The sequence below is a fragment of the Saccharopolyspora tripterygii genome (assembly GCF_054778355.1).
The window spans coordinates 157,004-212,810 of record NZ_BAAGZP010000001.1 but is presented as its reverse complement, the minus strand read 5'-3'; the positions used below and the strand labels follow the sequence as shown (position 1 = coordinate 212,810).

Here is a 55,807-nt window from a genome sequence, read left to right as displayed (position 1 = left end):
CCGCCCGGTCAGCCGGTGCACCAGGTACGAGCTGCACATCAGCAGCATCTCGGTGCGCCGGTAGACCTCCGGTTCGTTCTTGGCCAGCCACCTGATCTTCGGCCCGACGGCCTGGCTGGACAGCGCCGAACCGCCTCGCCGCAGGATCTCCTCGGCACCGAGTTCCTCGGTGAGCTCGTCGATCTCCTCGGTCGCGCGGGTGTCGACGCCGTAGAGGATCGCGGGCCGGAGCGGTTTCCCGCTCCCGTCGGCGGGCAGCAGGACCGGGCCGATGCCGCTCACGCCGAGCCCGGCGAGCTCGTAGCCCTCGGCGGCGGGCAGCAGTTCCCTGGTCAGCTCCAGGAAATCGGCCCACCAGACCGATTCCGCGTCGTGCTCCACCCAACCCGGGTGCGGGTGCGAGGTCTCGTGCGGTCGGCTGGCCCGCGCGACGATCTTGCCCGTGGCATCGACCAGCACCCCCTTCGAGCTGGAGGTGCCGATGTCGATGCCGAGCAGGACCGCGCGTGAGTGCTGAAGCCGGTCCGCACCGGCTCCAGCACTCACGACCCTGACCCCCGGCTCCACTCGTCGAGGCGGATGTCCAGCTGCTCGGCCACCGCCCGCAGCGCGGCGCGGTGATCACCGGGCACGGCGTGGATGTGGTTCGCCCCGAACTTCGACAGGAACACCTCGCCCGGCGCGTCCAGCCGCGCGAACGCGTGCGGCCACTCCGGCGTGGACTGGTCGACGAGCGCCTTGTTCGTCGCCTCGTCGTAGTTCTCGAACTCGCCCAGCATCAGCTGCAGGCGGTACTCGCCGTCCTCCCTGGTCAACCGGCCGAGCGTCATCTCGCCCGGTGCCGCGATGTGCTGCACCGAAGCGCCGCCGGCGGGGAAGAAGAACACCTCCGGGAAGAAGTTGACCTTCGACAGGTTCTCGGCCGGGTCATCGCTGCGCGCGGCGTACCAGGTGGCGTGCTGGCCGGAGTTGCACAGGTCCCAGATGTCGCGGTCGGCGTGGTAGTGCCGGACGTCGGCGAACAGCACCGGGGTGCCCGAGATCGCCTTGAACAGCTGCATCGTCAGCGCGCCGTCCATGTCGGCCTCGGTCGCGCACACGTGCGGCTGCTTGGGACCGTTCCAGTCGTAGGGGTCGTTGAGGAACGCCTCGGTGACGTCCATCGTCGCGAAGTTCTCGGTCAGCTCGGGCTGCGCCTTGATCCCGGAGAAGTCGAGGTTGCGCTCGTCGATGATGTCGCGGATCGCCATGTAGGAGCGGATCTGCCGCTCCAGCAGCTCCGGCGTGAGCTTGTCACCGTCGTAGTGCACACCGGCCGCGTACTGCTCGATCCACTCGCGGGCCTTCTTCGCCTCGGCGCCGTCGGCCTGCTCGGCGCGCAGCACCAGCTCGTACTGGTCGATCTCCTCGACGTCGACGCCGAACTTGCGCATCCACTGGTCGGTGTTGGCCACGGCCGTGTTCATGCCCATCGGGCGTCCGCCGAAGCGGCCGAACGTGGAGCCGTGCAGCGAGCTGACCGCCGCCGACGCCTGCGCGTGGACGCCGATCTTGGCGGCCAGCTCGGCGTCGTCCGGAGCGCCCCAGGCGCGGGTGTGCTTGCGGCCGATCTGGTCCAGCGCGCCACCTGCGGCGAGCATGCCGACCAGGCCGGGCTCGGTGGGATCGGTGCTGGCCACCAGCACGAGCGGGCTGCGGGTGGCGTCCGCGGCGAGCATCGTGAAGTGCGGGAACGACCAGACCGCGTAGTAGAAGACGGTGACGTCCACGTCGGCGGCCGCGACCTCGCGGGCCACCGACACGGCCGAGGAGTTGGTGGCGACCAGATCGGTGCCGACGACGACCTCGTGCCCGGCAGCGCGGAGCGAGGCCACCAGAGCGTCCTGTTTGGACTGGATGAATCCCGCGTTGCGGGCGTGCACGTGACCACGCCCGTCCGAGATGCTGACGACACCGATGCGAGCCACAGTTCCTCCAAGTTCGCTTCACAGACGGCGTTGACTGCTGCAGAACCGGCGCGGTGCGCGGACGCCCGGCCGAATCACTGGGAAAACCTTGCGAACCGACGCGAGCAATCGTTTTCTCGGACGCTATTCTTGCGTGATACGGCCTGTCAAGGCGGGTGGCTCACCGTCACTCGGCCAGCGGCGAGGGAGGAAGTCGTGGCGACCATCAACGACGTGGCGAGCCGCGCGGGCGTGTCCACCGCGACCGTCTCCCGCGCCCTCAACGGCAAGGCGACGGTGGACCCGGACCTGGCGGCACGCGTGCTCGCCGCGGCCGAAGAACTCGGGTACCGGCCCAACGGACCGGCCCGCAACCTGCGGAAACAGGAAACCGCAGTGCTGGCCCTGATCATCTCCGACGTGGAGAACCCGTTCTTCACGGCGATCGCCCGCGGCGTCGAGGACGTGGCGCACGAGGCCGGCTACTCGCTCGTCCTGTGCAACTCCGACGACACCCCCGCCAAGGAGCGCGAGTACGTCGACGTCGCCCTGCAGGAGCGCGTGGCCGGGGTGCTGCTCTCCCCCACCGGCAACCCCGACACCGCGGAACTGCTCGCCCGCCACAGGACGCCGGTGGTGGCGGTGGACCGGCCGCTGCCGGAGAGCGCGAGCGACACGGTGCTGGTGGACAACCGGCTGGCCGCCAAGCACGCGACGCTCCACCTAGCCGGGCAGGGCTACGGACGCATCGGATGTCTCACCGGCCCCAGCGGTGTGCCCACCGCGGACGACCGGCTTGCCGGGTATCGCGATGGGCTGCGCGCGGCGAAGCTGCCCAGTTCCACCGCCCTGGTGCGGCGATCGAGGTTCAAGGCCGATGGCGCACAGCGGGCGGCGCACGCCCTGCTCACCCAGGACGCTCCGCCGGAAGCGCTGCTGGTGGGCAACAGCGCGATGGCCGTCGGCGTGCTGGAGGCGTTAGCCGCGCTGAACCTCAAGCCCGGCCGGGACGTCGGCGTCGTGGCCTTCGACGACGCTCCCTGGACCACGCTGCTCGATCCGCCGCTGTCGGTCGTCGCGCAGCCCGCCTACGACATCGGTGCGCTCGCGGCGCGGTTGCTGCTCGACCGGATCGGTGGCGCTCGGGAGGAGACCTCCACCACGACGTTGTCCGCGCACCTGGTGGTGCGCGGCAGCTCGGCCCGCTGACGGGCAGTTTTGGTCCGAACTGTCCGGGCAAAACGGACATCGATCATGGACGGTTCGGACCAAAACTGCCGCGTTCCCAGGGGTGATCAGTTCAAGCCCGGTAGGAGGCCGTGCTCCTCGCTGGTCGGGGGCTGCTCCGGTGTGGACTCCGGTGGAGCGGGCTCACCCGGAGCCGGTTCGGACGGAGCGGGTTCGGACGGAGCCGGTTGCTGGCCCGGCACCTGCGGATCGGTCGGTGCAGGCTGGGACGGCGGCTGTCCCGGAGCCGGTGGCGCCGCCGGCAGCGACGGCGGGACCTCCGGTGGCGGTGGACCCGCCGGGAGGCTGCGACCCGCCGGAGCCCCGTACCAGTAGGCCGTGGAGCTGTAGTCGCCCGGCTCGTCGTTGGCGGGGCCGTGCTCGATGCCCGCGACCAGCCCGTTCCGGAAGGACACCGCGTCCCCGACCATGAGCCGGTAGGCGCCGGTGCAGTCGAACTGGCACCCGTCCTGGTTCACCTCGTGACCGGGGTTGCCCGCCAGCGGCATCGAGAACGTCGTGCCGAACCGGAAGTACCAGCCCGACTCGTAGAAGTCCTCGCTGCCGGTGCCGTGCCACGCCGGTTCCTGCGCGCCGTCGACGTAGAACCGCTCGTCGCCCTCCAGGTAGTTGCGCGGGTTGGACGCCGCGAGCGGAGTGGAGTGCGGCAGGACGCTGGCCTTGCTCTCGTCGAGCGGGATCTGGCCGCGCATGGTGTGGGTGACCCCGTAGAACGTGCCCGCTCCGCCCTCGTCCAGGAAGTTCCAGTCCTGGCCGGGGACGGTGTTGCCGCGCTTGTGCGTGGCGTGGAAGTGACCGCTGCCCTCGTCGAGCCCGCCGGGCCCGGTGACGACCTCGGCGGTGGCGCCCTCGATCGGGATGCCTCCGGCGTTGACGATCTCGACCTTGGCGCTCTCGTCGAACGGCATCGGCCACCACGCGGTGTACCAGCCGTCGAGGCCGGGATCGACCGAGCTCATCATGGTCCGCACGTCGTGCTCGCCCAGACCGGTGCCGAAGAACTCGCCGATGGGCGCGTCCACCGTGGTCTTGCCGTCGAAGGTGATGCGCAGCCGCGCGGACTCCAGCACCGCGTCCGACGCCGCGACCACCTCCGGCGGGGTCGTGTACCGGCCGAACAGCTGCGAGCGCTCGAAGACCGGGTTGTCGATCTGGTAGCCGTGCGCGCCCTCCTCACCCGGGTGCCCGGGGCCGAGGTCGAGCACGTCGGTGCGCACCCACTCGCCGTTGACCTTGCTCTGCACGTCGTAGCGGAACTCGTTGACGTCCAGCGAGGACGAGACGAACCGGTTGTCCACGTCCATCGAGGACCGCCCGGCGGTGACCTCCGCGGGCACGTCGATCGCCTGCACGCCCCACTGTCCTGGGGCGGCCGGACCGCTGCGCCACTCGCCCACCGGTGCGCCGTTGACGCTGACGCTCGCGACCTGGTCGGCGACCTGCGGGTCGAACCTGCGGATCAGGCGGACGCCCTCGTTGTCGGGAGCCACCCGCATCCGGAACCGGCTGCCGCCGCCCGGACCGAAGGCCATTCCGTCGTCGACGACCTGCGGTGCCGCCTCCACCTGCGGCAAGCGCACCCGCAGCTGGTTGATCCGCGCAGGTCCCGACACCTCGGCGACCGTGTGCGACGCACCGGGCAGGAGACCGAAATCGCTGCGCACCGGGGTGCCGGCGGTGGAGCCCTTCGGGTCCGCGACGCCGAAACCGCGCAGCTTCTCCAGCACGTCGGTCGCCGGGTCCGACGGGTCGAAGGTCTCCACGCCTTCCGCGTCCGGGAAGGTCCGGTAGTTGACGTGGTAGAAGTCCGGGTTGTTGGTCACCGTCACGCGCATCGATTCGCGGAAGGGCATCGGCACCTTGCTGACGACTCCGCCCGCGGCGTCGTCGGCGTTGCCCACCAGCGGCCACTCGAACGGCGCTCCGACCTTGCCGCTGACGACGTCGATGAACGGGGCGTCGAGGACGACCCGCCCGTCGAGCTCGACGACGAGGTTGCCGGTGGCCGTCACGTCGCCCATCGGCTCGCGGGTGCTCCACAGGCCGGAGATCTCACCGGGTCCGGTGTGCTCGGCGATCACGCATCCCTGCGCGGATTCGCGCAGGCAGGAATAGGTTCCTTCGAAGCCGTCGTCGTTGCCGCCGGAGCGGTCGTAGCTGGAGAACTGCAGGGACTGCTCGTCGCCGCGCAACCGCGGCATCTCGTCGAGATCTCGGTAGGCGTCCCAACCGACCTGGCCCTTGCTGGGCGGTGCCGGTTGCTGGGCGTGGGCCCGGACGGTCGCGAACCCGGCGTCGGCGACCACCGCAGCAGCGGCGAGCGAGAAGACACCCAGGTAAGCAGCGAGCCGGCGTGATCGCCGGCGGGCGTCGCTGCGCGACGGTGCGGAGCGTTCTGTCATCGTGCTCGCCCTCCCCTGCGGACAGACCTGTCCACAGCAAACAGTTCTGCCGCTGATTCCGGTTCCGGTGAATCGTGATGCGCTCTAACGAAGTGGTTTCCAACCGACGCGGACCCGGCAAGATCTCAAAGCGCGATCAAGCGCAGCGTAAGAAATGGCCTCCCGGACGGCAACCAAAAAACGGGCACTGAATAGTCATCGATACGCGAATTCACTCAATAAGATGGTCTCTGGTGTGTCGTACTTACGACAGCCGCCAACCAGGTGTTTTTAGTTGCCGCACAGTGGAATTCGGCGTACCGATCAAGCTCCGCGGGATTGTCCGGGCAGCAAAAACCGCAGCACTCGAAACGAGCGCTGCGGCGGGATTGGAGCGGCTCGGAGCGGACCTTTCCTCAGGATTGCTCCTGCTGCCCAGAAAGGCCCGCGCCGGCGGGACTAGCCTTGGTTGAGTCGGTCGTAGACCTCGACCGCGTTGTCCTTCGTGATCAATTCCGTGGGCAAGGTCTGGGTCTTGGGCACCTGCTGGCAATCGACCAGCAGCTTCTTGGCCGCCTCCACGGCCTCCGCGCCACCCGTCGGGTAGAGGTTCGTGGCCTGCAGGCGCCCTTCCTCGACCGCCTTGATGCCGCCGGACGGGATCGGCAACCCGTCGATGCCGACGAACTTCAGGTCCTTGCGGTTGGCGGCTTGCGCTGCGAGCCAGGCGCCTTCGGCCATCGGGTCGTTCTGCGAGTACACGGCCTGGATGTCCGGGTTGGCCTTGAGCAGCGCGTCCATCTTCTGCTGCCCGACCGAGCGCTCCCACTCGCCGTCGGCGGTGGCCACGACCTCGATCTTCGATCCGGCGATGCCCTGCTTGAAGCCCTCTTCCCGCTCAGCGGCGGGGGTCGAGCCGGACAGGCCCTTGATCTGGACGATCTTCCCGCCCTGCGGCAGCAGCGTGTTCTTGAAGAACTCACCCGCCTGCTTGCCGATGGCGACGTTGTCCGCGCCGATGTAGGTCGTGAACGCCTCACCGTCGACCTTGCGGTCCAGCACCACGACCGGGATGCCCTGGTTGTAGGCCTTGCGCACCACGTCGGTCAGCGGCGCCGCCTCGTTCGGCGAGATCATCAGCAGGTCGACCTGCTTGGTCATGAAGTTCTCGACGTCGGTGACCTGCTTGGAGTTGTCCTTGGCCGCGTCGGAGAACTGCACTTCCTCGAATTGGGGGACCTTCTCCGCGGCCTTGCGGATGTCGTCGTCCATCCGCACCCGGTAGGGCTCGGCCAGGTTCGCCTGGCTCATCCCGATCGTGTACTTGCCGTTGGGCCCCTCGCAGCCCTTCGTCGGATCCTGGGCCTGGACCTGCCCGGTGTTCTCGCTGGTCGTCCCGCAACCGGCGGCGCCGAACGCGACCGCGGCGCACGTGATTGCGACCAAGGACTTCGTTGTCTTGCGCATCGTGCTCCCTTCGGTGGATCTGCCTCAGGCCGTGGGGCGCAGGCGCTGCAGCGCCGCCGCAGCGACGATCACCAGACCCTTGATCAGCAGTTGCAGATCGGTGTTGACGCTGTTCAGGCTCAGGATGTTGTTGAGGATGCCGAGCAGCAGAGCACCGGCGATGGTGCCGATCACCGAGCCCCGGCCACCGGCCAGGCTGGTGCCGCCGACGACCACCGCGGCGATTCCGTCGAGCTCGTAGGCGGTTCCGTCGTTGGGGCTGCCCGCGTTGAGCTGACCAGCGTGCACGATGCCGGCCAGCGCGGCGCAGAAGCCCGCGATGACGAAAGCGATGATCTTGACCCGGTTCACGGGCACGCCGGACAGCCGAGCCGCCTTCTCGTTGCCGCCGATCGCGTACAGGTGCCGGGAGTAGGCGCTGGAGCGCAGGAACAGGATCGCGATCACGGCCACGGCGGCGAAAATCAGCGCCGGGATCGGCACCACACCGCCGAAGGTCCGCTCACCCAGCAGCGAGAACAGCATCGGGGCCTGGCCCGGCCCCTCGCCGTAGGAGATCTGGACGGTCTCACCGCCGGACCACATGCGCGCCAGCCCGCGCGCGATCTGCAGCCCGGCGAGGGTGACGATGAACGCCTGCACCCCCAGCAGCGCCACCGCCGCGCCCTGCAGGAACCCGAAGACGATTCCGGCCAGCAGCACCACGGCCACCGTGGCCCACACGCCGTAACCGCTGTTGACCATGAGCACGGCCGAGCCGACCGCCGCCAGACCCAGCACCGACCCGACCGACAGGTCGATGCCGCCGATGAGGATCACGAAGGTCAGCCCGATCGCGATGATCCCGATCTCCGAGACCGCGCGCACGATGTTGAACAGGTTCTCGCTGCTCAGGAACAGGATCTCGCCGTCGTTGCGGGGCGAGAAGATCACCGCCGCGATGAACACCGCGACGAGTCCGAAGAAGCTCTGGAACTTGAACAGGGTCTCGACGGTGTCGGTCCGCTTGGAACCCGTCTCCGGCAGGTCACCCGGTGCGGGCCGCTGCTCCGTCTGATTGCTCAATTCGCACCTCCCCCAGTGCTCTGCCCGGTGCCGACGGCCGGCCCCGGTGGGTTCCCGTTGCGATCGCCACCGGCCCGATCGCCCATCGCGGCGGCCAGCAGATCGGCCTCGCCCGCGTGAGCGGTGTCGAACTCGGCGACGCTGCGCCCGGCGCGCAGCACCACCACCCGGTGGCAGACCCCCACCAGCTCGGGGAGTTCCGAGGAGGCGAGCAGCACTCCGATGCCGCGACCGGCGATGTCCGAGAGCAACTGGTAGATCTCGGCCTTCGCGCCGATGTCCACGCCGCGCGTCGGGTCGTCGAGCAGCAGCAACCTGGGTTCGGTGCGCAGCATGCGCCCGAAGACGACCTTCTGCTGGTTACCACCGGACAGGGTGCCCACCGGGTCGGAGATGCGGCCGAGCTTGACCTTGAGCTGCTCGACGCTGCGCTGGGTCGCCCCGAGTTCGGACTTGCGGCGCACCATTCCGGCGACGCCGAGCCGGTCGAGCGTCGAGAGCACGGTGTTGGCCGTGATCGAGTGCCCGAGGACCAGCCCGGAGCTGCGCCGGTCCTCCGGCACGAAGGCGATGCCCGAGCGCAGCGCGCGACGGGGCCCGGCCGGCCGCACCGGTTGCCCGTCGAGCGTGACCTCGCCTTCCCAGGTCCCGGACGGGCCCGCGCCGTAGAGCGACTCCAGCAGTTCTGTCCGACCGGCACCTAGCAGTCCGCACAGGCCGACGATCTCGCCGCGGCGCACGGTCAGGTCGATGCCGTCGGGCTCCCGCCTGCCGACTCGCGTGCGCCTGGGCCGGACCGCGAAACCCTTGACGCGCAGCAGCTCTTCGCCGACGTCGACGGTGCGGGACTGGAAGCGGGTCTGGACCGTGCGGCCCACCATCGCTTCGGCGGCCTCCTCGGCGGTCATCTCCTGCGCGTCGAACTCGGCGACCTTGCGGCCGTTGCGCAGCACCGTGGCGCGGTCGGCGACCTGGCCGATCTCGTCCATCCGGTGCGAGATGTAGACGATGCCGGTGCCGTTGCGGCGCAGCTCGCCGATGACGCCGAAGAGCCGCTCGACCTCCGCTGTGGACAGTGCCGAGGTCGGCTCGTCCATGATCAGCACCTTCGCGTCCAGCGACAGCGCGCGGGCGATGGTGACCAGCTGCTGCTCACCGACCCGCAGTTCGCCGACCGGGCGGTTCGGGTCGAGGTCGATCCCGGTGCGGCGCAGCAGCTCCCGGGTCCGCTCGGACATCGCGCGTCGGTCCACGATGCCCAGCCGGGTGCGCGGTTCGCGTCCCAGGTGGAGGTTCTCGGCGACGCTCAGACCGGGCACCAGGTCGAGTTCCTGGTGGATCATGGCGATACCGGCGTGTTGCGCGTCCGCGGGTTTCGAGAACTGGATCGGGTGACCCTCGATGGTGATCTGACCTGTGTGGTCGCTGACGTCGCCCGAGAGCACCTTCATCAGAGTGCTCTTGCCCGCCCCGTTCTCGCCCAGCAGTGCGTGCACCTCGCCGCCGCGAACAGTGAGGTCAACCGCGTCGCAGGCGAGCACACCGCCGTAGCGCTTGGTGATGCCGGCCAGCTCGACCAGCGGTGGCGCCGTGTCCATTCCGACCCCCGTCTCGTCACTCCCGCAGGCGAGAAAACGATTGCTCGGACGCTAAGATGGCCGCACTCCCTGTGTCAAGACTCACACGCTCGACCGAGCGATACGGCATCCGTTTGGCTGCACGAAAATCACGTGATGATCACGCCGAGTTGCGTCCGAAGCATCGATCGACGTGGGGTGATGGGTCGGATCTCCCGGAGGCCTCTCGCGGCGAGGTACTGGACCGTTACCGTGGGGGATTGTGACCGCGATCCGCGAGAGCCAGAGCGCTTCGACTTCCGGTAATAGCGCGCCCGAATGGGGTGCGCGCTCCGCGTTCAGCACCGATGGGGTGCCGCTGTGGGGCGCCGTGCTGCTGGCTGCCGTCCCGACCGCGATCGGCACCGTGCTGGACACCCTGATCTGGAAACAGCCCGGTTTCATCTTCAAGACCTGCTTCTTCCTCGGTTGTCTCGCCGCGGTGCTGCTGGTGCAGCGGCGGAGCGTCTTCGGTCCGATGGTGCAGCCACCGCTCGTTCTCGGCATCGTGATGCCGGTTCTGGTGCTGATCACCGGCGCGGGCAGCACCTCCGGAGCGGGCATCGCGGGCAAAGCTCTCTCGGTCGCGCGTCCGCTGATCACCAGCTTCCCGATCATGGCCGGAGCCACCGCGGTCGCGCTCGGCATCGGGCTGCTCCGGATGTTCGTCACGCAGAAGCCCGAGACCGACGACTTCGACCTCGGCGTCGACCCCGACGCCAAGACGAAGAAGGCCAGGCCGGTACCGCCGCCGCGCAAGAAGGCACCGGCGGACGCACCGCGCAAGCGCCCCGCCGAGGACCGCGCGCCGCGCGGCGACGCGCGCAAGCCCCGCGACGACGCCCGCCGAGGCGACCGGGGCAACCCCCGCGGCGGTGACGCGCGCGGCGATCGCCGGGCCGACGGCAGGCAGCCTCGCGGCACCGGCCCGCGCGACGCCCAGGGCCGTCCGAAGGGCGACGCCCAGCGCCGCGGCGACGTGCCCGGCCGCCCCCGCCCGGCGAACGACCCGCGCGCAGGCGGGCCCCGTCCGCCCCGCCAAGGCGGCCCTGGACGGCCGCGCCCGCCGGAACCACCCCCTGGTGGCCGCCCCCGGCGGCCAGGCCCGTAGAGACACGACGAAGCCGCCCGGTTCCAGATCCGGAACCGGGCGGCTTCGCTTCTGCTCGCGTCTAGCGCGCGGGGAAGAGCGTCAGCGGACGCTCTTCGGGTTGCTCTTGTTCTCGTCGAGGTCCTTGCGGAGCTCGCGTGGGAGGGCGAAGGTGACCTTCTCGTTGGCGGTCGTGACCTCCTCGACGTCACCCCAGCCGAGCTCGGCGAGGTGGTCCAGGACCTGCAGCACCAGCACGTCCGGAACCGACGCACCGCTGGTGACGCCGACCGTGGTCACGCCCTCCAGCCAGGAGTCGTCGATCTGCGCCGCGTAGTCGATCAGGTGCGAGGCGGAGGCTCCGGCCTGCAGCGCCACCTCGACCAGCCGCTTGGAGTTCGAGGAGTTCTGCGAACCGACCACGATCACCAGGTCGCACTGCGGGGCCATCACCTTGACGGCCTGCTGGCGGTTGGAGGTGGCGTAGCAGATGTCGTCGCTGGGCGGGGCCTGCAGCGTCGGGAACTTCTCGGTGAGCTGGTCCACCCGCTCCATGGTCTCGTCGACGCTGAGGGTGGTCTGCGAGAGCCAGACGACCTTGCTCGGGTCGCGGACCTGCACCTTGTCGACGTCCTCCGGCTTGTCCACCAGCTGCACCCGCTCGGGCGCCTCGCCGGCGGTGCCCTCGACCTCCTCGTGACCCTCGTGACCGATCAGCAGGATGTCGTACTCGTCCCGCGCGAAGCGGTTGACCTCCTTGTGCACCTTCGTCACCAGCGGGCAGGTGGCGTCGATGGTGCGGAGGTTGCGGTCCTCGGCCTCCTGGTGGACGGCCGGGGACACGCCGTGCGCGGAGAACACGACGAGAGCACCTTCCGGCACCTCGTCGGTCTCGTCCACGAAGATCACGCCGCGCTCGGTCAGGGTGTCCACGACGTGCCGGTTGTGCACGATCTCCTTGCGGACGTAGACCGGCGGGCCGTAGGTCTCCAGGGCCTTCTCGACGGTGATGACAGCGCGGTCGACCCCCGCGCAGTAGCCACGGGGCTTGGCCAGCAGAACCCGCTTGGTCCGGCCGGCGTCGTCCACGGGGTCGGTTTCGGGATCGCGGGCCTCGGGCGTGGTCGTCATGCCCTCAAGGGTACGGATCGGCGCCCACCCGCTCCGCCGCCGGTCGGTGCTCACCGTCACTCCATCGGGGGGCCTTCGGGGGTTTCGGCGAGCGTCGGTCGTCGGTCACATTCCGACGTTGAGTTGATGGTCTCCGGAGGAGTTCTGGGGCAGGCTGGGCGCATGTCAGAGTTCCCCCTCCCGGTCCGGGTCGCGGCCGGTCTCGCGGCCACGGCCGTGGAGCAGGTGCGCACGCTCCCCACCACCCTCCTCGGCCTTCCGGTGACCGTGGCCAGCCAGACGCTGCAGGCCTCGATGCGGGTCCAGCAGCACATCACCGAGCTCGCGATCAAGGGCGACGAAGCGCTCGCGGTGCTGAGCACCCCCGAAGAGGAGCCGGCCTGGGCCACCTTCGACGAGGACATCGTCCCGGAGCCCGTCCCGGATCCGGAGCCGCAGGAGCACACCCTGCTCGACGACTACGACGAGCTGAGCCTGCCCCAGCTGCGCGGCCGCCTGCGCTCGTTCAGCGAAGACGACCTCGCCGAGCTGCTCGCGCACGAGGAGAGCACCGCCCAGCGCCCGGACTATGTCCGCATGCTGACCAACCGCCTCACCCGCCTCCGCGAGCAGTAGAGCCCGAGCACCGAAGCTGCTTCCTCCTTCACCACCACTCGCACCGCCGCGGGTTCTCAGCGGTTCTCCGGGGAGGACAGCCGCAGCGCCGGGTAATCGACATACTCGAGTTGCGGATCCCGGAGCCAGAGGGCCGCTGAGGTTCCGCAACTTGCACCGCCAAGCAGAATGAGCCTGGAAACGATCAATGAGGAGAAGACGCTGACTGCGCCCACCAGTGCCGAGGAACCCTGGCCGGTCCGGACCGTGGCCCGCAAGATCGCCGACTGGATCAACCGGCTCGGGCAGATCTGGGTCGAAGGCCAGATCACCCAGATCTCGATGCGGCGCGGCGCGCAGACGGCGTTCCTGACGCTGCGCGACCCCTCCGCCGACGTGTCGCTGACCCTGACCTGCTCGTCGTCGCTGCTGCGCAAGATGGACCCGCCGCTGACCGACGGGAGCCGGGTCGTGGTGCACGGCAAACCGACCTTCTTCGTCGGTCGCGGCACGCTCAGCCTGCGCGTCGACGAGATCCGGACGGTCGGCATCGGGGAACTGCTCGCGCGCATCGAACGGCTCCGCCAGCTGCTGAAGGCGGAAGGGCTGTTCGATCCGGCGCGCAAGCGGCCGCTGCCGTTCCTGCCCAACCGGGTCGGGCTGATCACCGGACGCGCGTCGGCCGCCGAGCACGACGTGCTGACCAACGCCGAGCTGCGCTGGCCCGCCGTCCAGTTCGAGGTCCGCAACGTCGCCGTGCAGGGCACCAGCGCGGTGCCGCAGATCCTCCCCGCGCTGGAGGAGCTCGACCGGATGCCCGAGGTCGACGTGATCGTGCTGGCGCGCGGCGGCGGCAGCGTCGAGGACCTGCTGCCGTTCTCCGACGAGGCGCTGTGCCGGGCGGTCGCCGCCTGCCGGACCCCGGTGGTCAGCGCGATCGGGCACGAACCGGACTCGCCGCTGCTGGACCACGTCGCCGATGTGCGCTGTTCCACACCGACGGGCGCGGGCAAGCGCGTGGTGCCCGACGTCGCCGAGGAGGGCCAGCGGATCCGGCAGCTGCGCGACCGCGCGCGGCGGGCGTTGCACGGATGGGTGGATCGCGAGCGCAGGCTGCTCGATCAGCTGCGCAGCCGCCCGGTGCTGGCCGACCCGCACGGGCCCCTGCAGCAGCGCGCCGAGCAGGTGGTGATGCTGCGCGAACGCTCCCGGCGGGCGATGAGCGCGGTGCTCACCGCGGAGGGGCACGCGCTGAGCGCAACTCGATCACGCTTGACGACCCTGGGCCCTGCGGCCACTCTGGCTCGTGGATACGCGATCGTGCAGCGCATCGAGGAGACCGACGAGGTCGACGGAGTGCTGCGGTCGGTCGATGACGCGCCTGGAGGCACCCGGCTCCGGGTGCGGGTCGCCGACGGCGCGATCCACGCCGTCGTACCGGACTGACCAAGGACTTCCACGTGCACCCGAAGCAGGAGCCCTCGTTCCTCCCCCTCACCGCGGGCGCAGCGCGCAACGCGGAGCGGGCGGACGAGGTCCAGCGCTGCGCGGAAGCCGCCGACGTCACGGCGGCGGGCACCTGGGCGGCGCTGCTCGGCGGGTGCGATTCGGCCGAGCGCAAGGACCTGCCTGGACGGCTGCGCGCGCTGATCAACGCGACCTCGGAGTACGTGGGCCCCACCTGGTGGGCCGCGTCGGCCCACCGACGTAGGGTCGCGGAAGCCCAGTTGCGCATCAACGACGCGGTGCGCGAAGGCGACGGCGCCGAGTTCGCCGAGGCGTTCGTCGGCTACGACCAGGCGATCGCCACCGCGGTGGTGTCCGTGCGAACGAATGTGGAGAGCCCTACCCCGTGACCGAGAAGCAGCAGGACGAGCACTTCGACCCGGTCGCCGAGCACCCGGAGGTCGCCGAGCTCGGGTACGAGGCGGCCCGCGATCAGCTGGCCGAGGTCGTCAAGCAGCTGGAAGCGGGCGGGCTCTCGCTGGAGGACTCGCTGGCGCTCTGGGAGAAGGGCGAAGCGCTGGCCGCCGTCTGCGAACGCCACCTCGCCGGCGCCCGGGAACGAGTGGAACGCGCCCTCGCCGCGGTCGAAGACGACTCCTGACCCAGCGTGGGGCCCAATTTCTTAAGTATTTGACGTTCACCCGGGTGACGTTCAAATACTTAAGAAATTGGGCCTCCTGGGGACGTGGGGTGGTGGCTCGTGGGGTGGTGGGGAAGTTTTCATGAAAACTTCCGCAGTCACCCGACCGGTGGGGCCGTGAGGGCGGCTTCGGCGAGGGTGCGGAACTCCGCTTCACCGGCGTTGCCGGTGATCAGCAGCCGGACGCCGTCGCGCTCGGACACCCACGCCTGCTCGTCGCGAACGCTCTGGTAGCGGACCCACTGGCGGCCGCCGACCTCGGTGGTGCCGAGCGCCTGCGGCGCCTGTCGCGTCTCGCCGGCGACCAGCTCCTCCTCGGTGGCGTTGGACTGGGCCAAGCGCAGGTACTGCGCGTCACCGGTCAGCCAGCCGACCCGGACGACCTCGGTGTGCGAGGGCAGCGTGGTGCTGTTGCTGGAGTTGGCCCGCCAGTTGGCGGGCAGCTTCGGCTCGACCACCGGGAAGTCCACTCCGGCGGTGGCCTCGCGCAGCTCGGCCTGGACGTTCACCGTGGGCACCGATCCGCTGTCGACCGCCGGGCCGTTCGGGGTGAACGAGCACTGCGTGAACAGGCCGGCCACGCCGAACGAGACCAGCACCAACGGGAGGATGGCGAACAGCATCGCCGACATCGTCCGCGGCGGGCGGGACGGCGCCGGTTGCTGGTTGCGGGGTTCAGCCACGGGACCCATGCTCTCACCGGTAGCACCGCAGCTCAGCGGGCAGGGCAAGCCGGAGTGGGCTGCCCCACGCGAGTGCTCCCCGAACCTCGATGATCTGGGAAGATCGCTGCCAACATGCCTGAGCGCGGGGCGTTTTCCCGCCGGACTCGGGCGGTACCGACGATGCCTCACAAACTCCGGAGGGCGCGATGACGCAACGACACCCGGAAGCACCCGATCGCAACCTGGCCATGGAGCTCGTCCGCGTGACCGAAGCCGCCGCGATGGCCGGTGGGCGTTGGGTGGGCAGCGGTGACAAGAACGCCGGTGACGGCGCGGCCGTGGACGCCATGCGCAAGCTCATCGGCTCGGTGTCCATGCGCGGCACGGTGGTCATCGGCGAGGGCGAGAAGGACGAAGCGCCGATGCTCTACAACGGCGAGGAGGTCGGCAACGGGCAGGGCCCGGAGGTCGACGTCGCCGTGGACCCGATCGACGGAACGACGCTGCTCAGCAAGGGCATGCCGAACGCGCTGGCGGTGCTGGCGGTGTCCGAGCGCGGCACCATGTTCGACCCGTCCGCGGTGTTCTACATGGAGAAGATGGCCGTCGGCCCGGAGGCCGCGGGCGTCATCGACATCAGCGCCCCGATCTCGGAGAACGTGCGGCGGGTCGCCAAGGCCAAGCACGTCGAGGTCTCCGACGTGACGGTGTGCGTGCTGGACCGGCCGCGGCACGAGCAGATCGTCAAGGAGATCCGCGAGGCCGGTGCCCGCGTGCAGTTCATCTCCGACGGCGACGTGGCGGGCGCGATCGCGGCGGCCCGCCCGAACAGCGGCGTCGACATGCTGCTGGGGATCGGCGGCACCCCGGAGGGGATCATCACGGCGTGCGCGCTCAAGTGCCTCGACGGCGAGATCCAGGGCCGCTTGTGGCCGCGGGACGACGAGGAGCGCGCGAAGCTCCGCGAGGCCGGGCACGACCCGAACCAGGTGCTGACCACGTCGGACCTGGTGCGCGGCGACAACATGTTCTTCGTGGCGACCGGCATCACCGACGGCGCGCTGCTGCGCGGCGTGCACTACCGCGCGGACCGCTGCACCACGCAGTCGATCGTGATGCGCTCGAAGTCCGGCACGACGCGGGTCGTCGACGCTTCGCACAAGCTCACCAAGCTGCGCGAGTACGCCGACGTGGACCTCGGCGAGACCGGCGCGTGAGGGCCGTTCTGGGGAAACCGGGAAAAACCGGCTGAACCGATCTTGATCTAGGCGGTGGCCTGCGGATTGTCCGCGGGCCACCGCCTCGTTCATGAGGGCTCTACGACCTTCGTGGGTACGCCGTGGCCGAGGGCGCCGTTAGCGTCAGCGGCCAGCCGGCCTTCGGAGCCGGGATACCCGGAGGATTCGACTCACATGCGCATTCGTTCGGTTCTCATCTCCGCGGTCGCCGCGGTCAGCGCCGTGGGCGCGCTGAGCATGCCGGCGGTCGCCGCCGGCGACGACGTCGACCCGATGATCATCGGCGGTCACGACGCGACCGAGACCTACTCGTTCATGGTCTCGCTGCAGCAGCAGGGCAGCCACCTCTGCGGCGGCGCGCTGATCAAGCCGGACTGGGTGGTGACGGCCGCGCACTGCGTTCAGGGCGGCGGTGACTTCACGGTCCGCGTGGGCAGCAACGACAACACCACCGGTGGCGAGGAAGCCGCGGTGACCAAGACCCAGGTGCACGACAGCGCCGACCTCGCGGTGCTGCAGCTGGACAAGCAGCTGTCCGCGGCGCCGATCTCGATCGCCGCCGAGTCCGGTGAGGCCGGGACCCCGAGCCGCATCATCGGCTGGGGCCAGACCTGCCCGGAGAGCGGCTGCGGCGAGGTTCCGACCAACCTGCAGGAGCTCGACACGAGCGTCGTCGACGACGCCGGCTGCACCGGCATCGACGCCGCGGGCGAGATCTGCACCGACAACCCGAACGGTGACTCCGGCGCCTGCTACGGCGACTCGGGCGGCCCGCAGATCAAGGGCACCCAGGGCAGCTGGGAGCTGATCGGTGCCACGAGCCGTTCCGGCAACGGTGACTCCACCTGCGCCACCGGCCCGTCGATCTACACCGACGTGACGGCCTTCGCCGACTGGATCAACCAGAACACCGGCAGCTGACCCGTTCAGCCCGCAGGCGCGGCACCCGGAGACGCGACGTCCCGGGTGCCGCTTCCATTTCCGGGCACGTCACGCGAGGTTCGAGGAGTGGCCCGGGAAGAGGTGGGCGTCGGGGTTGAGCTCCACCGCGATGTTGTTCACCGCCGTGGCGGCCTCGCCGAACCCGGTGGCGATGAGCTTGACCTTGCCCGGGTAGGTGGTGACGTCACCGGCGGCGTAGACGCGCGGACGGCTGGTGCGCATGGTGGTGTCGACCAGGATCGACCGCTTCTCCAGGTCCAGGCCCCAGGACTCGATGGGTCCGAGATCGGCGGTGAAACCCAGTGCCGCGACGACCGTTTGGGCGGGCAGGACTCGCCGCTCGCCTTCGACGTCGATCGCCACCTCGGTGAGCCCGGAGCCGTCGCCGCGGATCTCGGCGACCTCGGCGGGCACGATCAGGGGGATTCCCAGGGCTTCGACCTTGGCGACCAGGCCCGCGTGCGCGCGGAACCTCGTCCGCCGGTGCACGAGCGTCACGCTGCGGGCGACCGGCTGCAGGGCCAGCGCCCAGTCGAACGCCGAGTCGCCACCGCCGATGACCACCACGTCGTGCCCGGTGTGCGCGGAGAGCTCGGGGATGAAGTGCACGACACCCTGGCCGATCCACTCGCCTCCCGCGGGCAGCGGACGCGGGGTGAACTCCCCGATCCCGGCCGTGATCAGCACCGCCCCGGCCTGGACCTGCTCGCCCTCACCGACGTCGACCAGCAGCCCGCCGTCCGCGTCGGACAGCGCGACCGCCGGGCGCCCGAGCAGGTAGGTGGGGCCGTACTGCTCGGCCTGCTTGACCAGCGAGGCGACCAGGTCGCGGCCGCGGATCTCCGGGAACCCGGCCACGTCGAAGATCATCTTCTCCGGGTACATCGCCGTCACCTGGCCACCCGGTTCCGGCAGCGCGTCCACCAGCGCCACCGACATCCCGCGGAACCCGGCGTAGTAGGCCGCGAACAGCCCCGCCGGACCGGCACCCACCACCAGCAGATCGACCTCGTGCGCCATCTCGGGATCCCGTCGCCGGCTCCGTGATACGGATCTCAGGCTAGCCCGATCCGGCCGGTGTGTCCCCACTTCGCCTCCGCTGCGCCGATCAGCGCAATCTGCTGCAGCGTGCAGCGGTACCTGGCACTGCTCCTCGCACCTACTTTTCCCCGAAAAGGGGATCTTGTCGGGGAGGGGAATCTCAGTGAAGAGAACATCCGCAGTGCTCAGCGGCATCGCCGCGCTCGCGCTCAGCGCGGGCTTCGCACCATCGGCTCAAGCGATCGACAACCCGGGCACGCTGATCGTCGGGGGCGGCGACGCGACCGAGTCCTACGAGTGGATGGCCTCGCTGCAGCGCGAGGGTTCGCACAGCTGCGGCGCATCGCTCATCGACGAGCAGTGGGTGCTCACCGCCGCGCACTGCGTCGTCGACGCGGCACCTGCCGACCTCGGCCTGCGGATCGGCAGCCCGACCTGGAACAGCGGCGGCACCGAAGCCGGCGTCTCGCAGGTCGTCGTGCACCCGGACTACGAGTCCAAGACGCCCAACGGCGACATCGCGCTGGTCAAGCTCGACCACGCGGTGTCCGAGACGCCGATCGAGATCGCCGACGCCTCCGGGCCCGACGGCACTCCCTCGCGGATCATCGGCTGGGGCGTGACCTGCCCGGTGCGCGGCTGCGGTCAGCCGCCCGAGCAGCTGAAGGAGCTGGAGACCAACGTCGCACCGGACTCGCAGTGCACGCTGAGCTCCATCGACGGACCCAGCGAGATCTGCACGTCCAGCAAGGAGCTGCTGGCCAACTCCTGCTTCGGCGACTCCGGTGGACCGCAGCTGGAAGGCACCCCGGGCGACTGGAAGCTCACCGGCGTGACCAGCCGACTGGGCAGCCCGGTCCCGGTCTGCGGCACGGCGCCCTCGGTCTACACCGACGCCACCGCCTACCAGGACTGGATCTCGGCCACCACCAGCTGAGAGCTCGACAAAGCCCGCTCCTGGGCTCCGGGGGCGGGCTTTGTCAGATCAGCCACCTTGATCGTTCCAGCACGACCGCTTCCAGGGGGAACGCCCGGCCGGTGGGGCGCGCCACGCTGACCCGAGCCGCTGATCGGCGGGACACTTCGAGCATGGCTGAAACCCAATACCGGATCGAACACGACACGATGGGCGAGGTGCGGGTGCCCGCCGACGCCCTCTACCGCGCGCAGACCCAGCGGGCCGTGGAGAACTTCCCCATCTCCGGCCGGGGCTTGGAACGCGCGCAGATCCGCGCGCTCGGCCTGCTCAAGGCCGCGACCGCACGGGTCAACGGCCGGCTGGGCGTGCTCGACGCGGACGTCGCCGACGCCATCGCCCGCGCAGCCGACGAGGTCGCCGAAGGCGCGCACGACGAGCACTTCCCGATCGACGTCTTCCAGACCGGCTCGGGCACCTCGTCGAACATGAACGCCAACGAGGTCATCGCCACCCTCGCCTCCCGGGCGCTGGACCGCGACGTGCACCCGAACGACCACGTCAACGCCTCGCAGTCGTCCAACGACACCTTCCCGACGACCATCCACGTGGCCGCGACCGAAGCCGTGCTCGCCGACCTCATCCCGGCGCTGGAGCACCTGGCCACCACCATCGAAGGCCGTGCCGCCGAGTGGACCGAGGTCGTCAAGTCCGGCCGCACGCACCTGATGGACGCGGTGCCGATCACCCTCGCGCAGGAAGCCGGGGCGTGGGCGTCGCAGGTCCGCTACGGCGTGGAGCGGCTGCGGACCAGCCTGGAGCGGCTGGGCGAACTGCCCATCGGCGGCACCGCCGTCGGCTCCGGCCTCAACGCACCCGATGGCTTCGGCCGCGCCGTCTCCGAGGAGCTCGCGCGCGTGACCGGTCTGCCGCTGACCGAGGCCCGCGATCACTTCGAGGCGCAGGCCGCGCAGGACTCCGTCGTGGAGGCCTCCGGGCACATGCGCACGGTGGCGGTCAGCCTCACCAAGATCGCCAACGACGTGCGCTGGCTCGGCTCCGGACCGCGCACCGGCCTGGCCGAGCTGGCGCTGCCCGACCTGCAGCCGGGGTCATCGATCATGCCCGGCAAGGTCAACCCGGTGATCCCGGAGGCCACGCTCCAGGTCGTCGCGCAGGTGATCGGCAACGACGCCGCCGTGGCGTTCGCCGGATCGCAGGGCAACTTCCAGCTCAACGTGATGCTGCCGGTCATCGCCCGCAACGTGCTCGAATCGGCCCGCCTGCTCAGCGCGGTGTCCCGGCAGCTGGCCGACAAGGTCTTCGCCGGGGTGCAGGTCAACGACCAGCAGGCCCGCGCCTACGCCGAGGGCTCGCCGTCGATCGTCACGCCGCTCAACCGCTACATCGGCTACGAGGAGGCCGCCGCGATCGCCAAGCAGGCCCTCAAGGAGCGCAAGCCCATCCGCGAGGTCGTCCTCGAACGCGGTCACGTGGAGTCCGGCAAGCTCACGATCGAGCAGCTCGACGAGGCCCTCGACGTCCTCCGGATGGCCAACGGCGGCTGATCCGGCACCCGGATGTCGGTGCGGAGCAGCACCATGGCGACATGGTGCTGCTCTCGGACGTCGTCGCGGTCTCCACCGACGTCGCGGCGACATCGTCGCGCAAGGCGAAAACGGCGGCGATCGCCGCCCTGCTGCGCGCGCTCGAACCGCAGGAGATCGCACCCGCGACCGCGCTGCTGGCCGGGGAACTGCCCGGCGGCCGGGCCGGAGTGGGCTGGTCGACGTTGTCCTCGCTGAGCGCCGCGCCCGCACCGGAGCCGCGGCTGACCATCGGGACCGTGGCGGAGACCGTCGACGAAGTGCGGGAGATCAGCGGCTCGGGGTCGGCTCAGCGACGGTCCGAGGCGCTGGTCCGGCTCCTCGGCGAGGCCACCGGCGACGAGCAGTCCTTCCTGGTCCGGTTGTTCGGCGGCGAGCTCCGGCAAGGCGCGCTGGAAGGCGTGATGGTCGAGGCCATCGCCGCGGCGGCCGAGGTGCGCACCGAGGCCGTCCGCCGCGCGTTCATGCTCTCCGGACGGCTCCCCGCCACCGCGGAAGCGGCGTTGCGCGGCGGTGAACCCGAGCTCGCCGAGTTCCGGCTGGAGCTGGGCAGGCCGATCCGGCCGATGCTGGCCTCCCCCGCCGACACCCTCGACGCCGCGCTGGCCGAGCTCGGCGAGTGCAGCGTCGAGCACAAGCTCGACGGGGCCCGCATCCAGGTGCACCGCCACGGCGACGAGGTGCGCGTCTACACCCGCACGCTCCGCGAGATCACCCGCAACGTCGCCGAGCTCGTCGAGCTGGTGCGCGGCCTGGACTGCCGCTCGGTGGTGCTCGACGGCGAAACGCTGGCCCTGGACGACGCCGGACGTCCCCGCCCGTTCCAGGAGACGATGGCCCGCTTCGGGGCCCAGGAACAGCGCGCCGAGCTGCTGCACCCGTACTTCTTCGACTGCCTGCACCTCGACGGCACCGATCTGCTCGACCGCCCGCTGCGCGACCGGCTGGAGGCGTTGGAGCAGGTCGCGGCCGGACACCGGATCCCCGGCGTCCTGGCCCCCACCTCGGAGGATGCCGCGGCGGTGTTCGACGACGCGCTGGCGCGCGGCCACGAGGGCGTGGTCGTCAAGGACCTCGCCTCGCCCTACGCGGCGGGCAGGCGGGGCAAGGCGTGGCGCAAGGTCAAACCCGAGCACACCCTCGACCTGGTCGTGCTGGCCGCCGAGTGGGGCCACGGCCGGCGCCGCGGTTACCTGTCCAACCTGCACCTCGGCGCGCGCGACCCCGACGGCGGTCCGCCGATCATGGTCGGCAAGACCTTCAAGGGCCTCACCGACGAGCTGTTGGCCTGGCAGACCGAGGAGTTCCAGCGGCGGTCCACCGGCGGTGACGACTGGACCGTGCACCTCGTCCCGGAGCTGGTGGTGGAGATCGAGCTCGACGGCGCGCAGACCAGCACCCGCTACCCCGGCGGTGTCGCGCTGCGCTTCGCGCGCGTGCTGCGCTACCGGCCCGACAAGGACGCGGCCGAGGCCGACACCATCGAGGCGGTTCGCGGGATGCTCCGCGGCGGGTGAGATCCTGGGGGGTATGAGCAGCGAGGAGTTCGACGAAGCCGTCGGTTCGATCGACATCGGACCGGGAACCATCGACCCGCGCGACTTCCAGCAGCGCGCGTCCTCGGTCGAGCTCGACCACTACGTCGCCGTGCTCCTGCTGGAAGCCCACTCCGAGGGGCAGCGCCCGTTCTACGAGGAGTCCTTCGTCCTGCTCACGGCCGAGTCGCCGGAGGAGGCCGCGGAGAAGGCCCGCGAGTGCGGCAAGCAGCAGGAGACCAGCTACGAGGACGAGAACCACCAGCAGGTGAGCTGGAAGCTCAAGCAGATCGTCGAGGTCAAGCCGCTGGAGGACGCGACCTTCGACGACGGCTCGGAGCTGTTCAGCCGGTTCTTCCGCAACTACGACGCCTACGCGTCCCTCGAAGCCCTCACCGAAGACGACGCCTGACGGGATTCCGAACCTGACCGGTGGGCAGTTTTGGTCCGAACCGCCCGGGAGCGATGTCCGTTTCGTCGGGTCAATTCGGACCAAAACTGCCCACGGATGACCACCGTCATGCCGTCCTGACCTCGAACGTTCCCGGATGAGGTGGTCGGGAGAGCACGGCGCCGGCTCGCGGCACGTATCGTGGTGACACGTGCAGTTCTTGAACGGGCAACAGCCCTCCACCGACCTGACCTACGACGACGTCTTCCTGGCGCCCCGGCGCTCGGGAGTCGAGTCCCGCTTCGACGTCGACCTGTCGACCAGCGACGGGACCGGCGCGACGCTGCCGATCGTGGTCGCGAACATGACCGCAGTGGCCGGCAGGCGCATGGCCGAGACCATGGCCCGCCGCGGCGGCCTGGTGATCCTGCCGCAGGACGTCGACCCGAGCGCCGTCTCCGAGATCGTGTCCTGGGTCAAGACCCGGCACCCGCTGTGGGACACCCCGCTGGCGTTGCACTCCGAGGACGCGGTCGCCGACGCCCTGAACCTGCTGCCCAAGCGCGCGCACGGTGCGCTGGTCGTGGTCGACGACGAGGGCAAGCCGCTCGGCGTCGTCGACGAGGCCGCCTGCACCGGCGTGGACCGGTTCGCCCGGGTCGGCGAGGTCGCCGACTCCCACCCCGTGGTGCTGCCGCTGGAGACGGACTCGCGCGAGGTCTTCGAGCAGCTGCACAAGCAGGGCCGCAACGTCGCGATCGCGGTCGACGCCGAAGGCAGGCTCGCCGGGATCATGACCAAGAAGGGCGCGCTGCGCGCCGCCATCTACACCCCCGCCCTGGACGACGAGGGTCGGCTGCGGGTCGCCGCCGCGATCGGCGTGAACGGCGACGTCGCCGCCAAGGCATCGGCGCTGCTGGAGGCCGGGGTGGACACGCTGGTCGTGGACACCGCGCACGGTCACCAGGAGAAGATGATCGCCGCGCTCAAGGCCGTCCGCTCCGCGAGCCCGACCGTTCCGGTCGTCGCGGGCAACGTGGTCACCGCCGAGGGCGTGCGCGACCTGGTCGACGCCGGTGCGGACGTGATCAAGGTCGGTGTCGGGCCGGGCGCGATGTGCACGACCCGAATGATGACCGGCGTCGGCCGCCCGCAGTTCTCCGCGGTCGCCGAGTGCGCCGCGGAGGCGCGCAGGCTCGGCAAGCACGTGTGGGCCGACGGCGGCGTGCGTCACCCGCGCGACGTGGCGCTGGCGCTGGCCGCCGGAGCCTCGTCGGTGATGGTCGGTTCGTGGTTCGCCGGAACCTACGAGTCGCCCGGGGACCTGCAGCGCGACGAGCACGGCCGCGCCTACAAGGAGTCCTTCGGCATGGCCTCCAAGCGCGCCGTGTCGGCCCGGACCCGCACCGACAGCGCCTACGACCAGGCCAGGAAGGGCCTGTTCGAGGAGGGCATCTCCAGCTCCCGGATGCGGATCGACCCGCAGAACCCGGGCGTGGAAGACCTCCTGGACCAGATCACCTCGGGCGTCCGCTCGTCCTGCACCTACGCGGGCGCGCACACGCTCGCGGAGTTCCACGAGCGCGCGCTGGTGGGCATCCAGTCGGCCGCCGGCTTCGCCGAGGGCCGACCCCTCCCCTCCGGCTGGTGATCTTCGACCGCCTGCCCTCTGGGGAGTGGCCTGTTGGGGTGGGGGAAGTTTTCATGAGAACTTCCCCCACCCAACGAGGGTCAGGGCGTGTGCTCGCCCTCCAGGAGCTCGGTCACCAGGGCCGCGATCGGACTCCGCTCCGACCGGGTCAGGGTCACGTGGGCGAACAGGGGGTGCCCCTTGAGCTTCTCGATGACCGCCGCGATGCCGTCGTGCCTGCCCACCCGCAGGTTGTCCCGCTGCGCGACGTCGTGGGTGAGCACCACCCGCGAGTTCGCGCCGAGCCGCGAGAGGACCGTCAGCAGCACGTTGCGCTCCAGCGACTGGGCCTCGTCGACGATGACGAAGGCGTCGTGCAGCGAACGGCCGCGGATGTGGGTCAGCGGCAGCACTTCGAGCATGCCGCGGTCCATGATCTCTTCCAGCACGTTCTCGCTGGCGTGAGCACCGAGCGTGTCGAAGACGGCCTGCGCCCAGGGCGCCATCTTCTCGCCCTCCGAGCCCGGCAGGTAGCCGAGCTCCTGCCCGCCGACGGCGTAGACCGGCCGGAACACCACGACCTTGCGGTGCTGCTGGCGTTCGAGCACCGACTCCAGACCCGCGCACAGCGCGAGCGCCGACTTGCCGGTACCCGCCCGACCGCCGAGCGAGACGATCCCGACCTCGGGATCCATCAGCAGTTCGAGGGCGATCCGCTGCTCCGCCGAGCGACCGTGCAGCCCGAAGACCTCACGATCGCCCCGCACCAGCCGGACCTGCTTGTCCGCGGTGACGCGGCCGAGGGCGCTCTGCTGGCCCGCCAGCACCCGCACACCGGTGTTCGGCGGCAGGTCCCTGGTCTCTTCGAGATCGGCGATGCCGTCCTTGAACAGCGAGTCCACCGAGTCCGAACCGACGTCGATGTCCGCCATGCCGCTCCAGCCCGACGACACGACGTCCTGAGCGCGGTACTCCTCGGCGGCCAGGTTCACCGACGCCGCCTTGACCCGCAGCGGCATGTCCTTCGTGACGAGCACGACCTCGCGGCCCTCGGCGGCGAGGTTGAGCGAACAGGCCAGGATGCGGGAGTCGTTGGAGTCCGTGCGGAAGCCCGGCGGGAGGATCGACGGGTCGGAGTGGTTCAGCTCCACGTGGACGTCGCCGCCCTCGGAGTTGACCGGCACCGGGTAGTCCAGCCGACCGTGCCTGATGCGCAGATCGTCGAGCACGCGCAGGGCTTCGCGGGCGAACCAGCCGAGTTCGGGGTGGTGTCGCTTCCCCTCCAGCTCGGATATGACCACCACCGGGAGCACCACGTCGTGCTCGGCGAATCGGGCCATAGCCCACGGATCGGACAGCAGGACCGAAGTGTCCAGGACGTAGGTGCGTACCTCGGAGTCACCGCCAGCTGCGGTGTGCGCGGGCTCGTCGCTGCGGACGGCTTCGTGCGCCTGAGGCTGGGAACGTCGTGCGGTCACGGCTACTCCCTCGCGGACGTGCCGAACACGCCCGCTCGTCGGTGGGCCGGGCCTGCCCCCGTCGCGCTCCCGCTGGACCGTCCGGTCCACCGACGCCGCGCGCGGGCCGGGCACCGACCCCCTCCGCGACCAAGGTGGACGTGTGAACGTCCGCTCCAGCCAACAGCCACGATCAGGGCCTCCCGGACGGGCCGCGTTCGGACGTGCAAGAGAAGAACGGCCCGTCACCAGCGAACGCTACCTGCGAGATCGCGTTTGAGCAGACAGCCACTTAGGTGATTCGAACCATCATCGCGCTCACCGCGTGCTACTGGTGGGTTTTCCCAGGTCAGATGGTTAATAGAAGGTTTCCAGACGATTCGTCAGCAGGTCAGAACACGTCCGAGGAGCGCGACGAGATCGAACGAAATTCAACACTCCCGGTGATCGCTACTGCTCTTTTCGGGTGAAATTCACGCGTGCACGCGTGCCGCGATCTCGGCGCGAACGAGCTCTGGTACAAGCGCTTCGTCAAGCAATCGGCGGTAACGATCGGCGCTCGATGTCCCCTCCAGGCCGGGCGCGAGCCACTCCCCCAGGAGCCGCCGCCCCTCCACGTAGGTCGTGATGTAGGCCCGCCACAGCGGATCGCGGAGGAAGCGGATCAGGTGCGCCGCCCGGTCCTCCGGCATGAGAGCCCAGCGGCGTAGATGATCGATCACCTCCCGCTCCGGCCTGCCCTGCACGTGCAGCATCAGCAGCGCGTCCTGGCGCACCGCCTGCAGCCGGTCCAGGACCGCCTGCAGGCGTTCGGCGAGCTCGCCGTCCACCGAGATGCCGAGGTCGGCGAAGAGCGCCGCCACCCACGCTCCCCAGCCCTCGCCGACCACTGCGCTCAGCCCCATCTCGGCGAGCCCTTCGGCGAGCACGCACTGCGGGCTGTTGACCAGGACGATCGAGTGCTCCGGGTGGGTGCGGGCGATCCCGGCGGCCTTGCGGCAGCGCTCGGTGTGGTGACCGGGGTAGGCCTCGTGCGCGACCAGCTGGGGCAGCGTCGAGGCGCGGCGGACGACGTCGGCGTTCACCCACACCCGCGAGGAGAACTCGCCGAGGTGCTCGTTGAACCCGCTCCACGGCCGGTCCGCGACCACCCGGTACCGCACCCGCTCCTGCACCGGGAGCCCGAAGCCGGCCCTGACCCGCCCGCGCAGCGCCGCGGACACCGCGTTCAGGCACGGCTCCAGGCTCCCGGGCGGCAGCGCGTCGCGGCGCCGGACCGCGGCCAGCCGCTCGCCGAGCCCACCCGTTCCCGGCAGCAGCCCGTCCAGCTCGCGGTGGGCATCTCGGTACTCGTCCGGGTCGCCGACCTGCGGATCGACCTGGAAGCACGCCCGCACCTCGTCGGCGAAGGGCAGCCCCCTCCCGCCCAGCCGGAGCCCGGTCGCCTCCAGCGCGGTGAGCTGAGCGTCGAGGAAGCGCTTGCGGGGCTCGGCGAGCTCGCAGTCGGCCAGCTCCGCGCGCAGCTCGCGGGCTCGCGCGGCGAGGCGGAGCGGATCAGGGCGCGGTTCGTGGCGGACGCGGACGCGCAGTGACGGGTTTCCCGCGAAGGAGTCGACCAGGCCGGGTTCGAGTCGGTCGAACCGCAACCCCAGCCGGACGTAGTCAGACACCAGCCGCGCCGAGTCCACGCCTGGACGGTACGCCCCGGCGACACGCGGGTGATCGTCCGCTTTCTCCGAAATCGCGCCCCAGAAAAAGTGCTGGGCTTTTTCGGCAAATACTCGTGAGTACATGAGCCCTGGCGGGATCAGTACACACAATGGTGGTATCCAAGTGTCGCGTTCCACAACCCCTGGTTACGTTTCAAGCCAGGTGCTTCACTCGCTTCGGAATTCACTCTTCCGGGCAGAAGCACGCACTTGCTCAACTCATCTCATCAAGGAGCAACGCTGTGCTGAAGAAAGCAGTGATTGTCGCCGGTGCCGTCGCCGGTCTGCTCGCCCTGGCCCCCGTCGCCAACGCCGACAGCGAGGACAACGACGGCATCAACCTCCTCAACGACAACAACGTGAGCGTCCTTCCGGTTCAGCTGTGCGGCAACAACGTTGCCGTCCTGGGCGCCGTGGTTCCGATCGCCTCGCCGAACTCCTCCGAGTGCGTCAACGCGCCGATCGTGGATCACCCGAGCGCGGGCTGACGCCTCGCCGACGGGAACGGGAGCGCCGGGGAAGTTCCGGCGCTCCCGTTTTCGTGCGCGCGCAAATTCCACTCCTACCAGGGATTTGCTGATTCGCGTTCACACAATGGTGTTACGCAATTTGGGCGAAGGGCGCGTTCGCTGTAGTTTGCGACCGGAACACACCACACTCGGTCTCCCATCCGGGCTTTGTACAGAGTCCGTTGGTGTGAACTCCGAATCCCGCGGAATTCCTAAAGGAGAGTGACCTCAAGTGCTGAAGAAGGCAGTGATTGTCGCCGGTGCCGCCGCAGGCCTGCTGGCCCTGGCGCCCGTCGCCAACGCCGACAGCTCGGACAACGACGGCGTGAACGTGCTCAACGACAACAACCTCAGCGTCCTGCCGGTGCAGGCCTGCGGTAACAACGTCGCGGTGCTCGGCGCGGTCGTCCCGATCCTGTCGCCGCAGGCCAGCGAGTGCGTCAACGCCCCGGTCGTGGACCACCCGTCCGCTGGCTGAGCGAGCTGATCGCATCGGAAAGGCCAGGTCATCTCCGACCTGGCCTTTCCGCATGTTCGGGGTCAGCGGCCCAGTCGGCGGTGCCGGACGGCGTAGTCGCGCAGCGCGCGCAGGAAGTCGACGCGGCGGAACTCCGGCCAGTAGGCCTCGGTGAACCAGAACTCGGAGTGCGCCGATTGCCAGAGCATGAACCCGGACAAGCGCTGCTCCCCCGAGGTGCGGATGAGCAGGTCCGGGTCCGGCTGACCCGAGGTGTAGAGGTGCTCGGCGATGTGGTCGACCGTCAGGACCTCGGCGAGCTCTTCGATCGTGGTCCCGGCTTCGGCGTGCTGCTGGAGCAGCTTGCGGACCGCGTCAGCGATCTCCCGCCTGCCTCCGTAACCGACCGCGACGTTGACCTGCATCCCGGTCCGGCCCTCGGTCCGCAACGCCCCGGCCGTGAGCCGGGCGGCGGTCTCCGTGGGCAGCACGTCCAGGGCACCGACGATCCGCACCCGCCACGACTTGCCCGGACCGGTGAGCTCGTCGACCACCCCGGCGATGATCCCCATCAGGGCGTTGAGCTCGTTCTCGCTGCGGTTGAGGTTGTCGGTGGACAACAACCACAGGGTGGCCACCTCGACCTGCGCCTCTTCGCACCAGCTGAGCATTTCCGCGATCTTGAGCGCGCCGGCCCGGTGTCCGTGCGCCGCGTCCAGACCAGCTTCCTTGGCCCATCTGCGATTGCCGTCCAGGATGACGCCGACGTGCCTGGGATGCTGCAGCCCATCGAGCTTCCGGCTGAGCCGTCGCTCGTAGACCGAGTACATGAGTTCTTTCAACCGAACCTTGAGCGCCACGCCAGATGAGACTACGCGGACGGCGATTTTCCGCGATGAGCGGTGCCCGTCGTCCCCACGGCGCGCCGGTCCCGCCCCACGCGCCCCTCGGAGCAACGGACATCACAACCGACGGAAACCTACGGTCCCGTAACCTTTGAGTCGTGACCAACGCCGTCTCCTCCCGAGTCCCGCACGCGATCACCAAACCGCGGATGCGCGGTTGGATCCACTTCTGGTCGTTGCTGGCGTTCTTCGCCGCCGGCGCGACGCTCATCTCGCTGGCCGCCGCGACGGTGTCCGGTGAAGCCGCGCTGGGCACCTCGATCTACTCGGCGACCGTGCTCGGCCTGTTCGGCGTGAGCGCGCTCTACCACCGCAAGACCTGGAACTCGGTCGGCGCGCGCACCTGGATGCGACGGCTCGACCACTCGATGATCTTCCTGTTCATCGCGGGCACCTACACACCGCTCGCGATGATCGCGATGCAGCCGACGACCGGCGCCGTCGTGCTCGCCGTGGTCTGGACGGGCGCGCTCGGCGGCGTGGTCCTCAAGCTCGCCTGGCCGAACGCGCCGCGCTGGGTCGGCGTCCCGGTCTACATCGCGCTGGGCTGGGTGGCCGTGTTCGTGCTCCCCGACCTGCTCAACAACGCCGGTGTGGCCGTGCTGGTGCTGCTCATCGTCGGTGGCGCCCTCTACACGCTGGGCGCGATCTTCTACGCCACCCGCTGGCCGGACCCGTGGCCCAAGACCTTCGGGTACCACGAGTTCTTCCACTCGACGGTCACCGCGGCGGCGATCTGCCACCACGTGGCCATCTGGCTCGCGCTCTACGCCTGAGCCAGGTTCTCCACCAGGTCACCGGAGTTCGTGACGGGGCGGTCGCAGACGTAGCCGCGGCAGACGTAGGCGGCCGCTTCCCCGTCGACCAGGGGCCGGTCGGCGAGCAGCGGAACCCCGGCCGCTCCGGGCGTCGAGGAGACCACGACGGCGCCTCCGGGCACCCTGCGGTGGGCGATGGCGAGGAGTTCCGCTCGCGCGGTCTCGTCCGGTCCCACGACCGCGACCTGCAGCGGCCCCTGGGCTCGCGCCTCGGCGACGGCCAGCCAGTGCCCGGCGAAGCGGGGTGCGCGCTGGGCGAGCAGACCCGCCCGGGACAGCGCCTGCTCGGCGGCGGCCCGGTAGCGGCCGGTGTCACCCGGGCCGACCAGGGCCGATGCGGTGAGCAGCGCCGAGGTCAGGGCCGAGGCCCCGGACGGGCTGGCGTTGTCGGTGGGGTCGGAGGGCCTGCGCACCAGGGTTTCGCCGTCGGCGGCGGTGTCGTGGAACGTACCCGGGTGCTCGGCGTCGGCGAACTGCTCCAGCGCGACGTCCAGGAGCTCGCACGCGGTGGTCAGCCAGCGCGGGTCGGCGGTGGCCTGGTGCAGCGACAGGAGCCCGTCGGCGAAGCAGGCGTAGTCCTCCAGCACTCCCGCTGCCGTCCCGGCGACGCCCTCCCGCGAGGTCCGCAGCAGCCTCCCGCCCGCGAGGTGCGTCGACAGCAGCAGCTCGGCGGCACCGGCCGCGGCCTCCACCCAGGACGGTTCCTCCAATGCGGCCGCGGCCTCCACCAGCGCGGTGATGGCCATGCCGTTCCAGGCGGTGACGACCTTGTCGTCCTTGCCCGGCTGGGAACGCTGCTCCCGGGCGGTCAGCAGGCGCTCCCGCACCCGCGACCACCGGTCCGGGTCGTCGGGATCGTGCGGCAGCTGCGCCGTCGACGCCCCTTCCTCGAAGGTGCCTTCCGGGGTGATGACCAGCAGCGACGCCGCCCAGTCGCCGTCCTCTTCACCGAGCACCTCGCGCAGCTGCTCGGGAGTCCACACGTAGGTCAGGCCTTCGACGCCGTCGGTGTCGGCGTCCAGCGACGCCGCGAAACCACCCTCGGGCGTGCGCAGGTCGCGGAGCAGGAACCCCGCCGTCTCCCTGGCGACCCGGGCGGCGAGGGCGTCGCCGAGCCTGCCCAGGTGCGCGTAGGCGCGCAGCAGCAGGGCGTTGTCGTAGAGCATCTTCTCGAAGTGCGGGACGACCCAGGCGGCGTCGACGCTGTACCGCGCGAAACCACCCGCCAGCTGGTCGTAGATGCCGCCGCGCGCCATCGCGGAGCAGCAGTGCTCGGCCAGTTCGAGCGCTTCGGCCGATCCGGTCCGCTCGTGGTGGCGCAGCAGGAACTCCAGCACCATCGACGGCGGGAATTTCGGCGCGTCGCCGAAACCGCCGTTCTGGCGATCGGCTTCGCCGCGCAGCCGGCCGACCGCGCCGGTCAGCACCTCGTCGTCGAGGATCGACTCCGGAAGCGGTGAGCGCTGCTCGTTGAGCTGCTCGACGATGCGGGTCGCGGCCTTGCGGACCTCGTCGCCGCGCCCGTCCCAGGCCTGCGCGACTGCGGCGAGCAGCTGCGAGAACGACGGCATCCCGGGCATCGGCGAGCCCGGGTAGTAGGTGCCGCAGTGGAACGGTTCGCCGTCGGGCGTGAGGAAGCAGGTCATCGGCCAGCCGCCCTGGCCGGTCATGGCCTGGGTCGCCTCCATGTAGACCGCGTCGATGTCGGGCCGCTCCTCGCGGTCCACCTTGATGTTGACGAAGTGCTCGTTCATCAGGCGAGCGGTGTCGTCGTCCTCGAAGGACTCGTGCGCCATCACGTGGCACCAGTGGCAGGCGGCGTACCCGACCGACAGCAGCACCGGGACGTCCCGGCGGCGCGCCTCGGCGAACGCCTCCGGGCCCCACGGCCACCAGTCGACCGGGTTGTCCGCGTGCTGGAGGAGGTACGGACTCGTCGAGTCCGCGAGCCGGTTCGCCATGCCCTCACCCTCCCATTTCGATCATCACACCGCACTGGTGAGGGTGGCCCCGGGAAAGCGCGACGGGGCCACCCGGTGTCCCGGATGGCCCCGTCGCGCGCAGGTCCTACTCGGTCTTCGCCTTGGAGCCCTTCGGCTCCTCGGCGCCCTCCGATCCCTCGGACTTCTCGGCCTCCTCGGCTTCCTTCGCCGCTTGGGCCTCGGCTCGCTTGACGCGGGCCGGTGTGGCCGCGTTGGCCTTGTCCTCGTCGAAGACCACCGGCAGCTTCTTCAGGTGCTTGGTCATGGAGCGGACCAGCAGTACCACCGCGATGGCGAACACGATCAGCAGCACCAGGCCGAGCGGGGAGGACTTGCCGAAGTCCTCGCCCTGCCCGCCCGGGTCCTGCGGCGGACCGGGCGTCTGGGCCAGCACCAGTGCGACGGTCTCCTGGGCACTCATGCGCACACCTTCTCCTGCACGCCGGTGAACAGGTCGTCCTCCGGCAACGTCGTGTCGACCAGCGAACGCACCAGCTCGTAGTCCTCGGTCGGCCACAGCTCGCGCTGGACCTCGCACGAGACCGCGAACCAGCGGCTCGTCGGGTCGATCTGGGTCGCGTGGGCGCGCAACGCGTCGTCCCGCTTCTCGAAGTATTCCCCGCACGGCACGCGCGTGGTGACCCGGTCGTCCGGGTCGGGGCGGTTCTGCGCGTCCCAGCGCTCGAGCCAGTCGGTGTAGGGCGATTCCTTGCCCTCGCCGAGCAGCGACTCGTGGAACAGCTGCATGCGCTTGCGGGCGAATCCGTGCGAGTAGTAGAGCTTCAGCGGCTGCCAGGGCTCGCCGTCGCCCTTGAACAGGTCGGGGTCCCCGGCCGCGTCGAAGGCGGCGACGGAGATCTCGTGGCACCGGATGTGGTCGGGGTGCGGGTAGCCGCCGTTCTCGTCGTAGGTGATCACGACGTGCGGGCGGAACTCCCGCACGACCTTGACGAGCTCGCGCGTGGATTCCTCGACCGGGACCGTGGCGAACACGCCCTCCGGCAGCGCGGGCACCGGGTCGCCCTCCGGCAGCCCGGAATCGACGTAGCCGAGCCAGCGGTGCTCGACGCCGAGGATCTCGGCCGCGTTGGCCATCTCCTGGCGGCGCACCTCGGTCAGGTTCTCGACGACCTCGGGCCGGTCCATCGCCGGGTTGAGGATGCTGCCTGCTTCACCTCCCGTGCAGGTGACCACCATCACGTCGTGACCCTCGGCCACGTAACGCGCGGTGGTCGCGGCCCCCTTGCTGGACTCGTCGTCCGGGTGCGCGTGCACCGTCATCAGTCGCAGCTTGTCCGCCATCGCCCGCTTGTTCCTCCCGCTAGTAGCAGCATCCGCCCTGTGCGAGGCCCCCAAGTCCTCGACGGCCCCGCCGTCGGCCCGCTGGGCGCTCCAGGGATACTCAACGTGGATGTCGTCCTCCATTGTTCCCGGTGGAGCCGACTTCCCGGCCCTCACCCCTTGTGGTTCCGGCCGCAGATCCACCGCCCGCGTCGAAAGGCCGCCGTGACGCAGCAGCAGGTCCCACCGGATCGGTACGGCTCGCGCGCTCGCAGCGCGCGCACCCGTCCCGTCCTGCGCTGGGCACTGCTCGTGGTCGTGGGCCTGGCCTTCACGGGCGTCGCGCTCATCGGCTTCCGCAACCTCGGCTCCACGCCCATCCAGGGCAAGCAGGTCGCCTTCGAGGTGATCGACGACCACTCCGTGCGGGTCACCCTCGAAGTCCAGCGGGACGACCCGCAGCGCCCCGCGGACTGCGTGGTGCGCGGCCGTTCCGAGGACGGCGAGGAAGTCGGCAGGCGCGAGGTCCTGGTTCACCCGGCGAACGGCGTGACTCGGCAGGACACTGTGCTTCGTACCTCCGTCCGAGCGACCATCGGGGAGGTGTACGGCTGCACTTACAACGTTCCTGAATATTTGTCCACTCACACGCGGCCAACCGGGTGAAGCGCCCCGCTGCACGTCGGGCGGGAGGAGAATCCGGCCCCTTTGCGTGCTGATTCGTGCTATCGTCGAGCGCAGCACGGCCCCCGCTGAGGGCCGTGTTTTTCCGTTACTTGGCATTGGCTGAGAAAAGGGCGGAATTGCAATTTGACCCGCGGGTAGTGCGGGTCGAGAAGTCGACGAGGAGTGGTGACCGTGAGCGAGACCCAGGTGACCTGGCTGACCCAGGATGCTTACGACCGGCTCAAGGGTGAGCTGGACGAGCTCGTGGCCAACCGCCCGGTGATCGCCGCGAAGATCAACGAAGCCCGCGAGGAAGGCGACCTGCGCGAGAACGGCGGGTACCACGCCGCCCGCGAGGAGCAGGGCCAGGTCGAGTCCCGCATCCGCCAGTTGCAGGAACTCCTGCGTACCGCCCAGGTCGGCGACGTGCCCACCGAGTCGGGCGTGGCCAAGCCCGGTTCTGTGCTGACCGTCCGCTACGACGGCGAGGACGAGACCGAGCAGTTCCTGCTCGCCAACCGCGAAGAGGGCGCGCACGGCGACCTCGAGGTCTACTCCCCCAGCTCCCCGCTGGGCAAGGCTCTGCTGGACGCCGAGGAGGGCGAGAGCCGCGAGTACGAACTGCCCAACGGCGGCAACATGAAGGTCACGCTCGTCAAGGCCGAGCCCTTCAACGGCTGATCTTTCATCGCGCACTTCATTGACGCGCAGCGGCTTCGAGTCGCTGCGCGTCCCTTTGTTGATCTGGCTTCACAGGGCATATATGCGGTGAAACCTTGATGCGGTTTCACCGCAATTAAGAATCGATACCGAGCTAATCCGCTCGGTCCGCTGGCGTTCCGGTTTCCGGGACGCCCGCTCGCTTTTCCCCGGAAAGTCGGCGCAGCAGCGGACGCACTCTCGGCGGTACCGGAGTGGACAGCGCGATCGACGTGGAGGTGCGGCGCACACCGGGAACTCCGACCACCTCGTCGATCACCCGCTGCAGGTCGTCGTTGGACCGGGCGACCATCCGCACGAACAGGTCGCCCTGACCGGTGGTCGCGTGCACCTCGCACACCTCGTCGATCGCGGCCAGCGCGTCGGCCACGACCCCGCGGTGCCCCTGCGCGATCTCCAGCACCGCGAACGCGGTGAGCCCGTAGCCCATCGCGGCCAGGTCCAGCTCGGGCGGGAACCCCTGCAGGACGCCGCGCTGGACGAGCCGGTCCAGCCTGGCCTGCACGGTGCCGCGGGCGACGCCGAGCCGGCGGGAGCACTCCAGCACGCCCAGCCGCGGCTCGTCGGACAGCAGGAGCAGCAGCCGGGCGTCCAGCTCGTCGGGACCGTGGGTCGCAGTCAAGTGGGAACTCCTTGCTCAGCGGCGGGCGAGGATCGTGTAACCGGCGTCTTCGAGCTGGGTCACGACGTACTCGCGGTGCTCCTGGCCTCTGGTCTCCAGCGAGACCTCCACGTCGACCTCCCCGAGGGCGAGCGCGCCGGAGATCCGGGAGTGCTCGATGTCGATGACGTTGGCGTTGAGCTCGCCGAGCTTGGCCAGCATCGCGGCGAGCGAACCGGGCCGGTCGGGCAACCGGACCCGCAGCGACAGGTACCGACCGGCCGAGGTCATGCCGTGCTGGATCAGCTGGAGCATCAGCAGCGGATCGATGTTGCCGCCCGAGATCACCGCGGCGGTCGGCGAGACGACCTGCTCGGGGTGTTCCAGCAGCGCCGCCACCGCGGCGACGCCGGCCGGCTCGACGACGAGCTTCGCCCGCTCCAGGCACAGCAGCAGGGCCCGCGAAAGCGACTCCTCGCTGACCGTGAGGACCCCGTCCACCAGGTCCGACACGTGAGCGAAGGTCACCGCGCCCGGTTCGCCGACGGCGATCCCGTCGGCCATCGTCTGGGTGTCGCTGATCGGGACGGGCTTCCCGGCGGCCAGCGACACCGGCCACGCGGCGGCGCGCTCCGCCTGGACGGCCAGCACCCGCACGTCGGGGCGCGTGGCCTTGACCGCAGCCGCCACTCCCGCGACCAGCCCTCCCCCGCCGGTCGGCACGAGGATGGTGCGCACCTCGGGGAGCTGCTCCAGGATTTCGAGCCCTACAGTACCTTGACCTGCGACGATGTCCGGGTGGTCGAAGGGGTGGATGAACTCCGCGCCGGTCCGCTCGGCGTGCTCCTTGGCGGCGGCGAGGGTTTCGGCGAGCACCGCGCCGTGCAGCGTCACCTCGGCGCCGTAGGCCTTGGTCGCGGCGAGCTTCGGCAGCGGGGCCCGCTCGGGCATGTAGACGGTGGCGGGGATGCCCAGCAGCTGCGCCGCCAGCGCGACGCCCTGCGCGTGGTTGCCTGCGCTGGCCGCCACCACTCCGGCGGCCCGGCGCTCGGCGGGGAGCCCGAGCAGCCGCACGTAGGCCCCGCGCAACTTGAAGGAGCCGGTGCGCTGGAGGTTCTCGCACTTGAGGTGGACCTCACCGCCGGTGTGCTCGCCGAGCATCCGGGAGTGCTCCATCGGTGTCCGCCGGGCCACCTTGGCGAGCAGGGCGTCCGCTTCGCGGATTCGTTCCAGGTCGACGAGCTGCATGGGGCAATCGTGCCACCGCTGATCTACCGGTACTAGCGCCGCGGGTTCGGTACGCTCGGTGGACGGACCGGTCACCGAGCGCGAAGCGCGGCTCGACGCACTGCGGGGAGGCGATCATGGCGCAGCCGAGCAGCGGCGTGCTGCCGCTCCTGGCAGGCATGGTCACGGCGGCGGCGCTGTCGGGCGCGGCGGTCCTGGTGGTGCTCGGCTCCGGCTGCGACGACCCGGGCACCTACCGCGAGCACGACGGCGTCGTGGAGCTCATCGGCGGCTGCCTGCAGCCCAGCGACCTCCCGGTCACCCCGCGCGAGCCCGTCGAATCGCCCGCTCCGGACGGCGCGGACCCGTTCCTGGCCCGGTGAGGTGAGCGGCCGCGCCGAGCGCCGGGCTCGCGGTGCCCGCCGGACTCTCCACCTCCCGGTTTTGGAGTCGTTTCAGAATGCGGCGAAGCCGTTGCTTCAGGTGTGGGACTCAGCCCGCACCGCCGCGGGTTCTCACACGCCGTCTGGGTGAGTACGCCGCGACGCCGTGTATTGGCATACATAAGTCGCGGCGCACGGAGCCCAGGCGGCCCGGGCGCGGCCCAGGTCGCCGAGCGCACCCGCCCACGTCCGTGCTCAGCCGAGAGCGGCCAGCAGGTCCTCGACGAGGTCGTCGGCGTCTTCGATCCCGACCGACAGGCGGACCAGGTCCGAGGGGACCTGCAGCATCGAACCGGCGGTGCTCGCGTGCGTCATCTTGCCCGGGTGCTCGATGAGCGACTCGACGCCGCCCAGCGACTCCGCGAGGGTGAACAGCCGCGTGCGGGCGCAGACGTCCAGCGCGGCCTGCTCGCCGTCGGCGTGCAGGAACGAGATCATCCCGCCGAAGTGCTTCATCTGCTTGGCGGCGACCTCGTGCCCCGGGTGGTCCGGCAGACCCGGGTAGAGGACCTTCGCGACCTTGGGGTGCCCGCTGAGCGCCGCGACGATCCGCTCGGCGTTCGCGCTGTGGCGCTCCATGCGCACCGCGAGGGTCTTGAGACCGCGCATCGTCAGGAACGCGTCGAACGGGCCGGGCACCGCGCCCGCGCCGTTCTGCAGGAACGCCAGCTGCTCGGCGAGCGCGTCGTCGGAGGTGACCACGGCGCCGCCGACCACGTCGGAGTGCCCGCCGAGGTACTTGGTGGTCGAGTGGACCACCGCGGTCGCGCCGAGCTCCAGCGGCTGCTGCAGGAACGGCGAGGCGAAGGTGTTGTCGACGACGAACTTCACGCCCGCGTCGGCGGAGACCTGCGCCAGGGAGGCGATGTCCCCGATGTTGAGCAGCGGGTTGGTGGGCGTCTCCACCCAGACCAGCTTGGTGTTGTCCTGGATCGCCGCGCGCACCGCGTCCACATCGGACACCGGCGCGGGCGTGTAGGTGATGCCCCAGCCGGTGAGCACCTTGTCGATCAGCCGGAAGGTGCCGCCGTAGGCGTCGTCCGGGATCACCAGGTGATCTCCCGGGCGCAGCTCGGAGCGCAGCACGGCGTCGGTGGCCGCCATGCCGGAGGCATAGGCCCGCGCGTGCCTGCCGTTCTCCAGCTCGGCCAGGCAGCGCTCCAGCGCGGTCCGGGTCGGGTTGCCGGTCCGGGAGTACTCGTACCCGGAGCGCATCCCGCCGACGCCGTCCTGCGCGTAGGTCGAGGTGGCGTGGATGGGCACGATCACCGAACCGGTCGTCGGGTCTGCCTCCTGTCCCGCGTGAATCGCGCGGGTGGCGAAGCCGTCACTCATGTGGAGCAGCGTATTACTCCTGCGGCGATCCGCCGATCCGGGCCCGAAAAGCGAAGTGCTCCCGACCTGGTCAGGTCGGGAGCACTTCGGGTGCTTCGCGTCAGCTCACCACTGGGGCGGCTGCGGCGGCTGACCCGGCTGCTGCGGGTAGCCGCCCTGCTGCGGGAAACCACCGGACTGCGGGTAGCCCTGCGGGGGCTGCTGCTGGCCGAAGCCCTGCTGCGGCGGCTGACCGTAGCCCTGCGGGGGCTGCTGGCCGAACTGCTGCGGCGGGGCGGGCTGGCCGAACTGCTGCGGCGGCTGCTGCTGGCCGAAACCGCCCTGCGGCGGGCCGTAACCACCGGCGGCCTGCGGAGCCGGGGCGCCGGAACCGGCGTTGGCCCACTCGCGGACCGCCGGAAGGAACGCCAGCACGGCGAGCGCGATGCCGAACAGGATCCCGACGACGCCGGAAACGCCGGGGTACATGAACAGCGTGACGAGGTTGGCGATCACACCGAGCGCCGCAGCCCCACCGATCATCATCGCGCCCAGCGCATTGCGCTTGAGCAGCAGAATGCCGCCGACGAGGTACACGATGGAGACCAAAACGCTGACGATCGTCAGCGTGTACATCAGGCCCATCGGCGGGAGCTCAACGCCCAGCGACTCGGCCTGCGACGCCATCGCGGACACGCCTGCCAGGCTGACGATCCCGATGATGCCGAACAGGATCCCGAGGCCGCCGAAGACGATGCCCAGGATCGCGCACACCTTGGCGAGCTGCGGGTTGCCCGGCCCGGACTGACCCTGACCCGGGTAGCCGCCGGCCTGCGGGGGCGGGAAGCCGCCCTGGGCCTGCGGAGCCGGGAAGCCGCTGCCGGGCGTGCCCTGCTGCGGCTGCGACGGGAAGCCGCCGGGCTGGCTCTGCGTGCCCGGCTGCTGGTACATCGGCTGCGGGGGCTGCATCGACGGCGGCACCATCGCCGTCGCGTCCGCGCCGCCCGGCTGCTGGCCGCCCTGGCCCGGCTGCTGGTACATCGGCTGCGGAGGCTGCATCGACGGCGGCACCACCTGGGTGGAGTCGCCGCCCTGCTGCGGCTGACCCGTGGGCCGGACGACCTGCGTCGCCTCGGACTGCGGCTGCTGCTGCCCCTGCGACTGGACCGGACGCACGACCTGGGTCGAGTCACCGCCAGCCTGGTTCTCGTCCTGGGGGTCCATCCGGTTCGAAATCGGGTCCGAACCCTGCTGACCGCCGTCCGGCGGCTGCGGAGAGCTCATCGGGTACTACTCCCTTGCGGCGTCCAAAGTCCTGGGCATACTTCGGCACCACGCTATCTGATCAGACTTGAGCGCAGTGCCGTTTCCACATCAACTCGTCATCGACCGGCGATGAAACCGAGCACGTCCTGGCGGGTCACGACTCCGGCGGGCTTGCCGTCGATGAGCACCATCGCTCCGTCGGCCCCGGTCAGCGCCGACATCGCCGAGCTGATCTCCTCACCTGCACCGATGGTCGGCAGCGGCGGGGACATGTGCTGCTCGACGGTGTCGGCCAGGTGCGCGCGGCCCGCGAACAGCGCGTCCAGCAGGTCCCGCTCGTTGACCGCGCCGGCGATCTCGGCCGCCATGATCGGCGGCTCCGCGCGCACGACCGGCATCTGGGAGACGCCGAACTCGCGCAGGATCGCCACGGCTTCCGCCACGGTCTCGCTGGGGTGCGTGTGCACCAGCTCGGGGATCGTCCCGTCCTTGCGGCGCAGGACGTCGCCGACCCGGCCACCGCCGACGTCCGGCGAGAGGAACCCGTAGGAGGCCATCCAGGAGTCGTTGAAGATCTTGCCGAGGTAGCCGCGACCACCGTCGGGCAGCAGCACCACGATCACGTCGTCCGGGCTCGTGCTCTCGGCGATCTTGAGCGCAGCGGCCACGGCCATGCCGCAGGAACCGCCGACCAGCAGCGCCTCCTCGTTGGCCAGGCGCCGGGTCATCTCGAAGGACTCGGCGTCGGTGACCGGCACGATCTCGTCGCAGACGCCCTGGTCGTAGGTGGTCGGCCAGAAGTCCTCGCCGACGCCCTCCACCAGGTAGGGGCGACCGTGACCGCCGGAGTAGACGGAGCCCTCCGGGTCCGCGCCGACGATCTTGACCTTGCCGCTGGAGGCCTTCTTCAGGTACTCGCCGGTGCCGGAGATCGTGCCGCCGGTGCCGATGCCCGCGACGAAGTGCGTCACCTTGCCCTCGGTCTGCTCCCAGATCTCGGGGCCGGTGGAGTGCACGTGGGACTCGGGGTTCTGCGGGTTGGCGTACTGGTTGGGCTTCCAGGCGCCGTCGATCTCCTCGACCAGGCGGTCCGAGACGCTGTAGTAGGAATCGGGGTGCTCGGGCTCGACGGCGGTCGGGCACACGACGACCTCGGCGCCGTACGCCTTGAGGACGTTGCGCTTGTCCTCGCTGACCTTGTCCGGGCAGACGAACACGCAGCGGTATCCCCTGCGCTGGGCGACCATCGCCAGGCCGACGCCGGTGTTGCCGGAGGTCGGCTCGACGATGGTGCCGCCGGCCTTGAGCTCGCCGGAGGCCTCGGCTGCCTCGATCATGCGCAGCGCGATGCGGTCCTTCACGCTGCCGCCGGGGTTGAGGTACTCCACCTTCGCCAGCACCGGGGTCTTGCCGGTGGCCACCGCGTTCAGCCGGACCAGCGGAGTGTTGCCCACCAATTCGGTGACGTGCTCGACGTAGTCCACGCCTCGTCCTAAATCGTCGGTCGGTCCCGCCCGGCGGGTCTCCGGCGCGGGTGTGATGCCGAGCGTAATCGGCTGGTCAGGTGCTAACCCAAGGGACCTTCCGGACGACACACGGTTGAGGAAGTTTTTTCGGGTTCGGCGGCGTTCTCCCAGTGGGGAGATGGGGCGTTTCGCCGAGCGCGCCCCTGGTCGGACGGGTCAGCATTCCCGTCCCCGGGGCGGTGCGGAGGGAGGGGCCGAGATGATCGCGACGAAGGCTTTGCGGCTCGCACTGCTGGCCGCGGGCACAGCGGGAGGCCTGTCCGGAGCGGCCTACGGACTGCTCAACGGGCAGGCGGGGCACGCTCGGCGGATCATCGGCCCGCCTGTCGCCGATCCGCTGCGCGCCGACGGCGTGCACCTGCCCACCGGTGTCGGACCGGTACCGCGCGAGGAGGTCCCCGAGGACGTCCAGCCGCTGGAGATGGCCGTGCTCGGCGATTCCTCGGCGGCCGGGCTGGGCGCGAGCCTCCCGCGCGAGCTGCCCGGTGTCCGGGTCGCGCAGGGGCTGGCGGAGGAGGTGGACCGGCCCGTCGCGCTGACCACGCACGCCATCGTCGGAGCGCGGACCCAGGAGCTGTCGGCGCAGGTCGATGCGGTCCTGCGACGTCCACCGGACGCGGTGCTGATCATCATCGGGGCGAACGACGTCACCTCGCAGCTGCCGGTCTCCCGGTGCGCCGAGCTGCTCGGCGACCAGGTCCGGCGGCTGGTCGAGGCGGACGTGAAGGTCGTCGTGGGCACCTGCCCGGACCTCGGTTCGATCCGGCCGATCCCGCAGCCGCTGCGCTCGGTGGCCAGCCGGTGGAGCCTCGCGCTGGCCCGCGCCCAGCGCCGCAGCGTGGAGGCCTGCGGGGGGTTCGCGGTACCGCTGGCCGACCTGCTGTCGCCGGAGTTCCTGGCCCGGCCCGCGGAGTACTTCAGCCCGGACAAGTTCCACCCCTCGGGCGCGGGCTACGAGGCCGCGGCCGACATCCTGCTCCCGGTCATGTGCATCGCGGTCGGCGCGTGGCAGGGCGGCCCGCTGCCGCCGGCTCCGACGCGCTCGGAGACGGCGGAGGCCCGCCGGCCCACCAGCCGGATCGTCGCCCACCTCAACCGCCGCCTCCACCTCCGCCGCCCCTGACGGGGGCTCGGTCGGGTGAGCCGTCGGCGGGCACCGGGCGTACCAAGCGGTCGGTTGGGCTTGTGGGTGAGTGGCGTCACCGACAGGATGGTGTGAACGCCTCTAAAGTGACCGGTCAGTAGCCAACTCTCGCGCCCAGGCGAACGAAGGAGTTCCCCATGCCCGAAGCAGTCATCGTCTCCGCCGCGCGCTCCCCGATCGGCCGCGCCGGCAAGGGATCGCTGAAGGACATCCGTCCGGACGACCTGACCGCCCAGATCATCACGGCCGCGCTGAACAAGGTCCCCGAGCTCGACCCCGCCGAGATCGACGACCTGATGCTCGGCTGCGGACTGCCCGGCGGCGAGCAGGGCTTCAACATGGCCCGCGCGGTCGCCGTCCAGCTCGGCTACGACCAGCTGCCCGGCACCACCATCACCCGCTACTGCTCGTCGAGCCTGCAGACCACCCGGATGGCGCTGCACGCCATCAAGGCCGGCGAGGGCGACGTGTTCATCAGCGCGGGCGTCGAAGCCGTGTCGCGCCTGGCCAAGGGCTCCTCGGACTCGCTGCCGGACACCCACAACCCGCTGTTCGCCGACGCCGAGGCCCGCACCAAGCAGACCGCCGAGCAGGGCGCGGACGGCTGGACCGACCCGCGCGAGCTCGACCTCGTCCCGGACGTCTACATCCCGATGGGCCAGACCGCCGAGAACCTGGCGCGGCTCAAGGACGTCAGCCGCGACGAGATGGACGAATTCGGCGTCCGCTCGCAGAACCTCGCGGAGAAGGCCATCGCCAACGGCTTCTGGTCCCGCGAGATCACCCCGGTCACCACCCCGGACGGCACCGTCGTCTCCGCCGACGACGGCCCGCGCGCGGGCGTGACCAAGGAAGGCGTGGCCGGCCTCAAGCCCGTGTTCCGCCCCGACGGCCGGATCACCGCCGCCAACTGCTGCCCGCTCAACGACGGCGCCGCCGCCCTGGTGATCATGAGCGATACCAAGGCCAAGCAGCTCGGCCTGACGCCGCTCGCCCGCGTCGTGTCGACCGGCGTGTCCGGCCTGTCGCCGGAGATCATGGGCCTCGGCCCGGTCGAGGCCTCCAAGCAGGCCCTCAAGCGCGCGGGCAAGACCATCGACGACATCGACCTCGTGGAGATCAACGAGGCGTTCGCCGCGCAGGTCATCCCGTCCTACAAGGACCTGGGCATCCCGCTGGAGAAGCTGAACGTCAACGGCGGCGCGATCGCCGTGGGCCACCCGTTCGGCATGACCGGCGCCCGCATCACCACCACGCTCATCAACTCGCTGCAGTTCCACGACAAGCAGTTCGGCCTGGAAACCATGTGCGTCGGAGGAGGCCAAGGCATGGCCATGGTCCTCGAACGCCTCAGCTGAGCATTCTCAGATCGATTGGGCGCTTTGCTCAGCGGTGCGGGTAGCGGAAACCCCGAACGGGAAGACGCTGCGGTCCTCCTGCTCCGGGCGCGCCGACTCATGTATGCCCAATACACCACGTCGGCGCGTCCTCACAGGAGAACCCCCTCAGAACCCGCGGCGGTGCGAGCTGAGTCCCGCACCTGGAACAGCGGCTGACGCCGCGAACCGAACCGAACAAAGCGCGAACGCACAACGGCCGCCACGCCCCTCGGGGTGTGGCGGCCGTTCCGGGTCTTGCGGGCTCCGCCCTAGTCGCTGCTGGTGAAGTACGAGAGCAGGCGGAGGATCTCCAGGTACAGCCAGACCAGGGTGGTCATCAGGCCGAAGGCGATGTACCAGGCGAACTTGGCGTCCACGCCGCTGCGGATCGACTTGTCGGCGGCGTCGAAGTCCAGCAGGAAGCTGAACGCCGCGATGCCGATGCACAGCAGGCTGAAGCCGATGCCCAGCGGGCCAGCCTCGCGCAGGCCGAGACCGCCCGGCATGAAGAAGCCGGCGACCAGGTTGATCAGCATCAGCACCGCCGCACCCGCGACCGCGCCGATGATCCACTTGGTGAGCTTCGGCGTCACCCGGATCGCACCGGTCTTGTAGACGACCAGCATGGCGGCGAACACACCGAGGGTGCCCACGACCGCCTGCATGATGATCGCCGAGCCGAACGACGACCCGAACACGTAGCTGATGCCGCCGAGGAACACGCCCTCGAACGCCGAGTAGGCCACGACCAGCGCGGGCCGGACCTTCTTGGTGAAGATGATGACCAGCGAGATCACCAGGGCGATCAGCGCTGCCGGCAGCGCCAGAATGACCGCGGGCGGACCGACCAGGTAGGTCAGCGCCGCCGTGATCACGGCCAGCGTCAGGGTGATCGCGGTCTTGGTGACCACGTCGTCGATCGTCATCGGGCGCGCGGCCTGCGGGGGAGCAGCCGGCGCCTGGCCGGGAGCGGACTGCTGCCCCTGACCGTGGTTGAAGTTCGCGTAGCCACCGGCCATTTCCGGCAGCTTGCGGAACGCGGGGTTGCTCGTAGTGCGCAACTCATCCTCCTGGGCGTGCTTGCGCCGTCACCAGATCCAACGACCGGTGGTCCCGATCGGTTCCCGGTTCGGTAAAACCGGACTTTACCGGAAGCAGAAGGCCGGCGGACACAAGATCCACCGGCCTTTTGCCTGCGATTTACCTAACGGCGCTTCTTGGCTCTGGAAGCCTGCTTGCCGGGACGGTTCTTCGCCTGGTTCTTCTTCCCGCCGGGCTTGCCGCCAGGCCGCTGACCAGGCGCGGGCTTGGACGGCTTGGCCTCGGTGGCGGTTGCCGTGGCGGTCTCCTGCGCGGTCTCGGCCTTGCCCTCGCGGGTCGGCTTCTGCCCCGGCTTCGGGCGCGGCGTGGCCTTCTTGGCCTCGATCTCCTTCTGCCGCTCGCGCTCCTGCTCGGCGTCGATCTTCTTGGTCAGGAAGTGCTGCTGACCCAGCGTCCACATGTTGTTCGCCAGCCAGTACAGCAGCACGGCGATCGGCAGGAACCAGCCCGAGATGAGCGCGCCGATCGGCGCGATGTACATCATGAACTTGGCCATCATGGCCGACTGCGGGTTGGCCATCGAGGCGTCGGTCTGCTTCTTCACCGACAACCGCATGGTGAAGAAGGTCGCGACCGAGGCGATCACCATCAGCGGGATGGCGACGATCATCATCGACGTGCGGTTGGTGCCGAACAGCGCCAGCTCCGCCTCGGGCTGGGTGATCCAGTTCGACAGCTTCGCGCCGAAGATGTTGGCCTGGATGAACGAGTCGACGCCGGCCTTGTCGAAGACGAAGTTGCTCTGCGCGCCCGGGTGGAAGTTCCGGAGCACGTGGAACAGGCTCAGGAACACCGGGATCTGCAGCAGCGCGGGAAGGCAGCCGCCGAGCGGGTTGACCCCGTGCTCGGACTGGAGCTTCTGCATCTCCTGCGCCATGCGCTGGCGGTCGTTCTTGTACTTCTCGCGCAGCTTCTGGATGTGCGGCGAGAACTTGGCCATCTTGCGGCCTGCGCGCATCTGGCTCAGCGCGGGCTTGATCAGCACCGTTCGCAGCGTGAACACCAGGAAGAACACGGCCAGCGCCCAGGCGAAGCCGTTGTCCGGCCCCAGCACGGTGCCGAAGACCTTGTGCCAGAACCACAAGATCGCAGACACCGGGTAGAGGATGAAGGAGAAGAAACTTTCCACTCAGCTACTCCTGGTCAATGGGCCGCTGGGGGCGAGCGCCCGACGTCGGTTCCGTCGAGCGCAACCCGGGCCGTGCGTGCGCGGCTGGACCCGCCTGAATCGCAGGTCCGGCCAGTTCAAGGGTGCCATGCCCGGACACCGGACGGCGGTCGCCCCCTGGTAGTCCGGCCCGCCATGCCGCGATCACGGAAAGTTTTCCCTGGTCACGCGGACAGGTGACATCCGCAATACCGGACCCGGAATTTCCGGGTCCGGTTCAACCCAGCGTCACCGCCGGAGGGCTCGCGCGATGATCCGACCGGCGAACAGGTAGATCAGTGCGGCCAGGCCGTAGTTGAGCACCAGACCGATCGTCGCGTCCCCCGGGGTGAACACGTCGCCCAGGCCGAAGACGAAGAACTTCGCGGTGCCGTAGGTGAAGGCGACGAAGTCGTTGCCCTGGTTGGCACCGGTCACCGAGAAGATGATGTGCAGCACGAACACCAGCGCGATCAGGGCGCTGAGCACCTGGATCGTGCGGCCGATGGCGTCAGCGCTGGGTCCGTGGAACCGGTCCCGATCGCGCCGGTCGTGGTCGCGCTCGCGGCGGTCGTAGTCCCGGTCGCGGCGGTCGTAGTCCCGGTCGCGGCGGTCGTAGTCCCGGTCGCGGCGGTCGTAGTCGTCGCGGTACCGGTCGCGCTCCGGTTCCCGGTAGCGGTCGTCGTACCGGTCGTCGTAGTAGTCGTCGTACCGATCGTCGTAGCGGTCGTCTCGGTAGCCGTAGGGATCGGCGTGCGGGTCGACGCGCTGATCGATGCGGGTCTCCGGGTACGGGTTGTTGGCCGGCGGCTGGTACCCGGGAACCCCGCCCGGGGGCTGCTGCGGCGGCTGCTGCGGGGGCATCGGTTGCTGCGGCTGGCCGCCCATCGGCGGCTGACCGGGCGGCACCCGGCCCGGTGGCACCTGCTGCGGGCCCGGCCCGGGCGGCGGCGCTTGCCCCGGCGGCACCTGCGGCGGCCTGGGCTGACCGCCCGGCGGTTGTCCCGGCGGGCCGGGGGGCGGCCCCGGCGGCCGAGGTCCACCCTGCTGCGGTCCCGGCTGCTGCGGTCCCTGCTGTCCCGGTCCCGGCCGTCCGGCCCGGGGGTCTCGCTCGTAGGCCATGAGGGCGCATTGTCGCGGTTGACCCGCCGGGCGCGAAACCCCCACCGGGTAATCGCCACCTCAACGAGCAGCGAGTCCTCCTGGCCGAGCGGCCGGACGGACCATCGCTCGGCCGGGGCTTCACCGAACCGAAACCGGAACGCGACTGAAGCGGACCGCCCGGCAAGCACGAAAGGGCTTCACCAACAAGCCGAACCGCGAAGATCACTCGAACGAGTCGCCCGAAATGCGCGGATGGTGGAGGTGCGAGATCGGATGACCCGATAGCTTGGAAAAGTGCCCCCGGTCGGGTTCGAACCGACACTCTGACGATTGTGCGGACCACTTTCTATCACGCCCTGTAGGCGCCTTGTCCAGCACGTGACGTCACCGCGAGTTCCTGTGGCGGCCAGTGGTAACCGCCCAACCCTGGACGTAAAGCATGGATATTGCGTGGATCCACGCTTTACCCCGACCGATGCCGTTGGGCGCGTTCTCCGGCGGTTGCGACCGCTCATCGCAGCAGAGGCTATTAGCCCGACTGGGCGAACTAGACCGCTTGGCGCTTGACATGGTCCAGTGCGCGGTTTCAGCCGCGTGGTTGCTTGCGATCATGCAAATCACGCGGTTGGGTAGTACACATGTTCGACACAGCACGTGATGTGACCGTGAGTAGCATTCCCAGTGGGTGTTGCGACAATCGGTCGGACTCTCCCCACTGGGCACCTGTCGGGTTTGAGCCGTTCACCCCAACGGGATGATCAGTATCTGCTCGTAAACATCAGGTGTGACCAGACGGATCAAAAGACCCACAGTGGACAGACACGTCACGCATCCCTGGTGTTTCCACGGCTCACGGGCCGTTCAGGGTGGGTGCAATACCCGGTTCTACCGAGTAAAGATGTGGGTCCCGCCGAGAATCCCCGCCGGAGAGCCCCGCACGAGAGGAGGACACGACGTGTCCCTTCACCATGACGGTTCTTTCGCCAGTCGCAGTGCGATCGGTGCTGACTCTCCGGCCCGAAGAACCACGACCTGCATCGAATCACCTCGCGCTGAACTGCGCGACCAGATCGTCGTCTCCCGGTTCGTGGATCCGCAGGAGCCCGGCGCGGTCGGCGATCCCGAGGAGCACATCCAGGTCGACTACCCGCTGGGCCACGCCCCGAGCAGCATCGACGAACACGCGATGCTCCAGGCCGGCCGCGACATGCTCGACGACGAAGTCTCCTCGGCCTAAGTCAACCTGCGGTGATCAAAGATCAGGGATAAGCGGGGCTTGATGATGCTGTCGGCTATCGCGTGCACCGCGCTTCCGCGACTTCGTCGCGGCACTGCGCTCGTGCGACGGCACGACGGTGTCCGGCACCGGCTCGGCGTTGGCCTGGGTGAGTTCGTCGATGAGGGCAACCACCAGGGCCCGCTGGTGCTCGGACAGGGCGGCGAGCTTGTCCGCGAGCTGACGTTGCGACACCGTCGGCGAGCCGTAGGGGTTGAACCCGGGGCCCTCGGCCGGATCGTGCCCGGTCAACCGCAGCGCCTCGCTCGGGTCAAGGCCAACGACGCTGGCCGCGGCCAGGACTGTGGAGGCGCGGGAGTCGTACGGCTTGTACATGCCCTTCCCGAGGTGAACCATCCCGGTTTCGAGGTTGGCCCACGTGGTTTGGGAGATGCCGGCGCGCTTGGCGGCGTAGCGCTGGGATAGCCCGAGTGCTTCGCGGGCGTCGCGAAGTTTCGGGCCCCAGGGCCAGGGGCGTTCCTGGTCGTTGACGGGGTGCTCGGTACTGGTCTGGGCTGCCACGTGTCAAGCATGTCGCACCCGTGCGACTGGAGACAACTAGTGCGCCCAATAGTGGCCAGGCACTAGATAGCGGTGTGGGCAGTGAGTGAGCCAGTGGGTACACACTGTTCAGTTGAAACTGACCACTAGTGGGCATAAACTGGGAACCATGAAGGCAGCATTCACCCTCCACGGCCCCTGGGCCGAACTGCTCACTGCCCGGTCGCGCACCCGCGACTCCCTCGCCAGCCTCGGCCGGCGTTCCGGGCTCCACCCCAACCACATCAGCACCCTCGAAACCGGGCACGGAAACCCCAGCCCCCGCACGATCCTGCGGCTCGCCGACGCCCTCGGCGTCGAACCCGCTGATCTCTACCCGTCCAACTCCACCCCCAACGCCGCCGCCAAGCGCTGGATCCCCGTCCTGCGCGGTCAGCAGCCCACCGGGGGTGCCGCATGAGCACCAACATCGGCCCGAACCAGCTCCTGGCCCACACCGTCCAGCAGGTCGCTGGCATGCTCGGCCTCAGCGACAAGCAGGTCCGAAACCTCATCCAGGCGGGGAAACTTCGCACCCGCTCCACCGGGCGCCGCTACCTGATCCCTGACTCCGCACTCCGCGAGTACCTCGACGGCTCTGATGACCCGATCGCCCACCCGGACAGCATGGGTAGGGCATCGTGACCGCCCCCGCCGAGCTCACCGACGACCCGCAGGTCAAGGTCCAGCACGTCACCGTCACCAGCGACTTCGACGACTGCGAGCAGTGCGGCACCGAACACGCTGGCCGCATCGGCGTCTACTGGGACGCCGTCGAGGAACCCGTCGGGCTGCGCTACGCCTGCGGCGACTGCGTGATCGCGGTCGTGCGCACCGCCCTGGACGACGCCCCCACCGACTCGACGGTGATCGTCGAGTACGAGGCCCACGCCGCACCACTCGCGCTGGGGGTGGCGGCGTGACCTGGCACAACGACGTCCTTGTCGCATTCGACTCGGAGACAACCGGGGTCGATCCGGAGACCGCTCGAATCGTCACCGTGACGGTTACCCGGATTGACGTGACTTCCAGAACCACCGATTCCCGCACCTGGCTCGTCGACCCCGGCGTCGACATCCCCGAGCAGGCCACCGCCGTGCACGGGATCACCACCGGGCAGGCCCGCGCCGACGGCGCCCGCCCCGACGTGGCGATCCCCGAGGTCGAGCAAGCCTTGTGGCAGGCCTGGATCAAGGGTGTTCCGGTCGTGGTCTACAACGCGCCCTACGACCTCACCCTGCTCGACCGGGAACTGCGCCGCTACGGCGGTCGCGGACTCCACGGCATCGGCCCGGTGATCGACCCCCTGGTCATCGACAAGTCGGTCGACCGCTACCGCAAGGGCTCCCGCAAGCTCGCCGACGTCTGCGCCCACTACGGCATCGAGCTCGCGGCCGACCAGGCACACACCTCCGCTGGGGACGCACTGGCCGCCGCCCGGCTCGCGTGGGTAGTCGCCGAACGGCACCCGCAGCAGCTCGGATGCGAACTCGCCGAACTGCAGTACCTGCAGGCCGAGTGGTTCGCCGACCAGTCCGCCCGCTTCGAGCAGTTCCTGCGCGGACGCAAGACCGCCGAGAACGCCCCCGTCGACGAGATCGACGCGATCGTCATCAACCGGTCGTGGCCGCTCATCCCCCACAGCGCGGAGGTGCCCGCATGATCCGCGCCACCGTACGAACCGCCGCCAAGCCGCACCGGTGCATCACCTGCGACCGCCCGGCCATCCAGCCCGGCGACCGCTACCGCGACGTCGCCATGAACCCCAACCACGACGGGCTCGGATACCCCGGCTGGATACGCGGCGCCGAATGCGCCGACTGCGCCCAACGCAACGGTCGCGGCGAACACCTCACCAAGATCAACAACAACCCATCGAACCCCGCCACCCATCAACCAGCGGAGTCCCAGCGATGACCGCCACCCTCACCCAAGACCAGCAGCTGCCCCGCGGCGACCACGCGCAGCAGATCCTGCCGCCCAACCCCCCGTACCACCAGTGGCTCACCACCCGCCGCACCGGCATCGGTAGCAGCGACGTCTCCACCCTCGTCGGCCTCAACCACTACCGCAGCCGCTACGAACTGTGGCTCGACAAAACCGGGCAGCTACCGCTAACCGAGGAGTGGCCGTCGGAGGCCGCCGAGATGGGCACGCTCCTGGAGCCGGTCGTTCGCGACCGCTTCGCCCGCCACCACGACCTCACCATCACCGCCGCCGGAACCTGGCGCTCCACCCGCTGGCCCTGGATGCTCGCCAACCCCGACGGCTTCTGCAGCGACGGCGCCGGATACGAGGGCAAGACCTGCAACCAGTGGCTCGCCCACGAATGGGACGACCAGCAGGTACCCGACCACGCCGAACTGCAGGCCCAGTGGTGCATGGCCGTCACCGGACTGACCCGCTGGCACGTCGCCGTACTCATCGGCGGGCAGCGCAACGAATACCGCACCGTGCAGCGCGACGACGAGCTGATCGGGCACCTCGTCGACATCTCCGGGCGGTTCTGGCGCGACCACATCGAAACCGGTGCCGAACCCGACCTGGACGGATCCGCCAGCGTCGAAACCTTCCTCGCCGGCCGCTTCCCCACCGCCAGCGACACCGCGGCCGAGATCACCGACGACCTCGCCGACGACCTGATCCGCGCCAAGGCCAAGACCGCCCAAGCGGTCAAGGACGCCACCGCCGACCACGACGCCATCAAGAACCGCATCAAGGGCCTGATCGGCGACGGCGACCGCATCGAAACCCCCGGTGGACGAACCATCGCCACCTGGAAACAGGTCAACCGGCTCAACACCAAACGGCTCGTCGACGAGCAGCCCGCCCTGGTCGCCGCCTACACCCGCGAGATCACCCGCACCGAGCTCGACGTCGACGCGCTCAAGGCCGAGCACCCCGACGTGTACGCCGCGTACCGCACGCGGCAGCTGCGCTTCACCGCCAGCGACTGACCGACACCACCAACCACAGAACGGGAGTACCAACCGATGGGTAACGACCTCACCCGCCGCGTCAAGGACGCCAACAGCGGCCAGGTTGCCAAGCAGGGCGAACCGCCGTCGATGGCCGACCAGATCCGCTCGATGCAGTCGCAGTTCCAGATGGCCATGCCCAAGGGCGCCGAGGCGGCGCAGCTCGTCCGCGACGCGATGACCTGCCTGCGCACCACCCCGGCTCTCGCCCGCTGCGACGCCGCCAGTGTGCTCGGCGGCCTGATGACCTGCGCGCAGCTCGGTCTGCGGCCCGGAGTTCTCGGCCACGCGTGGCTGATCCCGTTCGGCCGCCAGGCGCAGCTCGTCATCGGCTACCAGGGCCTGGTCGAGTTGGCGCACCGTTCGGGGCAGATCAAGTCGCTGCAGGCCCGCACCGTCTACGCCAACGACACCTTCGATGTCGACTACGGCCTCGCGGACTCGCTGATCCACAAGCCCGCAATGACCGGCTCGAAGGGCGAGGCGGTCGCCTACTACGCCTTCGCGAAGTTCGTGACCGGTGGGCACGCGTTCGTCGTCATGTCGCACGACGAGATGAAGGAGTACCGCGACCAGAACGCCAAGTCGAAGACGGGGCCGTGGAAGGACAACTTCGACGCCATGGCGCACAAGACCTGCGTGCGCCAGCTTGCGAAGTGGATGCCGCGCTCCACGGAGTTCGCGACCGCCATCGAGGCCGACAACACCGTGCGGGTCGACACGAGCGTCAACCCGGACGCCGCGCTGCACGGCCAGCGCACCGACTACATCGACGCCGAGGTCGACGAGACCAAGCCCGACGACGGCGAGCAGGGGATCCTGCCCGACGATCCGGACCTGACCGCGCACCTCACGGAAGCGCGATGACCGCGTTAGTGGGGTGCCGCAAACGCCGGTACCCCACCCGGGGCGTCGCCGAAGCGGAACTCCTGGACTGCCGCATCAAACGCGCCCTGCACCCCGACAACAACGGAAACCGCCACGAGCAGCGCGTTTACGCCTGCCGCCGCTGCCAGGGATGGCACCTCACATCGCAACCGAGGATGGAGCGGCCCCGTCCATGACCGTCCACGACATCGACAGCGAGCCCCGCACTTGTCGCCGGTTCCACTACGGCCCTCGGGTGGATGCCACCGGAACCCAACGGCGCCTGCAAGCGCTGATGGTGCTCGGCTGGTCCCAGAAGAAACTCGCCCACTACCTGCACCTTCCGCAGCAGCACATGTCGAAGATGCTCACCGCCACGCAGGTCAACGGTTCCACCGCCCAAGCCGTCTCCGCGCTCTATGACCGGCTGTGGAACCTCACCCCGCCGCAGGCCACCCGCCACGACAAGTCCGCGGCGAGCAGGGCACGGATTTACGCCACCGCACGCGGCTGGCTCCCACCCATGGCCTGGGACGACGCGACCATCGACGACCCCAACGTGGGGCCCGGCGCCGAGGCCGACTGCGACGACCAGGTCGACGACATCGCCGTGGAGATGGCAATGCGGGGGCAGCTCGTGTCGAAGGAACTGCGGCCCATCGACCGAGACTCCACGATCCGCGCCCTCCACGCCCGCGGGCTGACCATCACCGCCATCGCCCGCCGACTCGAAACCGCCCACCACGTCATCCAGAAGGCACTCCACGCGAACGGAGAGACCGCATGACCAGCAACGGGCACCAGCTCCAATTCGACGGCGTCACCAACAACCTCGCCGCCGCCACCGCCGGACACCGCGACTACCTCCACCACGCCGAGAAGGCCCTCGACCACTGCCGTCGCACCATGCCCGAGTTCACCGCCGAGGACGTGCGGCGCCGCATCCCCACCAACGTCCCCTGCCACCACCACAACGTGCTGCCCAGCCTGTTCTCCCGCGCCTCCCGCGACGGCCGCATCCGCTGGGTCCGGTCCTGCCACGCCACCCGCCGCTCCCGGCACGCCGGCCGCAACAGCATCTGGACCAACGGCGAAACCACCCAGCCTGAAACTGGGCACTAGCGAGTACCCACTAATCTCCATGCGAGCCTGAATCGACCAGGGGAAACGATGCCCACACGACGACCACTCACCAACCCGCCGACGGCCCCCACCGCACGGTCACCGCAACGGCGGTGGAGGGCTTGCTGCCGCGGCGAACTCCCCGCCGAAGCGCTCTCCACCCGCGACCGCGAAGACCTCGTCGCCGAACTCCACACCCGCGGGTGGACCGACGCCCAGATCGCCCTCCACACCCGCATGAGCCTCTACACCACCGCCCGTATCCGAGACCGGATCGGACGCGACCCCAACCCAGAACAGGCACGGCAGCAATGACCAACCCCGAGCTCGACCACCCCCGACAGTAAGGAGCGACCCCGATGCGCATCCGGAGCATCAAACCCGAATTCTGGCGCTCCCAAGACGTCGCAGACCTCCCCCGCGACATCCGGCTGCTCTGGATCGGGCTGTGGTCCTACGTCGATGACAACGGCGTCGGTATCGATGATTTCCGGCAGATCGCCGCCGATCTCTTCGCGTTGGAAGACGATCCGATGGAAGCCAGAGAGTTCGTTCGCGAGGGTCTCGCGACACTCTCGCGAGGGTTGCGACTGACCAGATACACGGTTGATGGGGTCTCCTACATCCACATCACGAACTGGGAAAAGCACCAACGCGTCGACCGTCCGAACAAGGAGCGCTATCCCAAGCCGCCGAAGGGCACCCCGCCCGGCGATCAGCGCAAAACCGCAGGTCAGGAACGTACGAACGGTGCGAAACAGGACACCCTCGCGACACCCTCGCGAGACATTCGCGAAACCCCATCGACTGGAACAGAGGAACAGGGGAACAGGGGAACAGAGGAGGGGACGCCTGAAGGCGTCCCCCGTGCGCGTGCGCGCACGCGGGGTGGCCGAAGCACAGACCCGAACCTGACCCACGCCGAACTCGCCAACACCGCGCACGGACCCACCGCGCACCAACTCGTCACCACCTGGCACACCCGCATCGGCAACCCGTACCGCAGCAGCACCGTGCGCGCCCTCGCCCGGCACGCCGAGGAGTTGATGACCGAGAAGGGCAAATCCAACGAAGTCCAAGCCGCCATCAACGACGCGCTCGCGCTATTCCACGACCCCAAAACGGAGGCCCGAACCCCCAAAGCCCTGCTGTGGCTCTACGACCGAGCCGTGAGCAACCGAGCCGCCGCACGAGACCCCAACCGCGAACAACCACACCTCAAGGCCGTTTCCGGTGGCTACCAGCCGTTCAAATCCAACTACGACCCCAACGCATGGACACAAGACGCGTGGGAAAGGGCGATCCAGCAATGACCGACCCCAGCATCACCACCCTCGAAAGCAACTACCCCGACCACAACCACGACCCGGGGCAACTCGCCGACGTTCGCTCCAAAGCCGCCGACCGGCTCCGCACCATCCCGCCCCGATTCACCGACGCCCACGTCACCAACCCCCAGGTCCGCAACTGGGTGTGCGACGTCGTGGACCGGGCCGCCACCGACCAAGGTCGCCGGCCCGTCGCCAACATCGGCCGCGGCCCATCCCTGCTGCTGCTCGGCCCCGTCGGAACCGGCAAAACGTTCCAGGCGTACGGCGCCCTGCGAGCCTTCGCCGCCT

General features: G+C 69.7%; 58 protein-coding genes (1 of these 58 only partly in view). 33 read left to right on the top strand and 25 right to left on the bottom strand.

Going from position 1 to position 55,807, the window contains the following annotated elements; all coding sequences use genetic code 11:
• Positions 1 to 546 carry the 5' portion of an FGGY-family carbohydrate kinase gene (locus ACYVF3_RS01150; RefSeq protein WP_461152420.1) on the bottom strand. 987 nt of this gene lie to the left of the window's left edge, so the window shows 546 of its 1,533 coding nt (coding positions 1–546); the start codon lies at positions 544 to 546; its stop codon lies beyond the left edge, outside the window.
• On the bottom strand, positions 543 to 1,967 hold the full coding sequence (locus tag ACYVF3_RS01145) for an L-fucose/L-arabinose isomerase family protein (protein WP_461152419.1): 1,425 nt from the start codon (positions 1,965 to 1,967) through the stop codon (positions 543 to 545). The genes ACYVF3_RS01150 and ACYVF3_RS01145 overlap by 4 nt, the downstream gene beginning before the upstream one ends.
• A 195-nt stretch (positions 1,968 to 2,162) precedes the next feature.
• On the opposite strand from ACYVF3_RS01145, the gene ACYVF3_RS01140 reads away from it, so the two are divergent.
• Complete coding sequence (locus ACYVF3_RS01140) at positions 2,163 to 3,155, top strand: LacI family DNA-binding transcriptional regulator (protein ID WP_461152418.1); 993 nt, start codon at positions 2,163 to 2,165, stop codon at positions 3,153 to 3,155.
• Positions 3,156 to 3,241: 86 nt separating this feature from the next.
• Here ACYVF3_RS01140 and ACYVF3_RS01135 read toward each other — a convergent pair whose 3' ends face one another.
• From ACYVF3_RS01135 to ACYVF3_RS01120, 4 genes are all read right to left on the bottom strand, one after another.
• Entirely contained in the window at positions 3,242 to 5,596 is a 2,355-nt protein-coding gene (locus ACYVF3_RS01135) for a glycoside hydrolase family 172 protein (RefSeq protein WP_461152417.1), read from the bottom strand.
• A gap of 438 nt (positions 5,597 to 6,034) precedes the next feature.
• On the bottom strand, positions 6,035 to 7,042 hold the full coding sequence (locus ACYVF3_RS01130; protein ID WP_461152416.1) for a substrate-binding domain-containing protein: 1,008 nt from the start codon (positions 7,040 to 7,042) through the stop codon (positions 6,035 to 6,037).
• 24 nt (positions 7,043 to 7,066) lie between these two features.
• Positions 7,067 to 8,107, bottom strand: a complete 1,041-nt coding sequence (locus ACYVF3_RS01125; protein WP_461152415.1) for an ABC transporter permease — start codon at positions 8,105 to 8,107, stop codon at positions 7,067 to 7,069.
• Entirely contained in the window at positions 8,104 to 9,705 is a 1,602-nt protein-coding gene (locus ACYVF3_RS01120; protein ID WP_461152414.1) for a sugar ABC transporter ATP-binding protein, read from the bottom strand. The genes ACYVF3_RS01125 and ACYVF3_RS01120 overlap by 4 nt, the downstream gene beginning before the upstream one ends.
• Positions 9,706 to 9,946: 241 nt before the next feature.
• On the opposite strand from ACYVF3_RS01120, the gene ACYVF3_RS01115 reads away from it, so the two are divergent.
• Positions 9,947 to 10,834: a DUF6542 domain-containing protein gene (locus ACYVF3_RS01115; RefSeq protein WP_461152413.1), complete on the top strand. Its 888-nt coding sequence runs from the start codon at positions 9,947 to 9,949 to the stop codon at positions 10,832 to 10,834.
• 81 nt (positions 10,835 to 10,915) lie between these two features.
• Here ACYVF3_RS01115 and ACYVF3_RS01110 read toward each other — a convergent pair whose 3' ends face one another.
• Positions 10,916 to 11,944 carry a 4-hydroxy-3-methylbut-2-enyl diphosphate reductase gene (locus ACYVF3_RS01110; protein WP_461152412.1) on the bottom strand — a complete coding sequence of 343 codons (1,029 nt, stop codon included), beginning with the start codon at positions 11,942 to 11,944 and terminating at the stop codon, positions 10,916 to 10,918.
• Positions 11,945 to 12,106: 162 nt separating this feature from the next.
• Here ACYVF3_RS01110 and ACYVF3_RS01105 point away from each other — a divergent pair, with 162 nt between their 5' ends.
• The 4 genes from ACYVF3_RS01105 (at position 12,107) to ACYVF3_RS01090 (ending at position 14,645) form a co-directional block, all read left to right on the top strand.
• Positions 12,107 to 12,559, top strand: coding sequence for a lipid droplet-associated protein (locus tag ACYVF3_RS01105; RefSeq protein ID WP_461152411.1), 453 nt, complete (start codon positions 12,107 to 12,109; stop codon positions 12,557 to 12,559).
• A gap of 168 nt (positions 12,560 to 12,727) precedes the next feature.
• Positions 12,728 to 13,984, top strand: a complete 1,257-nt coding sequence (gene xseA / locus ACYVF3_RS01100; RefSeq protein WP_461152410.1) for an exodeoxyribonuclease VII large subunit — start codon at positions 12,728 to 12,730, stop codon at positions 13,982 to 13,984.
• Between the two features lie 14 nt (positions 13,985 to 13,998).
• Positions 13,999 to 14,394, top strand: a complete 396-nt coding sequence (locus ACYVF3_RS01095) for a hypothetical protein (protein ID WP_461152409.1) — start codon at positions 13,999 to 14,001, stop codon at positions 14,392 to 14,394.
• On the top strand, positions 14,391 to 14,645 hold the full coding sequence (locus ACYVF3_RS01090) for an exodeoxyribonuclease VII small subunit (RefSeq protein ID WP_461152408.1): 255 nt from the start codon (positions 14,391 to 14,393) through the stop codon (positions 14,643 to 14,645). Before ACYVF3_RS01095 ends, ACYVF3_RS01090 begins: the two co-directional genes overlap by 4 nt.
• Positions 14,646 to 14,782: 137 nt before the next feature.
• On the opposite strand, the gene ACYVF3_RS01085 is transcribed toward ACYVF3_RS01090, so the two are convergent.
• Positions 14,783 to 15,376 (bottom strand): DUF4245 domain-containing protein, encoded by a 594-nt coding sequence (locus ACYVF3_RS01085; RefSeq protein ID WP_461152407.1) that lies wholly within the window; start codon positions 15,374 to 15,376, stop codon positions 14,783 to 14,785.
• Between the two features lie 179 nt (positions 15,377 to 15,555).
• On the opposite strand from ACYVF3_RS01085, the gene glpX reads away from it, so the two are divergent.
• Together glpX and ACYVF3_RS01075 are read left to right on the top strand one after the other, a co-directional pair.
• Entirely contained in the window at positions 15,556 to 16,566 is a 1,011-nt protein-coding gene (gene glpX / locus ACYVF3_RS01080) for a class II fructose-bisphosphatase (protein ID WP_461152406.1), read from the top strand.
• A 195-nt stretch (positions 16,567 to 16,761) separates the two neighbouring features.
• Entirely contained in the window at positions 16,762 to 17,508 is a 747-nt protein-coding gene (locus ACYVF3_RS01075; RefSeq protein ID WP_461152405.1) for a S1 family peptidase, read from the top strand.
• Positions 17,509 to 17,577: 69 nt separating this feature from the next.
• Here ACYVF3_RS01075 and ACYVF3_RS01070 read toward each other — a convergent pair whose 3' ends face one another.
• Positions 17,578 to 18,549 (bottom strand): NAD(P)/FAD-dependent oxidoreductase, encoded by a 972-nt coding sequence (locus tag ACYVF3_RS01070; RefSeq protein ID WP_461152404.1) that lies wholly within the window; start codon positions 18,547 to 18,549, stop codon positions 17,578 to 17,580.
• A gap of 184 nt (positions 18,550 to 18,733) precedes the next feature.
• Here ACYVF3_RS01070 and ACYVF3_RS01065 point away from each other — a divergent pair, with 184 nt between their 5' ends.
• The 5 genes from ACYVF3_RS01065 to ACYVF3_RS01045 all read left to right on the top strand — a co-directional run bounded on the left by ACYVF3_RS01065 (position 18,734) and on the right by ACYVF3_RS01045 (position 24,670).
• Positions 18,734 to 19,507 (top strand): S1 family peptidase, encoded by a 774-nt coding sequence (locus tag ACYVF3_RS01065; protein WP_461152403.1) that lies wholly within the window; start codon positions 18,734 to 18,736, stop codon positions 19,505 to 19,507.
• Positions 19,508 to 19,659: 152 nt separating this feature from the next.
• Complete coding sequence (locus ACYVF3_RS01060; protein ID WP_461152402.1) at positions 19,660 to 21,054, top strand: class II fumarate hydratase; 1,395 nt, start codon at positions 19,660 to 19,662, stop codon at positions 21,052 to 21,054.
• A 41-nt stretch (positions 21,055 to 21,095) separates the two neighbouring features.
• Positions 21,096 to 22,610 (top strand): ATP-dependent DNA ligase, encoded by a 1,515-nt coding sequence (locus tag ACYVF3_RS01055; RefSeq protein WP_461152401.1) that lies wholly within the window; start codon positions 21,096 to 21,098, stop codon positions 22,608 to 22,610.
• Between the two features lie 13 nt (positions 22,611 to 22,623).
• The gene (locus ACYVF3_RS01050) at positions 22,624 to 23,040 is read left to right on the top strand and encodes a DUF4288 domain-containing protein (RefSeq protein ID WP_461152400.1); all 417 of its coding nucleotides are present in this window, start codon (positions 22,624 to 22,626) and stop codon (positions 23,038 to 23,040) included.
• Positions 23,041 to 23,230: 190 nt separating this feature from the next.
• Entirely contained in the window at positions 23,231 to 24,670 is a 1,440-nt protein-coding gene (locus ACYVF3_RS01045; protein WP_461152399.1) for a GuaB1 family IMP dehydrogenase-related protein, read from the top strand.
• Between the two features lie 80 nt (positions 24,671 to 24,750).
• Here the strand turns inward: ACYVF3_RS01045 and ACYVF3_RS01040 are convergent, their stop codons facing one another.
• Both ACYVF3_RS01040 and ACYVF3_RS01035 read right to left on the bottom strand, forming a co-directional pair.
• Positions 24,751 to 26,127: a PhoH family protein gene (locus ACYVF3_RS01040; protein ID WP_461152398.1), complete on the bottom strand. Its 1,377-nt coding sequence runs from the start codon at positions 26,125 to 26,127 to the stop codon at positions 24,751 to 24,753.
• Between the two features lie 452 nt (positions 26,128 to 26,579).
• The gene (locus tag ACYVF3_RS01035) at positions 26,580 to 27,794 is read right to left on the bottom strand and encodes a DUF885 domain-containing protein (protein WP_461152397.1); all 1,215 of its coding nucleotides are present in this window, start codon (positions 27,792 to 27,794) and stop codon (positions 26,580 to 26,582) included.
• 263 nt (positions 27,795 to 28,057) lie between these two features.
• Here ACYVF3_RS01035 and ACYVF3_RS01030 point away from each other — a divergent pair, with 263 nt between their 5' ends.
• Together ACYVF3_RS01030 and ACYVF3_RS01025 are read left to right on the top strand one after the other, a co-directional pair.
• Positions 28,058 to 28,303: a hypothetical protein gene (locus tag ACYVF3_RS01030; RefSeq protein WP_145742748.1), complete on the top strand. Its 246-nt coding sequence runs from the start codon at positions 28,058 to 28,060 to the stop codon at positions 28,301 to 28,303.
• 253 nt (positions 28,304 to 28,556) lie between these two features.
• Positions 28,557 to 28,802, top strand: coding sequence for a hypothetical protein (locus ACYVF3_RS01025; RefSeq protein WP_186459552.1), 246 nt, complete (start codon positions 28,557 to 28,559; stop codon positions 28,800 to 28,802).
• A gap of 62 nt (positions 28,803 to 28,864) precedes the next feature.
• Here ACYVF3_RS01025 and ACYVF3_RS01020 read toward each other — a convergent pair whose 3' ends face one another.
• Positions 28,865 to 29,641 carry an isoprenyl transferase gene (locus ACYVF3_RS01020; RefSeq protein ID WP_461152396.1) on the bottom strand — a complete coding sequence of 259 codons (777 nt, stop codon included), beginning with the start codon at positions 29,639 to 29,641 and terminating at the stop codon, positions 28,865 to 28,867.
• Between the two features lie 143 nt (positions 29,642 to 29,784).
• On the opposite strand from ACYVF3_RS01020, the gene trhA reads away from it, so the two are divergent.
• Complete coding sequence (gene trhA / locus ACYVF3_RS01015) at positions 29,785 to 30,462, top strand: PAQR family membrane homeostasis protein TrhA (RefSeq protein ID WP_461152395.1); 678 nt, start codon at positions 29,785 to 29,787, stop codon at positions 30,460 to 30,462.
• On the opposite strand, the gene ACYVF3_RS01010 is transcribed toward trhA, so the two are convergent.
• The 3 genes from ACYVF3_RS01010 to mca form a co-directional block, all read right to left on the bottom strand.
• Positions 30,453 to 32,465, bottom strand: coding sequence for a thioredoxin domain-containing protein (locus tag ACYVF3_RS01010; RefSeq protein ID WP_461152394.1), 2,013 nt, complete (start codon positions 32,463 to 32,465; stop codon positions 30,453 to 30,455). The two genes, trhA and ACYVF3_RS01010, sit on opposite strands and share 10 nt — an antisense overlap.
• 106 nt (positions 32,466 to 32,571) lie before the next feature.
• A complete protein-coding gene (locus ACYVF3_RS01005; RefSeq protein ID WP_461152393.1) occupies positions 32,572 to 32,907 on the bottom strand; it encodes a hypothetical protein in 336 nt (111 codons plus the stop codon).
• Entirely contained in the window at positions 32,904 to 33,788 is an 885-nt protein-coding gene (mca, locus tag ACYVF3_RS01000) for a mycothiol conjugate amidase Mca (RefSeq protein WP_461152392.1), read from the bottom strand. Before mca ends, ACYVF3_RS01005 begins: the two co-directional genes overlap by 4 nt.
• 204 nt (positions 33,789 to 33,992) lie before the next feature.
• Between mca and ACYVF3_RS00995 the strand changes: the two genes are divergently transcribed.
• A complete protein-coding gene (locus ACYVF3_RS00995) occupies positions 33,993 to 34,433 on the top strand; it encodes a DUF4307 domain-containing protein (RefSeq protein WP_461152391.1) in 441 nt (146 codons plus the stop codon).
• Positions 34,434 to 34,625: 192 nt separating this feature from the next.
• Positions 34,626 to 35,114 (top strand): transcription elongation factor GreA, encoded by a 489-nt coding sequence (gene greA / locus ACYVF3_RS00990; RefSeq protein ID WP_461152390.1) that lies wholly within the window; start codon positions 34,626 to 34,628, stop codon positions 35,112 to 35,114.
• A gap of 133 nt (positions 35,115 to 35,247) precedes the next feature.
• Here the strand turns inward: greA and ACYVF3_RS00985 are convergent, their stop codons facing one another.
• Entirely contained in the window at positions 35,248 to 35,775 is a 528-nt protein-coding gene (locus ACYVF3_RS00985; protein ID WP_461152389.1) for an Lrp/AsnC family transcriptional regulator, read from the bottom strand.
• 15 nt (positions 35,776 to 35,790) lie between these two features.
• The gene (gene ilvA, locus ACYVF3_RS00980; protein ID WP_461152388.1) at positions 35,791 to 37,002 is read right to left on the bottom strand and encodes a threonine ammonia-lyase; all 1,212 of its coding nucleotides are present in this window, start codon (positions 37,000 to 37,002) and stop codon (positions 35,791 to 35,793) included.
• A 116-nt stretch (positions 37,003 to 37,118) separates the two neighbouring features.
• Here ilvA and ACYVF3_RS00975 point away from each other — a divergent pair, with 116 nt between their 5' ends.
• Entirely contained in the window at positions 37,119 to 37,364 is a 246-nt protein-coding gene (locus ACYVF3_RS00975) for a hypothetical protein (protein WP_461152387.1), read from the top strand.
• A gap of 255 nt (positions 37,365 to 37,619) precedes the next feature.
• Here the strand turns inward: ACYVF3_RS00975 and ACYVF3_RS00970 are convergent, their stop codons facing one another.
• The 3 genes from ACYVF3_RS00970 to ACYVF3_RS00960 form a co-directional block, all read right to left on the bottom strand.
• Positions 37,620 to 38,759, bottom strand: coding sequence for a cystathionine gamma-synthase (locus ACYVF3_RS00970; protein WP_461152386.1), 1,140 nt, complete (start codon positions 38,757 to 38,759; stop codon positions 37,620 to 37,622).
• Positions 38,760 to 38,864: 105 nt separating this feature from the next.
• The gene (locus ACYVF3_RS00965) at positions 38,865 to 40,022 is read right to left on the bottom strand and encodes a hypothetical protein (protein WP_461152385.1); all 1,158 of its coding nucleotides are present in this window, start codon (positions 40,020 to 40,022) and stop codon (positions 38,865 to 38,867) included.
• A gap of 98 nt (positions 40,023 to 40,120) precedes the next feature.
• Entirely contained in the window at positions 40,121 to 41,488 is a 1,368-nt protein-coding gene (locus ACYVF3_RS00960; protein WP_461152384.1) for a cystathionine beta-synthase, read from the bottom strand.
• Positions 41,489 to 41,729: 241 nt separating this feature from the next.
• Here ACYVF3_RS00960 and ACYVF3_RS00955 point away from each other — a divergent pair, with 241 nt between their 5' ends.
• Positions 41,730 to 42,653: an SGNH/GDSL hydrolase family protein gene (locus ACYVF3_RS00955; protein WP_461152383.1), complete on the top strand. Its 924-nt coding sequence runs from the start codon at positions 41,730 to 41,732 to the stop codon at positions 42,651 to 42,653.
• 158 nt (positions 42,654 to 42,811) lie between these two features.
• Positions 42,812 to 44,032 (top strand): acetyl-CoA C-acetyltransferase, encoded by a 1,221-nt coding sequence (locus ACYVF3_RS00950; RefSeq protein ID WP_461152382.1) that lies wholly within the window; start codon positions 42,812 to 42,814, stop codon positions 44,030 to 44,032.
• A gap of 290 nt (positions 44,033 to 44,322) precedes the next feature.
• Here the strand turns inward: ACYVF3_RS00950 and ACYVF3_RS00945 are convergent, their stop codons facing one another.
• The 3 genes from ACYVF3_RS00945 to ACYVF3_RS00935 all read right to left on the bottom strand — a co-directional run bounded on the left by ACYVF3_RS00945 (position 44,323) and on the right by ACYVF3_RS00935 (position 47,423).
• A complete protein-coding gene (locus tag ACYVF3_RS00945; RefSeq protein ID WP_145745368.1) occupies positions 44,323 to 45,114 on the bottom strand; it encodes a Bax inhibitor-1/YccA family protein in 792 nt (263 codons plus the stop codon).
• Positions 45,115 to 45,257: 143 nt separating this feature from the next.
• On the bottom strand, positions 45,258 to 46,250 hold the full coding sequence (yidC, locus tag ACYVF3_RS00940; protein ID WP_461152381.1) for a membrane protein insertase YidC: 993 nt from the start codon (positions 46,248 to 46,250) through the stop codon (positions 45,258 to 45,260).
• A gap of 300 nt (positions 46,251 to 46,550) precedes the next feature.
• Positions 46,551 to 47,423 (bottom strand): hypothetical protein, encoded by an 873-nt coding sequence (locus ACYVF3_RS00935; RefSeq protein ID WP_461152380.1) that lies wholly within the window; start codon positions 47,421 to 47,423, stop codon positions 46,551 to 46,553.
• Positions 47,424 to 48,360: 937 nt separating this feature from the next.
• Between ACYVF3_RS00935 and ACYVF3_RS00930 the strand changes: the two genes are divergently transcribed.
• Positions 48,361 to 48,642, top strand: a complete 282-nt coding sequence (locus ACYVF3_RS00930; protein ID WP_461152379.1) for a hypothetical protein — start codon at positions 48,361 to 48,363, stop codon at positions 48,640 to 48,642.
• A 15-nt stretch (positions 48,643 to 48,657) separates the two neighbouring features.
• Here the strand turns inward: ACYVF3_RS00930 and ACYVF3_RS00925 are convergent, their stop codons facing one another.
• Positions 48,658 to 49,203: a helix-turn-helix domain-containing protein gene (locus ACYVF3_RS00925; protein WP_461152378.1), complete on the bottom strand. Its 546-nt coding sequence runs from the start codon at positions 49,201 to 49,203 to the stop codon at positions 48,658 to 48,660.
• A 148-nt stretch (positions 49,204 to 49,351) separates the two neighbouring features.
• On the opposite strand from ACYVF3_RS00925, the gene ACYVF3_RS00920 reads away from it, so the two are divergent.
• From ACYVF3_RS00920 to ACYVF3_RS00880, 9 genes are all read left to right on the top strand, one after another.
• The gene (locus ACYVF3_RS00920; protein WP_461152377.1) at positions 49,352 to 49,642 is read left to right on the top strand and encodes a helix-turn-helix domain-containing protein; all 291 of its coding nucleotides are present in this window, start codon (positions 49,352 to 49,354) and stop codon (positions 49,640 to 49,642) included.
• Complete coding sequence (locus ACYVF3_RS00915; RefSeq protein ID WP_461152376.1) at positions 49,639 to 49,866, top strand: helix-turn-helix domain-containing protein; 228 nt, start codon at positions 49,639 to 49,641, stop codon at positions 49,864 to 49,866. The genes ACYVF3_RS00920 and ACYVF3_RS00915 overlap by 4 nt, the downstream gene beginning before the upstream one ends.
• Positions 49,863 to 50,144, top strand: a complete 282-nt coding sequence (locus tag ACYVF3_RS00910) for a hypothetical protein (protein WP_461152375.1) — start codon at positions 49,863 to 49,865, stop codon at positions 50,142 to 50,144. The genes ACYVF3_RS00915 and ACYVF3_RS00910 overlap by 4 nt, the downstream gene beginning before the upstream one ends.
• Positions 50,141 to 50,884, top strand: coding sequence for an exonuclease domain-containing protein (locus tag ACYVF3_RS00905; RefSeq protein WP_461152374.1), 744 nt, complete (start codon positions 50,141 to 50,143; stop codon positions 50,882 to 50,884). Before ACYVF3_RS00910 ends, ACYVF3_RS00905 begins: the two co-directional genes overlap by 4 nt.
• Positions 50,881 to 51,138, top strand: coding sequence for a hypothetical protein (locus ACYVF3_RS00900; protein ID WP_461152373.1), 258 nt, complete (start codon positions 50,881 to 50,883; stop codon positions 51,136 to 51,138). The genes ACYVF3_RS00905 and ACYVF3_RS00900 overlap by 4 nt, the downstream gene beginning before the upstream one ends.
• Positions 51,135 to 52,178 (top strand): YqaJ viral recombinase family nuclease, encoded by a 1,044-nt coding sequence (locus ACYVF3_RS00895; RefSeq protein ID WP_461152372.1) that lies wholly within the window; start codon positions 51,135 to 51,137, stop codon positions 52,176 to 52,178. Before ACYVF3_RS00900 ends, ACYVF3_RS00895 begins: the two co-directional genes overlap by 4 nt.
• A gap of 36 nt (positions 52,179 to 52,214) precedes the next feature.
• Positions 52,215 to 53,066 (top strand): recombination protein RecT, encoded by an 852-nt coding sequence (gene recT / locus ACYVF3_RS00890; protein WP_461152371.1) that lies wholly within the window; start codon positions 52,215 to 52,217, stop codon positions 53,064 to 53,066.
• 193 nt (positions 53,067 to 53,259) lie between these two features.
• Complete coding sequence (locus ACYVF3_RS00885; RefSeq protein WP_461152370.1) at positions 53,260 to 53,853, top strand: hypothetical protein; 594 nt, start codon at positions 53,260 to 53,262, stop codon at positions 53,851 to 53,853.
• Positions 53,850 to 54,188: a hypothetical protein gene (locus ACYVF3_RS00880; RefSeq protein WP_461152369.1), complete on the top strand. Its 339-nt coding sequence runs from the start codon at positions 53,850 to 53,852 to the stop codon at positions 54,186 to 54,188. Before ACYVF3_RS00885 ends, ACYVF3_RS00880 begins: the two co-directional genes overlap by 4 nt.
• A gap of 99 nt (positions 54,189 to 54,287) precedes the next feature.
• Here ACYVF3_RS00880 and ACYVF3_RS00875 read toward each other — a convergent pair whose 3' ends face one another.
• A complete protein-coding gene (locus tag ACYVF3_RS00875; RefSeq protein WP_461152368.1) occupies positions 54,288 to 54,419 on the bottom strand; it encodes a hypothetical protein in 132 nt (43 codons plus the stop codon).
• Between the two features lie 128 nt (positions 54,420 to 54,547).
• On the opposite strand from ACYVF3_RS00875, the gene ACYVF3_RS00870 reads away from it, so the two are divergent.
• The gene (locus tag ACYVF3_RS00870; RefSeq protein WP_461152367.1) at positions 54,548 to 55,501 is read left to right on the top strand and encodes a hypothetical protein; all 954 of its coding nucleotides are present in this window, start codon (positions 54,548 to 54,550) and stop codon (positions 55,499 to 55,501) included.
• The coding region (locus ACYVF3_RS00865) for a hypothetical protein (protein WP_461152366.1) at positions 55,498 to 55,807 on the top strand (310 nt) is incomplete at its 3' end. The genes ACYVF3_RS00870 and ACYVF3_RS00865, both read left to right, overlap by 4 nt.

Coding starts and splice junctions, on each gene's coding strand:
- ACYVF3_RS01135 (WP_461152417.1), bottom strand. CDS start 5,596: ATGACAGAACGCTCCGCACCGTCGCGCAGCGACGCCCGCCGGCGATCA.
- ACYVF3_RS01130 (WP_461152416.1), bottom strand. CDS start 7,042: ATGCGCAAGACAACGAAGTCCTTGGTCGCAATCACGTGCGCCGCGGTC.
- ACYVF3_RS01120 (WP_461152414.1), bottom strand. CDS start 9,705: ATGGACACGGCGCCACCGCTGGTCGAGCTGGCCGGCATCACCAAGCGC.
- ACYVF3_RS01110 (WP_461152412.1), bottom strand. CDS start 11,944: ATGACGACCACGCCCGAGGCCCGCGATCCCGAAACCGACCCCGTGGAC.
- ACYVF3_RS01105 (WP_461152411.1), top strand. CDS start 12,107: ATGTCAGAGTTCCCCCTCCCGGTCCGGGTCGCGGCCGGTCTCGCGGCC.
- xseA (WP_461152410.1), top strand. CDS start 12,728: ATGAGCCTGGAAACGATCAATGAGGAGAAGACGCTGACTGCGCCCACC.
- ACYVF3_RS01085 (WP_461152407.1), bottom strand. CDS start 15,376: ATGGGTCCCGTGGCTGAACCCCGCAACCAGCAACCGGCGCCGTCCCGC.
- glpX (WP_461152406.1), top strand. CDS start 15,556: ATGACGCAACGACACCCGGAAGCACCCGATCGCAACCTGGCCATGGAG.
- ACYVF3_RS01075 (WP_461152405.1), top strand. CDS start 16,762: ATGCGCATTCGTTCGGTTCTCATCTCCGCGGTCGCCGCGGTCAGCGCC.
- ACYVF3_RS01070 (WP_461152404.1), bottom strand. CDS start 18,549: ATGGCGCACGAGGTCGATCTGCTGGTGGTGGGTGCCGGTCCGGCGGGG.
- ACYVF3_RS01060 (WP_461152402.1), top strand. CDS start 19,660: ATGGCTGAAACCCAATACCGGATCGAACACGACACGATGGGCGAGGTG.
- ACYVF3_RS01055 (WP_461152401.1), top strand. CDS start 21,096: ATGGTGCTGCTCTCGGACGTCGTCGCGGTCTCCACCGACGTCGCGGCG.
- ACYVF3_RS01050 (WP_461152400.1), top strand. CDS start 22,624: ATGAGCAGCGAGGAGTTCGACGAAGCCGTCGGTTCGATCGACATCGGA.
- ACYVF3_RS01010 (WP_461152394.1), bottom strand. CDS start 32,465: ATGGCGAACCGGCTCGCGGACTCGACGAGTCCGTACCTCCTCCAGCAC.
- ACYVF3_RS01005 (WP_461152393.1), bottom strand. CDS start 32,907: ATGAGTGCCCAGGAGACCGTCGCACTGGTGCTGGCCCAGACGCCCGGT.
- mca (WP_461152392.1), bottom strand. CDS start 33,788: ATGGCGGACAAGCTGCGACTGATGACGGTGCACGCGCACCCGGACGAC.
- ilvA (WP_461152388.1), bottom strand. CDS start 37,002: ATGCAGCTCGTCGACCTGGAACGAATCCGCGAAGCGGACGCCCTGCTC.
- ACYVF3_RS00975 (WP_461152387.1), top strand. CDS start 37,119: ATGGCGCAGCCGAGCAGCGGCGTGCTGCCGCTCCTGGCAGGCATGGTC.
- ACYVF3_RS00970 (WP_461152386.1), bottom strand. CDS start 38,759: ATGAGTGACGGCTTCGCCACCCGCGCGATTCACGCGGGACAGGAGGCA.
- ACYVF3_RS00965 (WP_461152385.1), bottom strand. CDS start 40,022: ATGAGCTCTCCGCAGCCGCCGGACGGCGGTCAGCAGGGTTCGGACCCG.
- ACYVF3_RS00955 (WP_461152383.1), top strand. CDS start 41,730: ATGATCGCGACGAAGGCTTTGCGGCTCGCACTGCTGGCCGCGGGCACA.
- ACYVF3_RS00950 (WP_461152382.1), top strand. CDS start 42,812: ATGCCCGAAGCAGTCATCGTCTCCGCCGCGCGCTCCCCGATCGGCCGC.
- ACYVF3_RS00935 (WP_461152380.1), bottom strand. CDS start 47,423: ATGGCCTACGAGCGAGACCCCCGGGCCGGACGGCCGGGACCGGGACAG.
- ACYVF3_RS00920 (WP_461152377.1), top strand. CDS start 49,352: ATGAAGGCAGCATTCACCCTCCACGGCCCCTGGGCCGAACTGCTCACT.
- ACYVF3_RS00915 (WP_461152376.1), top strand. CDS start 49,639: ATGAGCACCAACATCGGCCCGAACCAGCTCCTGGCCCACACCGTCCAG.
- ACYVF3_RS00900 (WP_461152373.1), top strand. CDS start 50,881: ATGATCCGCGCCACCGTACGAACCGCCGCCAAGCCGCACCGGTGCATC.
- ACYVF3_RS00895 (WP_461152372.1), top strand. CDS start 51,135: ATGACCGCCACCCTCACCCAAGACCAGCAGCTGCCCCGCGGCGACCAC.
- recT (WP_461152371.1), top strand. CDS start 52,215: ATGGGTAACGACCTCACCCGCCGCGTCAAGGACGCCAACAGCGGCCAG.
- ACYVF3_RS00885 (WP_461152370.1), top strand. CDS start 53,260: ATGACCGTCCACGACATCGACAGCGAGCCCCGCACTTGTCGCCGGTTC.
- ACYVF3_RS00880 (WP_461152369.1), top strand. CDS start 53,850: ATGACCAGCAACGGGCACCAGCTCCAATTCGACGGCGTCACCAACAAC.
- ACYVF3_RS00870 (WP_461152367.1), top strand. CDS start 54,548: ATGCGCATCCGGAGCATCAAACCCGAATTCTGGCGCTCCCAAGACGTC.